Genomic DNA, 55,150 nt, shown 5'->3' with positions numbered 1-55,150 from the left:
AGCCGTCGATCCCGCGGTCGAGCCAGTGCGTCATCACCTCGACGACGTGGTCCTCGACCGCCGGCGCGCCGTGGTCCAGCGCCACGAGGGCCGAGTGCCCCTCGAAGTCGTCGACGTCGGGTTCGGTGCCCGGCGTCCACGCCTCGGGTCCGCCCGGCCAGCGCAGCCGGAACCAGGAGGCGGTGGGCGCGGACGGGCCCTGCTCGAGCGCCGCCCGGAACGCCGGGTGGCTCCGGCCCACGTGGTTGAAGACGCCGTCGAGCAGCACCCGCAGCCCGCGTTCCCGGCAGGCCGCCAGCAGCGCGTCGAGGTCGCCGTCGTCGCCGAGCCGCGGATCGATGCGGAGGTGGTCGACGGTGTCGTAGCCGTGGGTCTCCGACGCGAACACCGGGCCCAGGGCCAGCCCGGAGGCGCCCAGCTCCAGCGCATGGTCCAGCCAGCCGGTCAGCTGCGGCAACCGGTGCCGGATCGGCTGCTCCGGCTCACCGCGCGGATCCGCACCCACGAAGCCCAGCGGGTACACGTGCCACCAGACGGCATCCCGCACCCACTCCGGCCCATCCGTCCGCCCGTCCGTCATGCCGGCGATGCTGCCCTACGGCCCTGCACGGGACACTCCCGCGAGGGACTCGCGCACCCACCTGCCGTTTTCCTGATCTTTGTGGGTAGAATCCTTACCGGTCGCTGTTGCGCCTCTGCTTTCGTTCTTGAACGTCCGCAGTCGTCTCTGCCTGACGTTCCTCTCGGTCCTGCCGGTCGGTGCGGCGGCCCCGCCCTCGGCACGTGCCGAGGGTGGACACCTCCCAGCACGGAATGAGAACGACATGGCTCAGGGCACTGTGAAGTGGTTCAACGCGGAGAAGGGCTTCGGCTTCATCGCTCAGGACGGCGGCGGCGCCGACGTCTTCTGCCACTACTCCGCCATCGTCAGCGACGGCTACCGCTCGCTCGACGAGGGCCAGCAGGTCGAGTTCGACGTCACGCAGGGCCAGAAGGGCCCGCAGGCGGAGAACGTTCGCCCCATCTGATTCGGGCATAGCGACGGGGTCACGGTGCACTGCACCGTGGCCCCGTCGTCATCTCCGCACCCGCCGTTCCCCACCGTCGTCATCGAGGAGCACCCATGGCCGAGCACGTCGGACTCTGCGCGGACGCACAGCTGGGCTGCCCCTGCCGGGGTGACGCGACGATCCACCAGGACCGCACGCGGGAGCTGAACGAGGCCCGGGCCGCCGGCCCGGAGGCCGTGGAGTGCCCGGAGTGCGGGGAGGCGACGACCGCCGTCTCCATCGCCACCTGGGGCAACTGCCGCGCCTGCCGGACCGCGCACTCGCGGTCCACCCACCCGCTGCGCTGGTGAGCCGGCCCGGCCGGATCAGGGCCGGGTGATCCGCTCGACGGCCTCGCGAGCCAGCTCCGGTGGCACGACGTGCCCTCCGGAGAACTCCCGGTAGGTGACGTCGTATCCGTCCTCGCGCAGGGCCGGCACGATCCGGCCGCTCGTCCGGTCCAGGGGCAGCACGTCGTCGCCCCTGCCGTGGGACACGAAGACGTCCGGGGTGCCCGAGCGCGGGGCCGCGGGCACGAAGCCCGGCGAGAAGGCCACGACGGAGGAGAACAGCTCCCCGTTGGCCAGGCCGAGCCCCAGCGCGTACGAGGCTCCGTCGGAGAATCCGGCGACCGCCACCCGCGCGCCGTCCACGGGCAGTTCGGTGAACACCTGCTCCAGCGCGCGATCGATTCCCCGCGCGTCCGGGCCGTAGTCCCCGCCGACCGCGTCCCAGGTCGCCCTCTGCGAGCCGGGCGCGAGAACCGCGATGCCGTACTCCTCGGCTAGCGGTTCGAACAGTGCCAGGCCGGCCTCCGGGTTCCCGCCGGCCCCGTGCAGGCTGACCACCAGCGGCAGCGGGTCCCCTCCGGCGAGCCCTGCGGGTACGTGCAGCAGCGGTTCCCGCGCTGCTCCCAGCCGCAGCGTCCGGGTGCCCGGCGGCACCGCCCCCGTCCGGTCCCTCGGGTCGCCCGGCCGCGCCGAGAGCGCCGCGGCCGAACCGCCGGGCCGGCTGCCGCCGCCTGGTCGGCTGACCGCGCAACCGGCCAGCAGCGCAGCCAACCCGAGCCCGGCACTTCCGGACAGGACCGCGCGACGGGTCGGCATGCCGGCTCCCCGGGAGATGGCCGGACGCCTAGTTCCGGGCTCCCTGGAGGTGTGCGTCGAAGAAGCGCAGGATCCGGGTCCAGGCGTCCTCGGCCGACGGCTGGTGGTAGCTGAACCCGGTCACCCGCTCGACGACGGAGAAGGGACCGCTCGAGTGCCGGTTGAGGAACGAGTGCCCGGCGTCCGGGTACTCCACGACGTCGTTCGGCACCTCCAGCTTCTCCAGCGCGCCGCGCAGCTTGCCTGCCGCGCCGCGCAGCAGCGGATCGCGGCGGCCGAAGCTCGCCACGATCGGGCAGGCCCCCTCGAGCGCCCGTTCGGGGTCCTTCGGCAGGATCCCGTAATTCGGCGCGGCGGCGTCGAAGCCGCGGGCGGCCGCCAGCAGCGCGAAGCCCCCGCCCATGCAGAAGCCGACGACGCCCACCGTCCCGGTGCAGTCGGGCTGATCGGCCGTCCATCGCCGGGTGGCCTCGATGTCACCGAAGGCGGGGCCGCTCTGCCGGAGCAGCGACCGGAAGGTGCCCTGCAGGCAGCGCAGCGCTCCTCCGGCGGTGAAGAGATCCGGCGCCACCGCGAGATAGCCGGCGGCGGCCAGCCGGTCGGCCTGCTGGCGGATGTCGTCGGTGAGCCCGAACGCCTCGTGCAGCACCACCACACCCGGCCACGGTCCCTCGCCGACCGGCGGCCGGCTCACGTGCGCACGCAGTTCCGGAGCGCTCTCGGCACCGGGGATCGAGGTCATGGGCACGGGGTGGTCCTTCCGCCGGGGTCGGCCCGACGCTAGCGGGAGCGGCCGCGTCCTGCCTGGTCAGAGACCGACGGCGACGGTGGCGGCCAGCTCGCGGACCGCCTCGAGATCGGCCGACGCCGGCGCGCCGGTGAGGCTCAGCGGCGCCGCAGCCCGCTTCCACCGCAGGGCGCCGGTGATCCGCTCGATGCCGGTCAGGGCGCCGGCGGTGTCGTCGTTGCCGTGCACGTAGACGCCGTAGGGCAGGCCGACGGTCGCATCGAGGCACGGGTAGTAGACGGTGTCGAAGAAGTGCTTGAGCGCCCCGGACATGTAGCCGATGTTCGCCGGCGTCCCCAGCAGGACGCCGTCGGCGGCGAGCAGGTCGGCGGGGCCGGCCGAGAGCGCCGGGCGCAGCACCAGCTCGACGTCGTCGACCATCGCCGCGCCCTCCTTCACCGCCTCGAGCACCGCCTGCATCGCGGGCGAGGGCGTGTGGTGGACGACGAGCAGGCGCGGCACCCCCGCATCATGCCCCGGACTCCCGCTCCGCCCGGGCCGGAGGCCGCAGCCGACCGTAGATCCGGGCGAGGTCGGGCAGCTGCGCGTGCGCGTTGAGCCCGCTGGGGTTGGGAACCACCCAGGTCACCGCTCCGCCGAGCCGTTCCTCCTGGAGCCCCGCCGCCGCGCGCGGGCACCCGTTGGCCTGCCGCCAGGCGGTGATGCCCAGCACCGCCAGCACCCGCGGCCGGTGCTCGGCCACCAGACGTTCCAGCGCAGCCGTACCCTCGGCCAGCTCCTCGCGGCCGAGCTCGGCGGCCGTGCGGGTGGGCCGGTCGACCAGGTTGGTCACGCCCAGGCCGTAGCGGAGCAGCTCGCGGTCCTCCTCGGGCCGCAGCCGGCGGGGCGTGAGCCCGGCCAGGTGCAGCGCCGGCCAGAACCGGTTGCCCGGGCGGGCGAAGTGGTGCCCGCGCTCGGCCGACATCAGCGACGGGTTGATGCCGCAGAACAGCACGTCCAGGTCCGGCCCGATCACGTCGGGCAACGGCTTCTCCGGCACGCCGGAATGATCCCCCGGGCCGGTCAGCCGGCCGCGGCGGCCCCGGTGGGCGTCCGGTCGGGGTCCAGCTGGTCCAGCGCCGCCACCACCCGGTGCAGCCGGTCGCCCCACGCGGTGGCCACCCACCCGTCGGGGAGCGGCAGCCGCACCGCGTCGGGGCCGGTGCCGGCCGTTCCCTCGCGGCCCAGGTGCACAGTGCTCGCGTAGGCCCGCGGCGTGAACGGCCCGGCCCACGCCGGGGCGCCGGGACCGAGACCCGTGGTCGTGTGCAGCACCGGACGCCCTTCCCGGGTGAGCCGCGTGGTGCCGGTCCAGCGTCCCGGCTCCTCACCGGTCCGCCCGAGCAGCACCTGCTCGGTGGCGGTGAGCTCCGCGCTCTCGGCCAGCTCCACGAACAGCTCCGCGACGTGGTGCGCCCGGGCCGTCACCACGGTGGGCTCGGGCCGCAGCTCGAGGACGCCGGCCACCTCGGCGACGACCCGCTGCACCGAGGGGCGCTCCCCCTCCCGTGCGGGCAGCGCCACGGCGGCCGCCACCGAGTGCACCGTCAGCGTGGCGCCCTCCTCGACGACCAGCCGGATGGTCGCGTCGTCCCCGCCGAGCGGGCCGAACGCCGTCGCGACGAGGTGCACGCTGGTCGGGCCGGTGCGGCGGACGGCGAGCTGCCCGCTGCCGCTCACGACCGGCAGCACCGTCCGGCCGCCCGGACCGCGCCGCGCGACGACCTCGACGCGGGTCTTCACGCTTCCTGCAGGGCGCGGGCGCGGATCTGCTCCCGCACCCACTCCGCCACCCTCGTCGCGGCCGGGTCCTCGCGCAGCGAGATCAGCAGCGTCGGCTTCTCGCCGCGGACCAACGCCGAGTCCCGGCGCATCACGTCGAGGTCGGCGCCCACCAGCGGCGCCAGGTCGGTCTTGTTCACCACCAGCAGGTCGCTCGCCGTCACGCCCGGTCCGCCCTTGCGCGGCACCTTGTCCCCGCCCGCGACGTCGACCACGAAGATCTGCACGTCGACCAGGCCGTAGCTGAAGCTCGCGGTCAGGTTGTCGCCGCCGGACTCGACGAGCACCAGCTCCAGCCCCGGGTGCCGCGCCTCGAGCAGCTCGACGGCGTCGAGGTTGGCGGTGATGTCGTCGCGGATCGCGGTGTGCGGGCAGCACCCGGTCTGCACCGCCTCGATCCGGTCGTCGGGCAGCACCGCGTTGCGGCGCAGGAAGTCGGCGTCCTCGGTCGTGTAGATGTCGTTGGTGACGACGGCGAGGTCGTACTCGGCGCCCAGCGTGCGGCACAGCGCCGCGGCCAGCGCCGTCTTCCCGGAGCCGACCGGGCCGCCGAGGCCGACGCGGAGGGGGCCCGGCTCTCCGTCCGCGGAGTGCCGGGAGCGGGGCTCGGCGTCCACGTAGTCGTCGATGGTGAAGTGCGGAGGCATGGGATCTCCCGGGAGCTATGAGGCGAAGAAGCGGTCGTTGCGGACGGCGTGCACCTCGGCCAGCAGGTCGAGGAGGGGGTCGGCCGCCGCCGGAAGAGGGCCGACATGGCCACCATGGCCCTGGGGGGCGGCGGAGGTCCCGGCGACGGCGTCGATCTCGGAGCTCAGCCGCGCGGTGACCGCGGCGACCGTCAGCGGGTCCATGGCCAGCAGCCGCTGGGCAGCGGTCGCGGGGCCGCTGACGCTCAGATAGGCGGCGGCGCTCGCGGCGTCCCGTGCGGTCAGGCCGGCGACGGCGGCCGCCACCCCGAGCGCCACGGCGTGGTGCGGGGTCGGGGGCAGCGCGTCCCAGTCCAACGTCGGCCAGGCGCGGCGGCCGACCCGGACCAGTCCGCGTCCCTGCTGCCGGGAGGCCGCGCGCAGCGCCGGGGACGGCGTCCGCGCGTCGGCCTCGGCATCCAGGGCGTCCAGCGCCCCCCGGTCCCCCGCGGCACCGCAGGCGGCGGCCGCCAGCCCGGCCGCGACGGCACCGGCCGTGACCAGCCGGCGGTGCAGGAACGTGGCCAGCGACCGCGGGTCGTGCACCAGGCCCGCCTCGATCCCCTGCTCCACGCCGCCGGAGTGGGTGTGCCCGCCCGCCGGCAGCCGGGAGTCGGCGAGCGTGAGAAGTGCCGCGCTCATCGGAACCTGGCCATCAGAAGAGGAAGTACCGCTGCGCCATCGGCAGCTCCGCCACCGGCTCGGGCTCCCACACCTCGCCGTCCACGGAGACGGTGAAGGTGTCGGGGTCGACGCGGATGTCGGGCAGCGCGGTGTTCTCCGGCATGTCGGCCTTGGTCAGCCGCGAGGTGTCGGAGACGGCGGCCAGCCGCCGGTCCACCGCCAGCCGGTCGGCCAGGCCGGCGTCGATCGCCGCCTGCGCCACGAAGTGCAGGCTGGTCAGCGCCGGGACCTTGCCGTAGGCGCCGAACATCGGCCGTGGCAGCACCGGCTGCGGCGTCGGGATGGAGGCGTTCGCGTCGCCCATCTGCGCCCAGGCGATCATCCCGCCCTTGAGCACGGCGTGCGGCCGGACGCCGAAGGTCTTCGGGTCCCACAGCACGAGGTCGGCCAGCTTGCCGGGCTCCACCGAGCCGACCTCGCCGTCGATGCCATGCGCGACCGCGGGGCAGATCGTGTACTTGGCGACGTAGCGCCGGGCCCGCCGGTTGTCCGCGGCGCCGTCCCCGGACAGCGAGCCGCGCTTGGCCTTCATCACGTGCGCGGTCTGCCAGGTGCGCATCACGACCTCGCCGACCCGGCCCATCGCCTGGGCGTCGGAGCCGATCATCGAGATGGCGCCGAGGTCGTGCAGCAGGTCCTCGGCGGCGATCGTCGTGGGCCGGATCCGGCTCTCGGCGAAGGCGAGGTCCTCGGGCACGGAGCTGTCCAGGTGGTGGCAGACCATGAGCATGTCGAGGTGCTCGTCGAGCGTGTTCACCGTGTGCGGCCGGGTCGGGTTGGTGCTGCTGGGCAGCACGTTCGGGTGGCCGGCGACCGTGATGATGTCCGGCGCGTGCCCGCCTCCGGCCCCCTCGGTGTGGTACGCGTGGATGCTCCGGCCGGCGATCGCCGCGAGGGTGTTCTCCACGAAGCCCGCCTCGTTCAACGTGTCGCTGTGCAGCGCGACGGGAACCCCGTGCTCCCCGGCCACCGTGAGTGCGGCGTCGATCGCGGCCGGGGTGGAGCCCCAGTCCTCGTGCAGCTTGAACCCGCTGGCGCCCGCCCGGAGCTGCTCCACCAGCGAGGCCCGGGAGACGGTGTTGCCCTTGCCGAGCAGCGCGACGTTGACCGGCAGCGGGTCCATCGCCTCGAGCATCCGGGCGAGGTACCAGTCCCCCGGCGTGATCGTGGTGGCCTTGGACCCCTCGGCCGGGCCGGTGCCGCCGCCGATCAGCGTCGTCACACCCGAGCCCAGCGCCGTGGGCACGATCTGCGGGCAGATGAAGTGCACGTGGCAGTCGATGCCGCCGGCGGTCAGGATCCAGCCGTTGCCCGCCATCACCTCGGTGCCGGGTCCGATGACGAGGTCCGGGTGGACGCCGTCCATCGTGTCGGGATTGCCGGCCTTGCCGAGCGCCACGATCCGGCCGTCCCGGATGCCGACGTCGGCCTTGACGATCCCCCAGTGGTCGAGGACGACGGCGCCGGTGATGACCAGGTCGGGCGCCCCCTCGGCACGGGTGGCCCGGCCCTGGCCCATGGACTCGCGGATGACCTTGCCGCCACCGAAGACCGCCTCCTCCCCCGCGCGGCCGGGGCCGCCGGAGAAGTCGTCCTCCACCTCGATCAGCAGGTTCGTGTCGGCCAGCCGGATCCGGTCGCCGGTCGTCGGGCCGTAGAGCTGGGCGTAGCGCTCGCGGGACAGCTGCACCATCAGCCGAGCCCTCCTTCAGCGGTGAGGCCGGGGACGACGCGCGCGCCGGCGAGAGGGACGAGCACGACCGCGCGGGTGATGCCCGGCTCGAAGCGGACGGCGGTGCCGGCGGCGATGTCGAGACGCCGGCCGTGTGCGGCGGCCCGGTCGAACTCCAGCGCCGCGTTGGTCTGCGCGAAGTGGAAGTGCGAACCGACCTGCACGGGCCGGTCGCCGGCGTTGGTCACCTCGAGCTCGGTGCGCGGCGCGTCCGGCAGCGTCTCGATGAAGCCCTCGGCCGGGATCACCTCACCGGGGACGATGCCATCGACGCTCCGCGAGGTGCCGCTCACGGGCTCTGCTCGATGGCCCCGCTCGCTGCCGCTCACGGGATCGGGTGGTGGACGGTCACCAGCTTCGTCCCGTCCGGGAAGGTCGCCTCCACCTGCACCTCCTCCAGCAGCTCGGGAACGCCGTCCATGACGTCGTCGCGAGTCAGCACCGTGCGGCCGGTCTGCATGAGCTCGGCGACGAGGACGCCGTCGCGGGCGCCCTCCAGCACGTGGTCGCTGACGATCGCGGTCGCCTCGGGCAGGTTCAGCCGCAGCCCGCGGGCGCGACGCCGCCGGGCCAGCTCGGCGGCGTAGGACAGGAGCAGGCGTTCCTGCTCGTGCGGGCTCAGGTGCACGCGGACGGACCTCCGGCGTCAGGGGATGACGCGGACGCTAGGCACGCGATGTGACGGCGCTGTTGCGGCCAGAAGGCAGGGTGGTTGCAACCCACTAGCGGTAGGTGAGCAGCTCCCGCCGCGGACCGGTGACGTGCGCGTGGTCGTTGAAGGCGAGCAGCGTCAGCCCGGTGCTGCCGGACAGCAGCGAGGTGACGCCGACGTTGACCGCCGACCGGTTCAGCGCGATCACCGCGTCGGCCGGGGCACCGAGCAGCGACGCCACGATCGCGGCGATGATCCCGCCGGAGCTCACGACGACGGCGTCGCGGCCCTTCTCCAGCCCCGCCGCCAGGTCGCGCACCGCGGCGACCGCACCGGAGGAGAACGCCGGCCAGCCGTCGGCGTCGCCGGCCGCGATCCAGGACCGCAGGGCGCCGTCGAGCAGCTGCTGCACCTGCCGCGAGCCCTCTCCCGGCGCCTCCCCGGGATAGCGCTCCAGCAGGCCGACGTGGTCGTACTCGTCGAACCGGGCGTCGGCCTCCGCCGGCGGTCCGAATCCGGCGGCCTCGGCCAGCAGCGCTGCGGTGTCCCGCTGCCGGCGCAGCGTGCCGGAGACGACGAGCGGGTCGCGCAGCTCGCGCCGCCGCAGCTCCTCCCCCACGCACCGCGCCTGCTCGCGGCCGAGCTCGCTCAGGACGTCGTAGTCGTCGGCGCCGAACGACGCCTGCCCGTGGCGGACCAGGCAGATCAGCGGCATCCGGACAGCCGCTCCGCGCGCTGGAGCAGGACGGCCGCGGCGATCCCGAAGTGAGCGAACCGCGGATTGGTGGTGTGCCCGGAGCGGAACCGCGCCCAGATCTGCTGGATGATCACGGCGAGCCGGAACAGCCCGAAGACCTCGTAGAAGGTCCAGTTCTCGGCGTGCAGCCCGGTGCGGGCGAGGTAGCGCTCGACGAGCTCCTCACGGGTGGGCATCCCCGGCAGAGTGCTGGGCTGGGTGGAGACGAGCGCGAACTCCTCGTCGTCGTCGGCCGTGACCCAGTAGGCGAGCGAGGACCCGAGGTCCATCAGCGGATCGCCGACCGTCGCCATCTCCCAGTCGAGCACGCCGGTGATCCGCGGAGTGGCCGAGAGGTCGAGGACCAGGTTGTCCAGCTTCCAGTCACCGTGCAGCAGGCTGGCCCGCACGTCCTGCGGCTGGTGCTCGGCCAGCCAGGCCATGAGCTCCTCGGCGGGCGGCACGTCGTCGGTGAGGGCGTCGCGGAACCGCCGCGACCAGCCCTCGACCTGACGCCGGACGTAGCCCGGCCCCCGGCCCAGGTCGGCCAGACCCGCGGACTCCACGTCGATGGAGTGCAGGTCGGCGAGGGTGTCGTACGCGGTCTCGCCCAGGGTCCGCGCCTGCTCCGGGGAGAGCTCCACCCCCTCGGGCAGCTTCCGGCCCAGGACGACGCCGTTCAGCCGCTCCATCACGTAGAAGTCGCTGCCGATGACCGACGGGTCCTCGCAGAACCCGTGGATCTCGGCGACGACGTCCAGGTGCGGGCGGAGGCGCTGCTGCACCCGCACCTCACGGCCCATGTCGTGCGCGGAGGCCGCCTTGTGCCCGTGCGGCGGGCGGCGCAGCACCAGCTCGAGGTCGCCGTAGTCCAGCAGGTAGGTCAGGTTGCTGGCCCCACCGGAGAACTGGCGCGTCTGCGGCGCGGGGTGTCCGTCGAGGGCCGGCACGCGGGGCTGCAGCCACGCGTGGACGGCGTCGACGTCGAAGGCGTCCTCGGGGCGGACGTCGCGGAGTCGGGTCGCGTTCTCGCTCATCGGGCCCATCCCATCACGCGTCCGTACCGGCCGGACGGCGACCGTCGCTGGCAGGCCGTCGCGGCGCGACTCCGGTCGGTTCCGCAACCCCGGCAGGCACCCGGGCGAACGCCGCGGAGACAGCGAACGGCCCGTGCCACCGCCGCTCCGACCGTAATCTCCAGCCAGGTCGAGACGCCGACCTCGCGTCACGCTCGGCGTGACCCGACGGGGGCCTGCGGGCCGCCTGGCCAAGGGGGAAGAGATGCCCGTGGCACCATCCGCCGGCGCATCGGCCCAGCGTGAGCCCGACCTCCAGCCGACCCCGTTCCACGTGTCCGTCGATCTCCGAAACGGCTGCGTGGCCGTCGCCGGCGAGCTGGACCGGCAGAACGCCCCGCACGTGCTCGACGGCCTCGTCGCGCTCACCTCGACCGCGCACCGCCGCTGGTCGGTCGACACGAGCGCGGTGACCTTCTGCGACGCGGCAGGGCTGCGTCTGCTCGTCACCGGGCACAACCTCGCCCGCCGGCACGGGTGCGAGCTCGTCCTGGACCGCCCGAGCCCGTGCGTGCACCGGTTGATGACCCTGGTCGGGCTCGACCGGGTGCTCAGCGTCCGGACCGACGGGCCCGCCCCGGGCCCGGCCGCCGGAGGGCAACGGCTCTTCCCCTCGGCGGGGCCGCTCCGCACCGTGCGCCGGGTCGGCTCACTGCCGGCGAACGACGACCGGCGGGCGGACTGACCCGCCGGGCGGGCTACTGGACGGGTGAGTCCGACGGCGGCAGCTGGATGCCGAGCTGCTCGTCGACCGAGGCGACCCCGGCGACGGCGGACAGCGCTCCGGCGACCCCGGGCGGTACCGAGCCGGTGATGATGCCGAGCCCGTCGAGGACCTGGTCCACCTGCATGCCGTGCGCTCGCAACCCCTGCACGACGCCGTCCAGGGCGGCGAGGTGCCCGTCGTCGACGGTGACGCTCACGTGGGTCATGCCGCGAACGCTACGCGGCCCGGGGTCACTGCGGGGCGATCGCCAGCCCGCTCCCGGCGTCGATCGACGGCTGGGAGATCCGCTCGCTCTCCTGCACCAGGGTGGCCCACAGCTCCAGGCCCCGCCGGCCGGTGGCCTCGGCCCACAGCGCGGCCAGGCCCGCCACGTGCGGCGTCGCCATGCTGGTGCCGCTGATCGTGTTGTAGCGGGTGGGCATCGGCCAGGACGAGTAGACCTCCCAGCCGGGTGCCGCGAGATCGACCTGGCCACCGCGCGCGGGAAGGCTCCGGGCGGAGAACCAGGCCATCTCCAGCGCCTGGTCCAGCGCCCCGACGGCCATGATCTCCACGCTGTTGGCCGGCGCACCCACGAAGCCGAAGTCGCCCGCGCGCCGGTCGGCGTTGTTGCCCGCCGCCGCGATGATCAGGGAGCCCTGCTGCAGGGCGCGGCGGCCGGCCGCGGAGTACGGCGGATGGGCCTCCATGACGTCGGCGCCCAGGGACATCGAGATCACCGGGCACTGGCTGGTCACCGCCCAGTTGATGCCCGCGAGGATCCCGGCGTCGGTGCCGCTGCCGTCGGTGCCCAGCACCTTGCCCGCGAAGATCTCCGCCTCGGGGGCCACTCCGTAGCGCGGGCCGGTGGACGGCGTCCGGGGGCCGCAGGCGGTGCCGATGCAGTGCGTGCCGTGCCCGTGCCCGTCCTGGGCGTCCTCCCCCGCGACGAAGGAGCGCAGAGTGACCGGTCGGCCGGCGAAGTCCGGGTGCGCGGCGTCGAAACCGGTGTCCAGGACCGCCACCCGGATGCCCCGGCCGGTGCTCGCGGAGGCGTCGGCCCGGACGGCCTGGAGCCCCCAGGTCAGCCCGGCGGTGTCCTCGAAGCGGGCGGGGGTCACGACCGGACGGGACGGTGCGCCCGGGGCGGCGTCGGCGGCCAGGAGGCGGCCGGAGAGGTCGGCGACGCCGTCGCGGTACCCGGCGGTGTATGAGCTCGACTCACCGGTCAGCACGTGGTGCACCAGCTCCGGGGACACCGACAGCACCGGCCGCGCGGCCGCCTCCGCCGTCTGCAGCCGGCTCACCTGGCCGGGATCGGCGGTGACGACGGCGATGCCCAGCGCGCTGAAGACCGTGGCCTCGGCGTCGTGCAGCGCGTCGGGCGGGACGTCGCCGTCGGCGAAGTCGCGGGAGTCGGCCACCGAGTGGACACCGACCCGGCCCCAGTCCACCCGGGCGTCGTCACCGGTTCCGGCGAAGACGACGATCTGCCGGCCGGTGGTCCGCGGCAGCGGACCCACCGCCCCGTGCCGCACCTCGCCCGGGATGCCCGGGCGCCTCGGATCGATCACTGTTCCCCCTCGGCTCGGTGACACCGGCCCCGCCAGCGTCCTCGGATGCGGAGCCGGCCGCCAGCCGGCCCCGCGTGTCGCAGGATGCTCCCCGCCTACGACAGAACCGGGGGCTCCGGCCAGGTCAGCCCTGGACCGCCGAGGGGTCCATCCACATGACCTCCCAGACGTTGCCGTCGGGGTCGGCGAAGCTCGAGCCGTACATGAACCCGTGGTCCTGGGGAGGCATCCACGGCTTCCCGCCGGCGCCGATCGCGGCGGACACCATCGCGTCCACCTCCTCCCGGCTGCCGGCGGACAGGGCCATCAGCGCCGAGGTGGCCTGCGCGGGGTCGCCGACCTCGCCGGTCACGAAGTCGGCGAACCGCTCACGGGTGAGCAGCATCGCGATGATGTTCTCCTCGATGACGTAGGAGACCGCCTTGTCGTCGGAGAACTGGTCGTTCCGGCGGAACCCGAGAGCGGCGTAGAAGGCGTCGGTACGGGCGAGGTCGGTGACGGGCAGGTTGACGAAGATCATGCGCACGGGGAGCTCCTGCGGAATCGGTCCGGCGGCGGCCGGAGGGTCGTGCAGGTAGGACGGCCTAGGTGCCGGGAACTCATCGGCCGGCCGGATCAGGAGTGCGCTGCGCCCGGACCTCGCGCGGTCCGGGGACCTCGTGCCCGTCGTCGCACACGAGCGCGACGCGGACCGGCGCTCCGCAGTCCGCGTGCTCCAGCGCCAGCGGGCCCGGACCGTCGGAGAGGTAGCGGTCGCCCCACTGCATGAGCGCCACGAGGGTGGGATAGAGGTCCCGCCCCTTGTCGGTGAGCCGGTACTCGTGCCGCTGCCGGGAGCCCTCGACCCGGTAGGGCTCGCGGCGCAGCACGCCTTCCTGCACGAGGGTGGCCAGCCGGTCGGTGAGCACCGCCTTCGGGGCGCCGAGGGCCTGCTGGAAGTCGGCGAACCGGCGCACGCCGAGGAAAGCCTCCCGCAGCACGAGGAGGCTCCACTTCTCCCCCACCACGGCGAGGGTGCCGGCGACGGAACAGCGGGATCTGTCGTACGTGGCCTCGGTCACGGGTGTGATGGTAGCCATGCTGGGTTCGCTTGACGAACCTCGAAAGGAGGAGCATGGTTCAGGTAGCGAACCTAGGCGGGTTCCTCGCCTCCGGTCCGCGAGCCGATCCACCCTCTCCGCCGAAGGACCCGCCATGACCAGCCTGCGCACCACCCTCGCCCGCCGGCACGCCGCCCGCACCCACCTGCGCGAGGAGCGGGCCATCGCCCGCGCCCTGGCCGCGGCTCCCACGCAGGAGTCCCGGCACGAGATCGCTTCCCTCCTCGCCCGGCGCTGACCGACGACCGGCGGCCCTCGGGCCGCCGGCCTCATGTCGGTTGCGTGACGAGACGCATCCCCGGTCGCTCCCGGGGCATGCCCCCTGGGTCCGCCGACCCGAGGAGGCCCGCGTGTCCGGTCGCGACACCCCTCCTCCGGAGGGCGTGGAGCCCGCCCGATGAGCTCGGTGTCGCGCGTTCCGGAGGCATCCGAGGACACCGGCGGCCCGGTCGGCGCACGTGAGGCGTGGGCCGGGATGCGCGCCGACGGCGCACGGTTTCTCGCCCGGGAGCTCGCGTCGCGCTTCCGCTACGGCGATGGCTTCTCCCACGCCCGCGCGCTCGCCTTCCAGCTGGCCCTGGCCGCGCTCCCCCTGATCATCGCCGCGATCGGGCTCGCCGGTGCGTGGGAGGCGCGGACCGTCCGGCTCGTGCTCAGCCGGACCGTCCTCCAGCTCACCCCTGGCGCCTCCGACGGCCTGCTGCGCCGGACCTTGCCCGCCGCGGACACCGACCTGGCCACGGCGGCCCTCGCGCTGGCCGGCGTCTCGGCACTGGTCGCCCTGACCACGGCCATGGCCCAGGTGGAGCGTGGCGCCAACCGCATCTACGGCATCCAGCGCGACCGCCCGACAGTCGAGAAGTACCGCCGAGGTCTGGCGCTCTCGGTCGCTGCGGGTCTCCCGCTGATGGCCGGCTCCCTGCTCATCCTCACCCGCGGCGCCTTCAGCGAGGCCGTGGAGAGCGTGTACGCGGTCGACGACGACGTCGTCGAGGCCTGGACCGGTCCGGCCGGGCTGGTCCTGGTGGTGGTCTCGCTGATGTCCATGCTGCACCGCGCGCCCGCCCGGCAGCAGCCCGGATGGTCGGTCCTGCTGGCCGGCAGCCTGCTGACGGTCGTCGCCTGGACCGGGCTCACCCTGCTGCTCGCCGGCTTCCTGGAGCTGTCCACCGGCTTCACCCCGGTCTACGGCCCGGTGACCGGGGTGATCGCCCTGCTGCTGTGGGCCCAGTTCTCGGCCACCGCCCTGTTCTTCGGCGTGGCGGTCTCCGCCGAGCTGGAGATGGCCGCGCATCGCGCCCGGCTGCGCAGGCGGAGCCGCACCCGTGCCGGCTCGACCCCGGACGCGGTGCGGTGAGCGCGCGCGACGCCGCGGAGGCGGCCACCACAGCGGGCACCACAGCCGCCTCCGCCGGCGACCGCGGTTCCGACGCCCGGCGGTTCGGCATCCGGTCCGCCCTGGCTCTCACGGCGGTCCTCGCGGGAGCGGTGCCCTTCTTCGCCCTGTGGCTGACCGTCCAGGGTCGCTGGGCTCCGTTGGCCGCCCTCGACGGCGACGTCGCGGCCGGCCTGAACGCCGCGGTCGCCGGCTCCCCCGCCCTGGTGTCCACGCTCCGGCTGCTCACCGATGCGGGCGGCACCGGAACCGCCGTGTGGGTGCTCGCGCTGACCACCGCCTTCCTCGGCATCCGCGGAGAACGCCGCCTGGCGTACTTCGTCGCCGTCACCGGAGCCGGGCTGGCGGTGCTCGTCCCGCTCACGAAGGCGCTGGCCGACCGGGCACGCCCGCTCGTGGACCAGCCCCTCGTCGAGACGCCGGGCAACGCCAGCTTCCCCAGCGGGCACGCCATGACCTCCCTGGTCACCTGGGGGGTCCTGGTGCTCCTCGCGCTGCCCGCCGTCCGCCGCCGATGGCATCCCTTGTTGATCGGCGGCGCAGCCCTGCTCGTCCTCGTCGTCGGCTTCACCCGCCTCGCCCTGGGCGTGCACTTCGTGTCCGACGTGCTCGCCGGCTACGCCCTCGGCGCCGCCTGGCTCGCCGCGATGACCGCGGCCTTCCGGGGCTGGCAGCACGACACCGGCTCCGGCCCCGGCACCTCCGACGGCGTGCACGACCCGCTGGAGGTGGGCTCCGGCTCGGCTGCGCAGCTGGCCACCGTCCGGAACCGGCCCGGGCGCGACCGGGTCCGGACGGCGCTGCGCCTGGCGGGGCCGGCCGCGCTGCTGTGGGCCGTGCTGTCGGCCGCCGGGCTCCTGGTCACCGCGACACCGGGCGCCTCGGCCCTGGTGCGCGGTGACCTCGCCGTCGTCCGGTGGTTCGCCGAGGCCCGGTCGGACACCTGGACCACCCTCGCCGACCTGGCCGGCACGCTGGGCGACACCCGCACCGTCGTCGCCGGCGGCGTCGGCCTGGCCGTCCTCGGCCTCGCGGTCACCCGGCGGTGGTGGCCCGCGCTGTTCGTCGCCACTGCCCTGCTCGGCGAGGTGCTGCTCTACTTCCTGGTGGCGGTCACCGTCGAGCGCGCCCGCCCTGACGTCGCCGATCTGACCGACGGGCTGCCCGTCGGAGCCAGCTGGCCGTCCGGGCACGTCGCGGCCGCGACGGTGCTCTACGGGGCCGCCGCCGTCCTCGTGCTGCGACTCGGGCGGACGCGCCGGCGATGGCTGGTCCTGGCCGCTCCCGTGCTGGCGGTGCCGGCCGTGGCGCTGTCGCGGATCTACGTCGCCGCGCACCATCCGACCGACGTCCTGGCCGGGGCGGTCCTCGGCACGGGATGGCTGCTGATCTGCTGGATGGTCCTGCAACGCGGGGAACGGTCGGAGGGTGCGCATGACTGAGACCAGCTCCCGGGCCGCGCGGTTCCGGCCGACCGGCGCGGCCCGTCTGGCGATCGTCTGCGCCGCGGTGCTCGGGGTCGCGGCCGTCGGCTGGCTGGTGCTCGGGCTGCTGACGCAGCTGGCCCTCGTCACGTGCTCGGTGGTCGCCGCGCTCCTGCTGACCGCGCTCGGAGCCCCGCTCGCGCGGCTGCTCCGCAGGATCGGCGCGCCGCCGGCGGCCGCGGCCGCCGGCACGGTGCTGGCTCTGCTCGCCCTCCTGGGCGGGATGGGCACCCTGGTCTGGCTCCGGACCAGCTCCCGGATGGCCGAGCTGGCGCCCGCCATCACCGTGGGCATCGACCGGGTCCGCAGCTGGCTGGTCGAGGGCCCGCTCGCGCTGGACCCGACGCGGGTCGACGGCATCCGCGACCGGCTCGTCGACCAGCTGTTCGACGTCGTCCCGGGCCCCGTGGCCGGAGCCACGATGGCGGTCACCGTCGTGAGCGCCCTGCTGCTCGTCCTGTTCATCGTGTTCTTCCTCCTCAAGGAGGGGGCGAGCATGTGGGGCTGGGTCGTGGCCCGGGTCCCCGCCGCCCAGCGGGAGCGCGTCGACGGCGCGGGAGAGCGGGCCTGGGCCACGGTGAGCGCCTACATGCTCGGCGTGGTGGCGGTGGCCGCGGTCGACGCCACCCTCATCGGGCTGGCCCTGCTGCTCGTCGGGGTGCCGCTGTGGCTCTCCCTGACGCTGCTCACGTTCCTGGGGGCGTTCGTCCCGTACTTCGGCGCGGCGCTCAGCGGCGCGGCCGCCGTCCTCGTCACGCTCGTCACCAACGGCATCGGGGACGCGGTCACCATCCTCGTCGTGGTGCTCGTCGTGCAGCAGATCGAGGGCAACCTGCTGCAGCCACTGATCATGCGGCGCGCCGTGCACCTCCACCCCGTCGTCACGCTGCTCGCCGTCACCGCGGGAACCCTCCTGTACGGCATCTTCGGGGCGGTCGTCGCCGTGCCGCTCACCGCCGTCACCCACCACGTGCTCGAGTACCTGCGCACCCACCGGCCCGGGGTACCCGCCGAGCCTGCTGACGGACCGGAGCCGGCCGGCGCGGGTGCGTGAGGCCTGAGCGCGTCCCGCCCGCACGGGAGAGGATGCCCCGGTGGGTGTGGAGACCGTGCTGCTGCTCGTCCTGGCCTCCGTCGCGGTGATCATCGCCGTGCACGCCCTCGCGGAACGGTCCGGCCTCCCAGCCGCGGCGCTGCTGACGGTCGTGGGCCTCGGCTACGCGCTCCTGCCGTCGGCCGAGATCGAGCTGGACCCCGAGCTCGTCCTGACGCTGATCCTGCCGCCGCTGCTCTACAGCGCGGCGCTGGAGTCCTCGCTGGTCGCGATCCGGCGGAACATCCGCACCGTCGTCAGCCTCTCGGTACTGCTGGTGCTGGTGACGGCGCTGGTCGTCGGCACCGGGTTCGCGCTCTTCGTCACCGGCGCCACCCTCGCGGCCGGCATCGCGCTGGGCGCCGCCGTCGCGCCGCCGGACCCGGTCGCGGCCCTCGCGGTGGGCCGCAAGGTCGGCCTGCCGCCGCGACTGATCACGCTCATCCAGGGCGAGGGCCTGCTCAACGACGCCACCGCGCTGACCATCCTCACCGTGGCGGTGACCGCCGCCCAGGGCGACGGCTTCTCCACCCCCGCAGCCATCGGCCAGTTCCTGCTGGCCGCCGTGGGCGGCGTGCTCGCCGGGCTGGCCGTCGCCTTCGGCGTCCGGCCGCTGCGGCGGCTGCGCCGCGACCCGCTGACGTCGAACGCGATCAGCCTCGCGACCCCGTTCGTCGCCTACCTGCTGGGCGAGAGCCTGCACGTCTCGGGGGTGCTGGCCGTCGTCGTGGCCGGTCTGGTCATCGGGCACAACAACGCCAGCTGGGCGTCGGGCGCCAGCCGGCTGCAGACCAACGCCGTCTGGCGGCTGGTGAACTTCCTCCTCGAGGGATTCGTCTTCCTGCTCATCGGCCAGCAGCTGCCCGCGGTCGTCCGCGGCCTGGACGAGTACTCGACCGGCACGGTCGTCACCGCGTCGCTGATCACCGTGGGCGGCATGCTGCTGGTGCGCCCCCTCTGGCTGCTGCTCACCGAGTCGCTGCCGCAGTCGCTGCACACCCGCCTCGGCGGTTCCGGCGAACCCGGTGAGCAGGGTCGGGTCCGGCGGCTCAGCGGCCGCGAGATCGTCGTCCTCAGCTGGGCCGGCACCCGTGGGGTGATCAGCCTGGCCGCGATCTTCACGCTGCCCGAGGTGACCTCCGACGGCGAGCCGTTCCCGGACCGCTCGCTGCTGCTGTTCTGCGCCTTCCTCGCCGTCCTCGTGACGCTGGTCGGGCAGGGCGTCACCTTCGCCCCGCTGGTCCGGGCGCTCGGGCTGCGGGCGGACCGGGCCGACCAGGCGCGGCTGCGCAACCACGCCCGCATCGCCTCCGTCGAGGCAGCGCTGGCCCAGCTCGACGACCTCGCCACGGAGGAGTGCAGCCACGTGGAGGGCGAGACGCTGGACGTGCTCCGCTCGCAGCTGCGCACCCGCCTCGAGGGCTACCGGAAGCGGATGGACATGCTCGCCGACGCCGAACCGGGCGATGCGCCGATGTCCCCGCAGTACGAGGCGGCGCTGAAGTACCGACGCGCGGCGCTGGACGCGCAGCGGGAGGAGCTGCTGCGCTGGCGGGACGCCGGCCGGCTGCCCGACGAGGGGTTGCGGTCGCTGACCCGCGAACTGGACCACGAGGAGGGGCGGCTCCCCGCGCGGACGTTCCGCTGAGCGGTCAGGCGCGCTCGGCCGGCTCGGCTGCGGGCGCCTTATCCGGCTGGTCGCGCAGGAACAGGTACCAGTAGGACGTCGCCACGAAGACGACGGCGCCGACGAGGTTGCCGGCGCCCGCGAGCAGCCAGTTCATCAGCGTCTCGCCCCAGCCGATGTCCGGGACACCGGCGAAGATCGCGGCCGGCAGGAAGAACATGTTGGCGACGACGTGGTCGAAGCCCATCGCGACGAACGCCATGATCGGGAAGAAGATGGCCAGCACCTTCCCGGAGACGTCCTTCGCCGCGAGCGACATCCACACCCCCAGGCAGACCAGCCAGTTGCAGCCGATCCCCCGCAGGAACGTCTGCCACGGCGACTCCCCCAGCGCCTTGCCCTCGGCGATCGATGCCAGCCGCTCGTAGGTGAGCCCGGCGTTCCCGGTCGACTCGGCGTCCCCGATGACGCCGGTCTGCACGGCGAGGAAGAACGCCACGACGAGGGCGCCGATCAGGTTGCCCAGCAGCACCAGGGTGAGGTTCCGGGCGACGTCGCCGACGCTCAGCTTCCCGCGCATCGCGCCCAGCGGGACCAGCATCATGTTGCCGGTGGCCAGGTCCGACCCGGCGATGAGCACCAGCACCAGGCCGAGGGTGAACGCCGCCCCCATGAACAGCGTGGGCAGCGTTCCCCAGGTCTCGGGGTCCAGGCCCGAGGACACCGTGATCGCGACCAGTGCGCCGAAGGCGATGTAGGCCCCGGCCAGGAACGAGCTGACCAGCACCCGGTCCCAGCTGCGATGGACCTTCTTCGCCCCGGTCTCGGCCGCTACCTGGGCCATCTCCTGCGGTTCGCGTGCCGACATGGTGGCCTCCCTGATGCGTGGCGCCTGCACCGGCCACCCTCCCGCCGGGCCGACCACGCGGCAAACCGACACCGGAACGGAGGGACCAGGCGTCAGCCGGCGGCGCCCTCGTCCGCGGTCCCGGCCGGCGCCGGTTCGGTCGCCGTACCGGCGTCCTGCTCCGGCTCGGCCGGCGTGGTCGGCGCCGGTTCGTCGCTCGGCGCGGCCGGCTCGTCGGTGGGCGGTGGCGTGGACGGCTCTGTCGGCGAGGTGGCGCCGCCATCGTCGGTCCCGCCACCGGCCGGCGGGGTGGTGTCCTCAGGTTCCTCGCTCGCCGGCGGAGCGGTCGTGCCGGAACCGCTGGGCGGCGCGGAGGAGCCGGGCGCCGAGGAGCCGACGGTCCCGGTGGGCCCCGGCCCGTCGGCCGGCTCCCCGGCGGACGCGCCGGTCTCCCGCTGAGGTGTCACGGCGGTCTGCGTCGGCGCGGCCGGGTCGTCGGCGACGGCGGGCCCGGAGCCCGACGGGCTGTCGGGCGCCACGGCGACGTCGAGCCGCACCCGGTCGCCGGCCGACAGAGGCGTTCCCGCCGGGTCGAGTCCGACGACGGTTCCCGCGAGACGGTCGGCCGTGACGACGTCCCGGCGGTCGACCTCGAGCCCGAGCGCCCTCAGGTCGGCGGCGACGTCGTCGGCCGGGCGCCCGACGTGGTCGTCGGCGGCGAGCACGATCGCCCCTTCGGCCGCCGCGGCAGATGCCGGCGGATCGGCCGACTCGTCGTTCCCACCGGGCAGGCCGACCGTCACCCCGACGACGACGGCGCCGAGCAGCAGGCACAGCAGCGGGACGAGCACCAGCCAGCGCCGGCTCCGGTCCGATCGCCGGAGGGCGGCCCGCCTCGCCCCCCGCCCGGCGGACACGACCGGAACCGGGTTCGTGTCGGTGACCGGAGCGGCGGCCGGGAGGGCGCGGGTGGTCGGAGGCTGTGACTCCTCGCCGTCCAGCGTGGCGTCGATGGCGGCGAGGAAGGCGTGCGCATCGGGGAAGCGCGCGTCGGGGTCCTTGGTGAGCGCGCCGTCGATGAGGGAGCGCACCTCCTCCGGCACCGCGTCGGGCAGCGGCTCCGGCTCCTGCCGCACCTGCTTGAGCGCGAGGGTGACCGGGTTGTCGCCTTCGAATGCGGCGTGCCCACTCAGCGACTCGTAGCCGACGAGACCGAGGGCGTAGACGTCACTGGCCGGGCGCGGGGTCTCCCCCACCGCCTGCTCCGGCGACATGTACTGCGGAGTGCCGATCACCTGGCCGGCCGCCGTCAGCGGCACGCTCGCCGCGGACCAGGCGATGCCGAAGTCGGTGAGCTTCACCTGCCCGTCGCGGTCGATGAGGATGTTGGCCGGCTTCACGTCCCGGTGCACCACCCCGGCGCTATGGGCCTCGGCCAGCGCCGCGGCCGCCTGACGCAGCACCGACAGCGCGGTGGCCGTGTCCAGCGCGCCGTCCTCGCCGAACCGGGCCGACAGGGGCTCCCCGTCGACCAGCTCCATGACGAGGTAGGCGATCCGTTCGCCGGTGGCCTCCGCCCGGGTCTCCCCGTAGTCGTGGACGGCGGCGATGTTGGGGTGGCTGAGGCCGGCGGCGTGCGTCGCCTCGGCGCGGAAGCGGGCCACGAACCCGGCGTCGTCGGCGTACTCGCTGCGCAGCAGCTTGATGGCCACCGGGCGGTCCAGCCGGACGTCACGTCCTCGCCAGACCTCCCCCATCCCGCCGGTGGCGATCAGGTGGTGCAGCTCGTAGCGGTTGTCCAGGAGCTCGCGACCGTTGCCGACGATGGTCACTCCACGCTCCGTCCCCCGAGGACGCGGCCCGGGGTGGCGCGGCGTCCGAACACTTCTCGGAAGTGCCCGCCACCGACCGGTGCTACACCCCGGCCGCGGGATACTCGGGTCTCCGGCGCCGGACCGGCCGGGTGCGCGCCGCGGGGTTAGCGTCGTTCCATGACGAGCCCTACCGACCCCCAGCCGGGCCCGGCCGACCCCACGCCGGCCGACCCGGACACCCCCGGCGCCCCGGACCCGTCCGGGCTCCCCGACCCCCTCGGCCCGGTCGCGCCGCCTCCGGACGGCGAACCGGCACCGATCGTCTGACCGGGTTCCGGGACGCCCCTGTCACGGGGCGTCCCGGACCGCTCAGACGGCGGCCGGCTCCGGCACGCCGCTGCGGGCCGCCCGCTTCGCCCGCCGCTTCTCGCGGCGGGTCTCCAGCGCGGTGTAGAGCACCGGCACCAGGAGCAGGGTGAGCAGCGTGGAGCTGATCAGCCCGCCGATCACGACCAGGGCCAGCGGCTGGGAGATGAACACCCCACCGCCGGTGAGCCCGAACGCCATCGGCGTCAGCGCCAGCACCGTCGCGGCCGCCGTCATCACGATCGGCCGCAGGCGCTTGCGGGCGCCCTCGGTGACCGCCTCACCGATCGGGCGGCCCTGCTCGCGGTACTGGTTGACCAGGTCGATGAGCACGATCGCGTTGGTGACGACGATGCCGATGAGCATCAGCACGCCGATCAGCGCGGGCACGCCCAGCGGCACGCCCGTGGCGAGCAGCATGAGCAGCGCGCCGGTCGCCGCGAAGGGCACCGAGACCAGCAGGATCAGCGGCTGCGCCAGGCTGCGGAAGGTCGCCACCATCACCAGGTAGACGATCACGACCGCGATCAGCAGCGCGAGGCCGAGGTCGGCGAACGCCTCGCTCTGGTCCGAGGCCACGCCGCCGATGGTGACGTCGACGCCGTCGGGCAGGTCCAGCTCGTCGACGGCGGTGGTGAGCGCCGCGGTCAGCGTGCCGAGGTCGGCGTCGGCGGGGGTGGCCGAGACGGTGGCGGCGCGCGAGCCGTCGATCCGGCTCACCGAGCTGGGCACCTCCACCTGCTCGACGGAGGCGACCTGCGACAGCGGCACCGGACCGGTGGGCGTGGGCAGCACGACCGCGTCGAGCTGCTCGGGTGTCGTCGGCGCCTGCAGCGGCTGCAGGTAGACCGGCGTCGCCACGTCCTCCACGTCGACCGATCCGAGCGGAACCGCCGAGGAGAGCCCCGCCAGCGTGCGGGTCACCTCGGCCTCGGTGAGCCCTGCCTCCGCCGCCGCGAGGGGGTCGACCACGACCCGGACCACGGGAAGCGCACCGGTGAGGTCGTTGGTGACGTCGGTGGCGCCGTCGGTGCCCTCGACCGCCTCCTGCACCAGCGCGGCGCCCTCGGCGAGGGCGGCGGGGTCGCTCGACTGGACGAGGACGTCGACGGTGGAGGGCCCGAAGCCGGAGCCGGCCGCGGCGACCGTCACGTCGCCGACCTCGCCGAGGTCCTCGGCGGCCGAGCGGATGTCGTCGCCGACGGCCTCGGGATCGGCGTCGTCGTCGAGGGTGAGCGCGAACGTCGCCTGCGGGGTGCCGCCATCACCGGCGAAGGCGGCGATCCCGCCGGCCGAGCCGACCGTGCTCTGCACGGTCTCCACGCCGTCGAGGTCGGCGAGCGCGTCCTCCAGGGTGCGGGCGCGCTCGTCCTGGGCGGCCAGGGCGGTGCCGGCCGGATAGGCGGCGGTCACGGTCACGGTGTTCTGGCCCGAGTCGCCGATGAAGTTCGTCGACAGGAGCGGGGTGAGCGCGAGGGTGCCGACGAAGATCGCCAGCGCGCCGGCCAGCGTCCAGCGCCGGTGGGCCAGCGTCCAGCGCAGGGCCGGCAGGTAGACCCGCTGCAGCCAGGTGCGGCGCTCGGCCTCCTCGGCCTCCTCCCGCCCGCGGGCGAGCTCCGCTTCGGTCCGGTCGGCGTCGGGCGCCTTGAGGAACGCCGACGCCAGGGCCGGGACGATGGTCAGCGACACGACGAGGCTGGCCAGCATGGCGATCGCGATGGTCAGGGCGAAGGGTCGGAACAGCTCGCCGACCAGACCGCCGACCAGCGCGATCGGCAGGAAGACCGCGACGGTCGTGATCGTCGACGCGGTCACGGCGCCGGCCACCTCGCGGACGGCTCCGACGATCGCGGTCGAGCGGGACTCCCCGTAGGAGAGGTGCCGCTTGATGTTCTCGATGACGACGATCGAGTCGTCGACGACGCGGCCGATCGCCACGGTCATGGCGCCCAGCGTGAGGATGTTCAGCGAGAAGCCGGCGACCTCGAGCCCGATGAAGGTGACGCAGAGGGAGACCGGGATGGAGACCGCGGAGACCAGCGTGGACCGGACCGAGGCCAGGAACACCAGGATGATCAGCAGGGCGAAGACCAGCCCGAGACCACCCTCGGTGGCCAGGCCCGCGATCGACTCCTCGATGAACGGGCCCTGGTCGAAGACGACCGCGACCACGCTGCCGGTGCCGAGCGCCTCGCGGACGTCGGGCAGCAGCTCCTCGACGGCGTTGGAGATCTCGACGGTGTTGCCGTCCGGGATCTGGGTGAGCCCGACGGCCAGCGCCGGCTCGCCGTCGACCCGCGAGTAGGAGGTCGCCGGAGCGGTGCCGAGCTCGACCCGGGCGACCTCGCCGAGCGTGGTCACGCCCTGCGCGCCGATCAGCGGCACGGCCCGCAGGTCCTCGACGGAGGACAGCCGGGTGCCGGCCTGGACCGGCAGGGTCTGCTCCCCCGCGGTCAGCGAGCCGGCCGGGAGCACGACGCCGTTGTCCTGCAGCACCGTCGTCACGGCCGCGGGCGAGACGCCCGTGCCGGCCAGCGCGGCAGGGTCGAGGGTGATCTCCACGCGGGCCTCGTCGGCGCCGGTCACGGTCACGTCGCGGACGCCGTCGATGCTCTCGAACAGCGGGACGACGGCGGTGTCGATGCGCTCGGCGAGCGCGGCGGGATCGCCCGGGGCGGCGATCGCCAGCTGCACGACCGGCAGGTCGGCGAGCGAGCCGGTGAAGACCTGCGGCTCGACGTCGTCGGGCAGCTGCGTCTGCACCCGGCTGACCGCGGTCTGCAGCGCGCCGGCCGCGGCGTCGAGGTCGGAGCCGAACTCGAGCTCGACGGTGAGCGCCGCCAGCCCCGTGCTCGCCGTCGCCGTCACCGCCACCACGTCGGGCACCGACGAGATCGCCTGCTCCAGGGGCTGGACGATCTGCCGTTCCACCACCTCGGGCGAGGCGCCGGGCTGGCTGGCCACGACCGCTGCCGCGGGGATCTGCAGCGACGGGATGAGCTCCTGCTTCAGCGATCCCGCCGAGATCAGGCCGAAGACCAGGACGGCCACGGTGATGAGGCCGATGAGCGCCCGGTTGCGCAGGGACAGGACGGCGAGACGCGACACGGGAAGTTCCTCCAGGACGCGAGCCGCGCTCCGCCCGTCGACACAGGTTGTACGCGCCAACCTACCGGCGGTGAGCGCCTCCGCCCCGGAGGTGCGGGACGGAGGCGCGCCCGCTCAGTCCTGCCGCTGGAGAACGAAGTCGTACCGCGACTCCAGCCACGGCACGTCGCTGGTCCCGCCGTCCGGCGTCTGCCCTGGCTCGCGCTCCTCGAAGGCGGTGACCAGCTCCTGCTTGGTGCCGAAGACGACGTCGCTGTCCAGGTAGTCCGAGCCCTCCTGGAACAGGTGGGTGATCAGCGGCTCGAAGCCGGGCACGTTGATCAGGAAGTGGATGTGCGCCGGGCGGTAGTAGCTGATCTCGGTGCGGCTGATCAGGGCGCCCACCGGTCCGTCCATCGGAATGGCGTAGCCCAGCGGAGCGATCGTGCGCACGCAGTAGCTGCCGTCCTCGCGGGTCGTGTACTTCGCCCGCAGCCGCGCCTCGTCGATGTCGGGGATCTGCGACTCGTAGGCGCCCTCGGTGTCGGCCTGCCAGACGTCGAGCACGGCGTTCGGCACCGGGTTGCCGTCCAGGTCGCGCAGCGTGCCGTGCAGGTAGAGCGGCGTTCCGGGCAGGCCCTCGGACATGTCCTCGGCGTAGCCGAGCTCCGGCGAGCCCTCGATGTGGAACGGGCCGAGCACCGTGGCCGGGGTCGCGCGCGGATCCAGCCGGTGGTTCATCTGGACGACGAGCATCGACAGCCCCAGCACGTCGGAGGTGAGGATGAACTCCTCGCGCTTGTCGGTGCTGATCTGGCCGGTGGCGGTCAGCCACTGGATCGCGGCCATCCACTCGGCCTCGGTCAGCCGCACCTCGCGGGCGAAGTCGTGCAGGTGCCGCACCAGCGCCGTCATGAGCTCGGCCGTGCGCGGGTCGCGCGCGGTGGCCCACCGCTGCACGGCGAGCTCGGTGATGTTGTCCTCGGTGACCAGCTGCACGGGAGTTCCTCCTGCCGTCCGCGCGCCGGGAGCCGGTCGCGCTGCCTCCTCCGCGCCTGCCGCGGAGGTCTGGGTCCTAGCTCGTGAGCACCAGCCGCACGCCGGGGTCGCCGGTCGCCTGCCGCTGCCAGGCGTCCGCGGCGGCGGCGAGGGGGACCCGCTCGTGCGCCACCGCGAGTGCGCCGGTGGCGGCGTGCCCGGCGACGGCGGTCAGCGCGTCGCGGCGCTGCTCGACCGTGAGGGAGTTGTTCGTGTACCCGAGCACCGAGGCGCTCTTCGCCCGCAGCACGGCGGAGGAGAACTCGGCGACGTCGCCCGACGCGCCACCGAGGTTGACCAGCCGACCGCCGGGCGAGAGCGCCCGGGACGCCGCGGTCGCCGCGGCTCCGAACACCGGGTCGACGACGACGTCCAGCCGGCCGCCGGTGGCCTCGGCCAGCCGCGCGGCGAACGCGTCGACGTCGCCCTCCGGAGCCAGCGCCTCGTCCGCGCCGGCGGCGAGCGCACGGTCGCGGGAGGCCTCCGAGCGCGCCACGGCGACCACCCGTCCGGCGCCCAGGAGCTTCGCCGCGCCCACGGCTGCCTGCCCCACGGCGCCGCCGGCGCCCAGGACGAGCACGTGCTCGCCGGCCCGCAGCCCGCCGCGCCAGGTGAGCGACATCCACGCCGCGACCGCGGAGAGCCCCAGCGCGGCCAGCGCGGCGTCGGGGACGTCGGCGGTCACCGGCACGAGGTCGTCGTCGGCGACGGCGCAGAGCTCGGCCAGGCTGCCGTCGCCCGGCGCCATCCCGGCGGGGGTGGCGAACCAGACCCGCGTCCCGGCCGGCAGCGTCGTCGACTCCTCCACCACGCCGACGCCCTGCACCCCGGGGACGTAGGGCACCGCCGGACGGCCGAAGTAGGAGGTGCCCGACGCGCACAACAGGTCCAGCGGCACGATCGGGGCGGCTGTCACCCGGACGATGCTGCGCCCGGGCGCGGCTTCCGGCGACGGGTGCTCGGTGACGACCGGGGTCTCCCCCGGGACCTGGACGACGGCGGCGCGCACCGGCTCAGCCCTGCTCGCCGGGCAGCGGCTCGGGCACGAACGGATCGGGGTCGACCGGGCGGTTGTTCAGGTCGACCGACAGGAAGACGTCGTTGGCCACGGGGTTGCGGATCTCCTCCGCCAGCTGGCCGATCAGCCCGGCGGTACGGGCGAGCAGCGCGAAGCCGCGCAGCAGCTGCAGCGGCAGGCCCAGGTCGGCCAGGGCCGCGCCGCAGACGCCGGCGCCGTTGAGCGGCAGCTGCTTGCCGAGGACCGAGGAGTGCACCCGGCCGATCGCGGCGAAGAGCGAGAGGTGCGGGCCGTGGACGCCCTCCTCGGCCGCGATCTGGAACAGCCGGGGCGTGCGCGGGTCTCCCTGCTTGTGCACGTGGTGACCGAGTCCCGGCACGAACCGGCCGGCGGCGCGCTGCGCGGCCACCGTCTCGAGGGCCAGGGCGTCCCAGCCCGCGTCGTCGGTGGGCAGGGCGCCGTCCACCCCGGCGAGCACCGAGTGCAGGAACTTTCCGCAGTCCTCGGTCACGCCGAGGAAGCGGGAGCCGCCGCCGAGCAGGCCGGCGGCCAGGGCGCCCTGGATCGAGTCGGGGGCCGACAGGTAGGTGAGCCGGGTGACGATCGCCGTCGGTGTGAACCCGTGGTCGGCCAGGGCGGCGAGCACTGCCTCGAAGACGCGGGTCTCCCCCGGGCTCGGCCGGCGCTGGGTGGCCAGCCAGAAGGCGAGCTCACCGAAGCCGACGGTGCCCATGACGTCCTCGGCGAGGTCCGAGCCGAGCAGGGTGATCCGCTCCAGGCTCGAGGCGCCGAGTGCGGTCGGGTAGACGGGCTCGCTCACTGGGATCCCTCCTCGGCCGGCGCAGCCAGCCACCGGCGGATCTCGTCGCCGTGCTCGTCGACCGCCGGCGGGGGCAGCCGGTAGGAGGCGGCCGTGTCGGAGAAGCGGATGGGGTGCCGCACCGACGGCACCGCGGCGTCCCCCTCGCCGACCAGGACGACCGGATCGAGGCCGACCTCCTCGGCGAAGGCGACGCCCTGGTCGATGGTGTTGATCGGACCGCACGGGACACCGGCGGCGATGATCTCGCGGAACCACTCCATCTTGGTGCGGGTCGCCAGGCGCTCGACGAGCAGCGGACGGAGCTCGTCCCGGTTGGCGGTGCGGTCCTCGTTGCGGAGGAAGCGGGGGTCGGTCGCCAGCTCGGGCAGGCCGAGCACCTCGCAGAGCTTGCGGAACTGGCCGTCGTTCCCGGCGGTGATGATCAGGTCGCCGTCCGAGCACGGGAGCGGCTCGTAGGGGAAGAGACTCGGATGGCTGTTGCCCATCCGGAAGGGGACGACGCCGCCGGCCGCGTAGGCGCTGGTCTGGTTCACCAGCCCGGACATCGCCGACGCCAGCAGGCTGACCTCGACGTGCTGGCCCCGGCCGGTCTCGCGCCGGTGGTTCAGGGCGGAGAGGACGCCGATGGTGGCGTGCAGGCCGGCCATGACGTCGAAGACCGCGACGCCGGCCCGGTACGGCTCACCCTGAGGGTCGCCGGTCAGGCTCATCAGGCCGGAGATGGCCTGCACGATGAGGTCGTAGCCGGGGAGCGACTTCCCGCCCGGGCCGCTGCCGAAGCCGCTGATCGAGGCGTAGATGACGCCGGGGTTGGTGGCGGCCACCGTGTCGTAGTCCAGACCGAAGCGGCCCAGGCCGCCGGGCTTGAAGTTCTCGACCACGATGTCCGCGCGGCGCGCCAGCTCCTGGGCGGCGGCGAGGTCCTCGGGCTGCTTGAGGTCCAGCGCCACCGAGCGCTTGTTGCGGTTCACGCCCAGGTAGTAGGTGGAGACGCCCTGGCCGTCGATCTCGCGGACGGGAGGCGCCCAGGTGCGGGTGTCGTCCCCGCCCGGGCCCTCGACCTTGACCACCTCGGCGCCGAGATCGGCCAGGAGCATCGTGCTGTACGGGCCGGCGAGGATGCGGGAGAAGTCGGCCACCAGCAGTCCGGAGAGGGGGCCGGGACGCTCGCCCGCATCGGCCGGCGGCAGTGCTCCGGGATCGCTCATGGGCGCTCGATCACTCCTCGACGAGACGTTCGCGGACGACTGTCCGCAGGATCGGGCCGAGTCTCGGCCCGCCGCCGTACCCCTGTCAACCGGAACGCGGCATCGTCTTGACAGGGTGGTCAGCGAGCGAGAGGGTGACCCGCATCGCAGCGGGTGTCCGCGCACCGGACGTATGTCCGGGTCTGAGACGACGCAGTCCTGGAGGAGCCATGACCCAGCCCGAGCCCACTCCCGTGGCCGGCCGACCGGTGGTCCTGCGCGGAGGCACGGTCCTGACCATGGACGACGCGGGCACCATCCTGCGCGGCGGCGACGTCCTCGTGGTGGACGACCGCATCGCCGCCGTGGGGCACGACCTCGAGGTGCCCGAGGGCACCCAGGAGATCGACGCCGGCGGCGGAATCGTCATGCCCGGGATGATCGACACCCACCGGCACATGTGGCAGACCGCGATGCGCGGCTACGGCGCCGACTGGACGCTCACCCAGTACTTCGTCTGGTACTACCTCGAGCACGGCCGCAAGTTCCGGCCCCAGGACGTGGCGGCGGGCAACCGGCTCTCCGCCCTCGAGGCGCTCGAGGCCGGCGTCACGACCACCGTCGACTGGTCGCACGGCCTGCAGTCGGTCGACCACGCCGAGGCCGCCGTCGAGGCGCTGCGCTCGGTGCCCGGCCGCTTCGTCCTCGCCTACGGCAACATCCAGGCCGGCCCGTGGGAGTGGACCGCCGACCCGGCCGTTCGCTCCTTCCTCGAGCGGCACCGCGACTCCGCCGACGGGATGCTGGGTCTGCAGCTGGCCTTCGACGTCACCGGCGACCCGAGCTTCCCCGAGAAGGCAGCCTTCGAGGTGGCCCGCGAGCTGGGCCTGCCGGTGACCACCCACGCCGGCGTCTGGGGCGCCACCAACGACGACGGCATCCGCCTCATGCACGAGCACGGCTTCATGACGCCGGAGACCGTCTACGTGCACGCGGCCAGCCTGAGCCCCGACTCCTACCACCGCATCGCGGCCACCGGCGGCTCCATCTCGGTCTCCACCGAGTCCGAGCAGAGCGCCGGACAGGGCTATCCGCCCACCTGGCAGGTGCGTCGGCACGGCATCCCGGTGTCGCTGTCGATGGACACCAGCGTCTGGTGGAGCGGCGACCTGTTCTCGGCCATGCGGACCACGCTGGGCGCCGACCGCTCCCGCGAGCACTTCGAGGCGCACCTCAAGGGCGAGACGATCACCCAGCTGGAGCTGCGCGCCGAGGACGTCGTCCGCTGGGCCACCCGCGGCGGCGCGACGGCCCTGGGCCGGGACGACCTGGGCAGCCTGGAGCCGGGCAAGAAGGCCGACGTCGTGCTGATCAAGAACGACGCCTCGCCGGTCTCCTTCCCGGTGCTCAACCCCTACGGCCACGTGGCGTTCCAGGCCCAGCGGGGCGACGTGCACACGGTGATCGTCGACGGCCGGGTCGTGAAGCACGCCTCCGCCCTGGTCGACAGCGACCTCTCCGGCGTCCGCCGGGAGATCGAGGACACCGTGGAACACCTGCGCTCCGAGCTGGGCGAGGAGACCTGGGTGGCCGGCATGCACCCCGAGCTGCCCGACCCGAAGCTGCTGGACAACCCGTACCAGTACACCGACTACAAGTCGGAGGGCACGCACGCCGCCCGGGAGCAGGTCTTCGAGGAGCACCTGAAGAACGAGCGCTGATCGACGGACCGGAGAGGTTCCCACATGGCTGGACGCGGCACGGGGCCCGACTTCGTCGAGGCCCTCGCCCGGGGGCTCGACGTCCTCACCTGCTTCGACGCCGAGCGCCGGAGCATGTCGCTGAGCGACGTCGCGACCGCCGCCTCCCTGGCGCGGCCCACCGCACGACGGCTGCTGCTCACCCTGGAGGAGCTCGGCTACGTGCGCTCCGCCGAGGGGTCGTTCTCGCTGACGCCGAAGGTGCTCGAGCTCGGGATGGCGTACGTGAGCTCGCTGGGGCTGTGGGAGATCGCGCGCCCACACATGGAGGCGCTCGTCGGCCGCACCGGTGAGTCGACGTCGATGTCGCAGCTCGACGGCTCCGACATCGTCTACGTCGCGCGGGTGGCGGTGCCGAAGCTGATCGCCCTGCGGGTCGACGTCGGCACGCGCTTCCCGGCGGTGCAGACGTCGCAGGGCAAGGTTCTGCTGGCCGCCCTCTCCCCCGCCCAGCTCGCGACGACGCTGGCCGAGCCGACCCGATCGGGGCTGCCGACCCCGCTGCGCCGCTCGCCGGCGCAGCTGCAGGACGAACTGTCCGAGGTGCGGGCGCGCGGCTGGGCGCTGGCCGACGAGGAGCTGGCACCCGGCGTCAGGTCCGTCGCGGTTCCCGTGCGGGACGGCGCCGGAACCGTCCGGGCGGCCATGAACGTCACCGTGCACGCCGCGGAGACGACGACCGAGCGGCTGCTCGGCGAGCACCTCCCCCAGCTGCTGCGGGCAGCGGGCGACGTCAGCGCCGAGTGGGCGCTGTGGCAGTCCCGACCGCACGGAGAGGTGCGCACCCGCCCGGGAACGTCGGCCGCCGGCTGAGCGACGAGGGGACGCGGACCGCGCCGGCGGGTGGTGTGCCAGGGTTTTGGCGTGACCGCCGTCCTCTCCATCCAGTCGCACGTCACCTACGGCCACGTGGGCAACAGCTCGGCGGTGTTCCCGCTGCAGCGCCTCGGCGTCGAGGTGTGGCCCGTGCACACCGTCCAGTTCTCCAACCACACCGGCTACGGCGAGTGGACCGGCCGCGTCTACGACGGCCAGTCGATCGACGAGCTGGTGCAGGGCGTGGCCGACCGCGGGGTCCTGGGCGGCTGCGACGCCGTGCTGTCGGGCTACCTCGGCTCGGCCGACATCGGCCACGCCGTCGTGGGCGCGGTGACGCGAGTGCGCGAGGCGAACCCGGCCGCGGTCTACTGCTGCGACCCGGTGATCGGGGACGTCGGCCGCGGGGTCTTCGTGCGCCCGGGCATCGAGGAGTTCATGCGCGAGGTGGCGGTGCCGGCGGCCGACATCGTGACCCCGAACCACTACGAGCTCGACCTGCTGTCGGGTCGCGAGACGCGGTCGCTGGCGTCGGTCAAGGACGCCGTCGCCGCCGTGCAGGCGCTCGGCCCGCGGGTCGTGCTCACCACCTCGCTGATCGCCGAGGACACCCCCGACGACGCCGTCGACCTGCTGGCGTCGGAGGGCGGCCGGCACTTCCGCGTGCGCACGCCGCGCCTGGATGTCTCGGTCAACGGCGCCGGCGACGCGATCGCCGCGCTCTTCCTCGCCCACTGGCTCGACACCCGGTCGGCCGCGGAGGCCCTGGGCCGCGCGTCGGCGTCGGTGTTCGGGCTGCTGGCCCGCACCGAGGCGGCCGGCTCGCGGGAGATCCTGTTGGTCGCCGCGCAGGACGAGTACGTGACCCCGTCGCGGACCTTCGAGGTCGAGGAGGTCTGACCCGTCAGTACCCGTCGAGGGTGGCGGCGATCCGGGTGATCGTCGCCTCCTCGACCGGCAGGTGCGGCAGCACGGTGGTGACCTCTTCGGGCTCCAGCCCCTGGTCGCCGAGCGCGACGAGCAGCAGGTCCGCCTCCTCCGGCCGCACCGGCACCGAGCAGCCGGAGTCCTCCAGCGCCGTCCGGGCGAGGAACAGCGCGCCGGCCAGCGCGTCGTCCGGCGCCGGGGCGGGCTCCGGCTCGGCGGCGCCGCGGGCGACCGCCTCGGCCGCCCGCACGAGCGACAGCGGCAGCCCCTCGGCCTCCACCTCGATCAGCGGGACCGCGCCGAGCGCGGCGAGCACCAGGTGCTCGGCGTCGATGCGCAGCGGCGCCTCCCAGCCCCCGGCGCGCACGACGTCGGACAGGTCGCGGGCGTCCTCGCCGACGTCCTCGGCCAGCTCGGCCCAGTCGGCCGGGCGGGTGGCGCGAGCCCGCTCGGCGGCCACCAGGCAGGTGTCCCGCACGAACGGCACCAGCACCTCGTCGTCGAAGCGCTCGGCCTGCACCCGCCCACCGGAGTCGACCATGTTGAGCGCGTCCTGGAAGCTGCCGGGCCGGGCGTCCTCCAGGTCGAGGCGACCGTCCTCCTCGCTCCCCAGCGGCCGGCCGTGCGCGGCCCGCTCCCCCACGGTCAGGCCGGTGGGCACCAGCCGCCCGGCCCGCCGCTCGTGGTGCGGGCGGTCGGACATGCCCACGGCCCAGGCGCAGCTCTCCGCGATCAGCGCGGCTCCCCGCTCCCGGAGCACCTCCCGCGTCAGCAGACCCATCCAGTCGATGTCGAACACGCCTCCACTGTGCCTGGCGATGCCGACACCGCGCCCGGGGACGTGGATCACTCCGCGGCGGCCCCGGCGGTGCTGCCCTCGCTCTGCTCGCTGCTCGGCGGACCGACCCAGACCGTCTTCGCGTTCATGAACTCGCGCATGCCCACCTCGGTCAGCTCGCGGCCGTAGCCGCTCTGCTTGATGCCGCCGAACGGCAGGTCCGGGTAGCTGGCCGTCATGCCGTTGATGAACGCCATGCCGGACTGGATGTCGCGCACGAACTGCGTCCGCTCCTCCTCGTCCTCGCTCCAGAGGTTCGAGCCCAGCCCGTAGACGTGCGAGTTCGCGATGCGGATCGCCTCGTCCAGGCTGTCCACGACGTACAGCGCCGCGACCGGTCCGAAGACCTCCTCGCTGTGCACCCGCATCTCCGGGGTGACGTCGGCGATCAGCGTCGGCTCGTAGAACCACCCGGGCCGGTCGACCCGCGAGCCGCCGACGAGGATCCGGGCGCCCTTGCCGCGGGCGTCCTCGACGTACTCCTCGACGTCCTTCAGCCCGTCCTCGGTGGCCAGCGGCCCGATCTGGGTGTCGGCGTCCATCGGGTCCCCGACGGTCAGCGCGCCGATCTTCTCGGCGAACAGCCGGGTGAACTCCTCGGCGACGTCGCGGTGCACGAAGAACCGCTTGGCGGCGATGCAGCTCTGCCCGTTGTTCTGGTTGCGGGCGGTCGTCGCCACCTCGGCGGCGCGGTCCAGGTGGGCCGAGGGCATGACGATGAAGGGATCGGAGCCGCCGAGCTCCAGGACCGTCTTCTTCAGCGCGTCGCCGGCGATGGCGGCCACCGACTGGCCCGCGGGGCCGCTGCCGGTGAGCGTGGCGGCGATGACGCGGTCGTCGCGCAGCACCTTCTCGACGGTGGCCGAGCCGACGAGCAGCGTCTGGAAGACGTCGTCCGGGAAGCCGGCCTTGCGGAAGAGCTCCTCGAGGTAGAGGGCGGTCTGCGGCACGTTGCTGGCGTGCTTGAGCAGGCCGACGTTGCCCGCCATCAGCGCCGGGGCGGCGAACCTCATCGCCTGCCAGAGCGGGAAGTTCCACGGCATGATCGCCAGGACGACGCCGAGCGGCTGGTAGGTGACGTAGGCCCGCTCGGCCTTGACGGCCGCGGCGTCCTTCTCCTGAGGGTCGAGCAGGGCGGGCCCGTGCTCGGCGTACCAGCGCAGCGCCGCGACGCACTTGGTCGCCTCGGCCTTCGCGGAGGCCAACGTCTTGCCCATCTCCGTGGTCATCAACTCGGCGACGGAGTCGGTGTCCGCCTCCAGCGCGTCCGCGGCGGCACGCAGCCAGCCGGCCCGCTCCGCCGGGGACGTGAGCCGATAGCCGTCGAAGGCGGCCGCGGCGCGGGCGAGCTTGTCCTCCAGCGCCTCGTCGGTGAGCGGCTCGTAGGTCTTGAGCGTCTCGCCGGTGGCCGGATTGATCGTGGCGATGGCCATGGGTGTTCTCCCTTCGCTGGAACGCCCCGTCACCTGCCCGGGCAGACGCCGCCGAAACCGGCAGGTCCGGTGTCCGGTCCGTCGTGCGTCGCCTACCGTGGGATCCGTCGGTCCGCACAGGCCGGCGGAGACGACGTCGGGGGCAGCAGGTGAACTGGACGGCCACGGGGGGCGTCGGGCATCCCGCGCCCGGGGGCTTTCCGCACGATGCCCTCCTCTACGACACGGTCGACGACCTCGTCGGCACTGTCACACCCTTCCTGACCGACGGTCTCGCGGCCGGGGACGCCGCCGTCGTCGCCGTCCGGCCGGGCACCGCCGCGGTGCTGCGCGAGGCCCTGGGCGCGGACCCCCGCATCCTCGTGCTCGACGAGACCGTCGCCTACGACCGGCGGGCTCCGGCCGCGATCACCGCCTTCCGCAGGGTCGCCGAGGAGAACGCGCCCGGCGCCTCCGGCCGCGTGCGCGTGGTCGGCGAGATCGACTTCGGGCCGACCGAGCGCGACTGGCTGGAGTGGGAGCGGTACGAGGCGGTCATCAACGAGGCGCTGCGCGGCTGGAACCTGTGGGGCGTGTGCCTCTACGACACCGGACGGTTGCCCGCCCCCGTGACGGAGGCCGGGCGGCGCACCCACCGTCAGCTGGTCACCCCGACGAGCCGGACGCCCAGCCCGGGGTTCACCGACCCCGCGCTCCACCTGCGGAGCATGCCGGTGCCCGACGAGCCGCTGGAGCGCACTCCCCCGCGGTTCGCCGCCGCCGACGTCGCCGACTTCATCGGCCTGCGGCACGAGGTCGCCACGGAGCTGAGCGCCCTGACCGCGCCGGCGGACCTGGTCGAGGACTTCCTCCTCGCCGTGGACGAGATGACGTCCAACGCCGTGCGGCACGGCCGGCCTCCGGTGGGGCTGCGACTGTGGACCGCCCCCGACCGCGTCGTCTGCACCATCACCGACGGCGGCCCCGGCTGGGACGACCCGTTCGCCGGGTACGGCCCGGCGCACGGCGAGGACCTCTCCCGCGGCGGCATGGGGCTGTGGCTCGCCCGTCAGCTGTGCGACTACGTCGACCTCCGGGGCGGCGAGCACCACGAGGGCGACGGCGGCATCAGCGTCCGCCTCACCCTCCGCCTGCCCTGAGCCCCGCCGGGCGTCAGCCGAAGAGCTCGCTCATGAGCGACTTCTTCTTGTGCGGCTTCCCGTAGCCCGAGTGCGACGACGAGTGCCCGGAGCCCTGCACCTGCCGGAGCACCTCGCTGACCACTCCGCCGAGACCCGCGGCCGACGGCGTGCCGTGCTGCTGGGCAGAGGGCCGGTGCGACGGGTCGGGTCGCTGCGCGGGGCCGTCGTGGACGGCGGATTCCGCGTCGATCAGGCGGTCGAGCTCGCCGCGGTCGAGGAAGATGCCCCGGCAGTCGGAGCACTGGTCGACGTGCACCCCGTTCCGCTCGTAGGTCCGCATGGTTCCGTGGCACTTCGGGCAGGTCAGCTCCATGCCCGCGCAACGGACCTGGTCGTCGCCCGGTTCCCGCGCCACAGGGACGCGGGCACATTCCACCCAGTGGTGACCGCACATCGAGCCGATCACGATCGACGGCGATACTGGGCGTCAGCAGCCTGACCGATGGGAGCACCTGGTGGACCGGACGCGTACGCGCTCTACGTGGGACGTCGCGCCCACCGTCGGCTTCGAGCGGGAGGCCTGACGTGGACAAGGTCGTCGCCTCCGCCGCTGCCGCCGTCGCCGACGTGCAGGCCGGCGCCGTCCTGGCCGTCGGCGGTTTCGGGCTCTGCGGGGTCCCCTTCGCGCTCATCGACGCCCTGCTCGAGCAGGGCACCGACGATCTGACGACGATCTCCAACAACTGCGGCGTGGACGACCAGGCGCTCGGCGTCCTGCTCTACGCCGGGCGGATCCGCAAGACGATCAGCTCGTTCGTCGGCGGCAACAAGGAGCTCGCGCGGCTGTACCTCACCGGGCAGATGGAGGTCGAGCTGACCCCGCAGGGCACGCTGGCCGAGCGACTGCGCGCCGGTGGCGCCGGGATCCCCGCCTTCTACACGCCGACGGGGGTCGGCACGCTCGTCGCCGACGGCGGCATCCCGATCCGCTACGACGCCGACGGGAACGTCGTCGAGACGAGCAGGCCCAAGGAGGTGCGCGAGTTCGACGGCCAGCAGTACGTGCTGGAGACCGCGCTGACCGCCGACTTCGGACTGGTGCACGCGCTCAAGGGCGACCGGCAGGGGAACCTCTACTTCCACGAGTCGGCGCGCAACTTCAACCCGCTGGCCGGGATGGCCGGGCGGATCACGATCGCCGAGGTCGAGGAGCTCGTCGAGCCGGGCGACCTGCGCCCCGAGGACGTGCACCTGCCCGGGGTCTACGTCGACCGCGTCGTCGTGGTGGGCGCCGAGAACAAGCCGATCGAGAAGCGCACGACCCGCCCCCGCACCGACCGCTCCGACACCCCGGCCGCCGCCGGCGAGGAGGCAACGCCCCGATGAGCCTGACCCGTGAGCAGCTCGCCGCCCGCGTGGCCCTCGAGCTCGAGGACGGCCAGTACGTGAACCTCGGCATCGGGATGCCGACGCTGGTCCCGAACTACGTGCCCGAGGGCGTGCACGTCGTCCTGCACTCGGAGAACGGTGTGCTGGGCGTCGGGCCCTACCCGTTCGAGGGCGAGGAGGACCCGGACCTCATCAACGCCGGCAAGGAGACCGTGACGATCCTGCCCGGGGCGAGCTACTTCGACTCCGCGCAGTCGTTCGGCATGATCCGCGGCAAGCACCTCGATGTCGCCGTCCTCGGTGCGATGCAGGTCAACACCCGGGGCGACCTGGCCAACTGGCTGATCCCTGGCAAGATGGTGAACGGCATGGGCGGCGCGATGGACCTCGTCCACGGCGCCAAGCGCGTGATCATCATGATGGAGCACGTCGCCCGCGACGGGTCGCCGAAGATCGTGCAGGAGTGCACCCTGCCGCTCACCGGCAAGGCCTGCGTCGACCGGATCATCACCGAGCTCGCCGTCGTCGACGTGACGCCCGGCGGCCTGGTGCTGCGCGAGACCGCGCCCGGCGTGACCGTGGACGAGGTCGTCGAGAAGACCGGCGCCCCGCTCGCCATCGCCGACGACGTCCGCGAGATGCCGCTCCCCGCAGGCGTCTGACCGCCCCCGCTCCGTCGAGTGTCGGGTCGTCGTCGTCTCGCCGCCCGGGAGACGACGACAACCCGACACTCAGCGGGCCAGCGCCGCTACGATGCGCGCGATCAGCTCCGCCGGGCGGTGCAGGTCGGCCGCGGTCACGAACACCACCGTCCACCCCGCCGCGGTGAGCCGGTTGAGCCGCCGGCGGTCCGCGGCCACCTGCTGCGGCGTCTCCCCGTGCCAGAGCCCCTCGTACTCGACCGCGACCCTCGCCTCTGGCCATCCGAAGTCCACGCGGGCCACGAAACCCCGGGCATCCCGCACCACGTGCTGGGCGACCGGTCGCGGCAGTACGGAGGCGTGCAGCAGCAGACGCAGCCGCGTCTCCTGCGGCGACTCGGCGAGGCCGTCCGCGAGCTCCGCTGCCCGGCGCGCCTGCCGGCAACCGCGTCCCGTCGCGCTGCCCGCCAGAGCGCGCACACCCGTGAGCGACGCAGCGCGGGCTCTCACCAGCCGGTCGATCCGGATCACCGCTTCCTCGAGGGTGCCGTGTCGAGCCAGGTCGACCGCGGTCGTCTCGCCGGACGTCACGCAGACCCCTGATCGTCGGACGACGGCGCCGTCCCCGAGCTCCCGTCTGCGGACGCGGATCCCCGGCACCCGGCACACGTTCGCCCCCGGCGGCACGGTGAGCTCGACGTCGTCCGCCCGGTCCGCGACGTCGACGCCCCATAGCGCCGCGGCGCTGGCGCCGCTGACCACCGCGCCCGGCACGACGAGAGTCGCCGCGGCCCGGGCGCGCAGTCCGTGGGTGAGGTCCACGCTCGTGCAGGCGTAGACGTCGCGGAAGACGCGGGTCCAGGCCGAGCTCCGCAGCTCACGGGGAGTCAGGTGCCCCCGCGCCACCATGGCCGAGCCCCGGAAGACCCGGCCGACGAGCTCGGGCGGACGGCGAGGCGGGACGGGCACCGCGGCAGACTGCCGTGTCCGGCCGGATCGGCGCCCCGACTGTCCACAGGGGCCCTCGACCGTCGACTTGTCGTCGTGTCGGACAGATCGAGACGACGACAGGTCGACAGTGGGCGCGAGAGCAGGGGTCAGGCGCCGCGGAGCTCGTCGAGGATCGGGCCGGCGACCTTGTAGGCGTGGTTGGCGGCGGGCACTCCCGCGTAGACGGCGGCGTGCTGGAGAACGGCGCCGATCTCCTCGTCGGAGAGGCCGTTGTTCTTCGCCGCCCGCACGTGCAGGGCGAACTCCTCCCAGTGCCGCAGCGCGATGGTGATCGACAGCGTCATCAGGCTGCGGTCGCGCCGCGACAGCTCCGGCCGCTGCCACACGTCGCCCCACGCCACCCGGGTGATGAAGTCCTGGAAGCCCTCGGTGAACGGGGTAACGCCGGCGACGGCGCGGTCGACGTGCGCGTCGCCCAGCACCTCCCGCCTGGTGCGCATGCCGGCCTCGCGGCGGGCGTCATCGGTGTTCGGCAGCTCGCTCATCGGGCAGCTCCATCAGCATCGAAGTGGGCGAGCAGCGCACCGGTGACCTCCAGCGTGCGCTCCAGGTTGGCCAGGTGCGCGCCCCGCACGGTGAGCAGCGCGGCGCCGGGGATCCCGTCGGCGACGACCTCCTGGTGCGGCGGCGGCAACGCGGGGTCCTCGGAACCGGAGACCACGAGGGTGGGCGCGGTGATCCGCCCGAGGTCCTCGCGCAGGTCGATCCCGGCCACCACCTCGCAGCAGGCGGCATAGCCCTCGTCGTCCGCGCCGGCGATCATCGCCTCGAGCCGGGCCACCAGGTCGGGGTGCTCGGCCGCGAACGACGGCGTCAGCCATCGCTGCACCACCGCGGGCGCGAACTGGGCCGTGCCGCCGGCGCGGGCCAGCCCGGCCCGGTCCAGGAAGCCCTGCGGATCGACCTTCGCCGAACTGAACATCACCGCGAGCCGGTGCACCCGGGAGGGCTCGCGCGCCGCCATCCGCAGACCGACCATCCCGCCGAGCGAAACCCCGGCGACATGCGCGCGCTCGGCGCCGATGCGGTCCAGTACTCCCAGCACGTCGTCGACCAGGTCGTCGATCGTGTACGGGCCGGCGGGGGCGGGCGACTCCCCGTGCCCGCGGCCGTCGTAGGTCACCACGCGGTACCGCTCGGCCAGCGCCGGCACCTGCGGATCCCACATGCCGCGGGTGGCCCCGAGCGAGTTGGCGAGGACGACGACGGGCGCGTCGGCCGCTCCGTCGACGGTGTACGAGACCTCGACGGCGCTCATCGTTCTCCCTCGGTCAGCTCGGCGTGCTCGGCCAGGACGGCGTCCACCTGCGCAGCCGCCTCGCCCACGTCGGGCCCGCCGGCGAGCAGCGAGGTGACGTCGACGTCGTCGCGCGAGGCGATCACGTCGGACAGCGGGCGCCCGGTGGCGGCGGCCTCGCGGACGGCAGCGGCGGCCTCGTCGTGCGCGGCGCCGCGACCCAGCCGTGGCGTCAGCGCCTCGGCGAGGGCACCGGCGAGCTCCGGGTCCCGGGCGGCGCCGACGGCCTGGGCCATGCGCGCCACGTCGGGACGCAGCCCATCGAGGCTCTCTCCCAGCCACGCCGCGGACGAGCCGACGGTGGTCAGCAGGTCGGTCATCGTCGGCCACTCGCTGTGCCAGGCGCCCGCGGCCCGCTCGTGCTCCTGCTCCATGGCGCCGAGCAGCGTGGCGACCAGACCCGGGGCGCGGCGGGCACAGGCCCGGGCGGAGATGGCGGCCACGGGGTTGCGCTTGTGCGGCATCGCCGAGGAACCGCCGCGACCGGCGCCGCTCTCGGCCGCCTCGGCGACCTCGGTCTGGGCCAGCAGCACGACGTCGACGGCGATGGTCGCCAGCACCCCGGCCGCCGCGCCCAGCGCACCGGCCAGGTCGGCGATCGGCAGCCTCATCGTGAACCAGGGTGCGGCGGGGGCGACCAGGCCGAGCTCGGCGGCCAGGGCGGCGCGCACGGCGATGCCCGACCCCGCGCTGGCGGCGAGCGTGCCCACGGCCCCGCCGTACTGCACCGGCAGCGACGCGACGACCTCGGCCAGCCGCAGCCGCGCGCCGTCGAGGCCGCTGAGCCAGCCGGCCGCCTTGAGCCCGAAGGTGGTGGGCAGCGCCTGCTGCATCAGCGTCCGGCCCATGATGACGTCGTCCCGGTGCGTGCTGGCGAGCCCTGCGGCTGCCTCGGCGGCGAGCGCCAGGTCCCGGTCGATCGCGCTGATCGCGCGGCGGGCCAGCAGCACCAGGGCGGTGTCCAGGATGTCCTGGCTGGTGGCGCCGACGTGCACGGCGACGGCGTCCCGCTCCCCCACCGCGGCCTGCAGCACCCGCACCAGCGGCGGCACCGGATTGCCGGCGTCGGCCGCCTTCGCGACCACGGTGGCGAGGTCGAGTCCGGCCGGCTCGGCGCAGGCGCGGGTGACGGCGTCGGCCGCCGTCGTGGGCACCAGCCCGGTCGCCGCGGCGGCCCGGGCCAGCGCGGCCTCGACGTCGAGCAGCGCGTCGAACCAGGCCGGGTCGGACACGGCGGCCGCCGCGCCTCCCCGGGCGAAGGTGCCGCCGAAGAGTCCGCTCACGCGGCAGTTCCAGTCACGCAGCAGTTCATACCGCGAAGAAGACCGTCTCGCGCTCACCCTGCAGGTAGACGTCGAACCGGTAGCCGTCGTCGCCCGGCGTCGCGATCAGCGTCGAGCGCTGCTCGTCGCTGAGCCCGCGGAGCACGACGTCCTCGGCGTTGGCCTCGGCCTCGTCGGCGAAGTAGATCCGGGTGACGACCCGGTCGAGGATGCCGCGGGCGAAGATCGAGACGTCGATGTGCGGCGCCTGGAGGCCACCCTCGCCGTCGGGCAGCCGGCCCGGCTTCAGGGTGAAGATGCTGAACTCACCGGAGAGCGTCTGGGCGCGGGCGTAGCCGCGGAAGCCCGGGTAGGTCGCGGCGCCGCGCGGGTCCTCGGGAGACGGGAAGCCGCCGTCGGGGTCGGCCTGCCAGGTCTCGACCATCGCGTCGGGCACGACGGCGCCGGCTCCGTCGACGACCGTGCCGCGGATCCAGAAACCACCCGAGGTGCCCTCCTCGGCGGCGAACTCGCCGTCGGCCCAGCTGAGGCCGATGGCCAGGTACGGGCCGACGGTGGCGCTCGGGGTGGTGCCGAGGCGGTGCGGCCCGCTGAGGAAGCCGCTGCCGCGCTGCCCGGAGCGCGGCTGGAAGGGCTCGCTCGGGTTCGGCGGGACGTCGAGGGGGTTGCCGATCGGCTTGCTCACGCCACGTCTCCGTCGTCCTCGGTCTCGAACGGCGTCTGGTCGACCCCGCGCAGCACGATGTCCCACTCGTAGGCCAGCGCCCAGTTGTCCTGGGTGCGCTCGAGGGAGTACCGGCTGATCGCCCGGTGCCGCGCGGGCGCCGGGATGGCGTTGAAGATCGGGTCCTGCCCGAACAGCGGGTCCTCGGGGAAGTACATCTGGGTGACCAGGCGCTGGGTGAACGCCCGCCCGAAGAGGCTGAAGTGGATGTGCGCCGGACGCCAGGCGTTGTGGTGGTTGCCCCACGGGTAGGCGCCGGGCTTGATGGTGAGGAACTCGTAGCGGCCCAGGCTGTCGGTGACCACGCGACCGAGGCCGTCGAAGTGGGGGTCCAGCGGCGCGGGCCAGTTGTCCACGACGTGCCGGTAGCGGCCCGACGCGTTGGCCTGCCACACCTCGACCAGCGCACCTGGAACCGGCCGGCCGCCGCTGTCCAGGACCCGCCCGTGCACCAGGATCCGCTGGCCGATGGCCTCGCCCTCGTTGCGCCAGGTCAGATCGGCGTCGTGCGCCAGCACCCGGTCCTCGCCCAGCACCGGACCGGTGACCTCGGTCAGCCGGTGCGGCAGATCGACCGGTGTGCGCAGCGGCGCGCGCAGGCCGGTGCTGCGGTAGTCGGGGAAGCCGACGGGGGTACGCGTCGCCGCGTCCTCCTGCGTGTAGCGCGGCAGGTGCAGCCCGCCGCCGGTTGTGGTCCCGGTCATAAGGGGGACCGTACGGGGGGCGGGCTAGGCTGCCCAAGCCAAAGCTTCCACTGGACGGGAGGTTGCTCCGGATGGCCGGTCACAGCGCCGCGCCGGGCCGCTCGGTCACCTCGCGCGCCCTCGGCATCCTCGACGCGTTCGGCAGCGAGAGCCCGCGGCTCTCCCTCTCCGACATCGCGGAGCGCTCGGGCACCCCGCTGACCACCGCGCACCGGCTGCTCGGCGAACTGACCGAGTGGGGCGCGCTCATCCGCCGCCCCGACGGTCGCTACGAGATCGGCCGCAAGCTCTGGGACCTCGGCCTGCTGGCGCCGGTGCAGCTGGAGCTGCGCCAGGTGGCCGCACCGTTCATGCAGGACCTGCACACGACCATCCGCGACACCGTGCACCTCGCCGTTCGCGAGGGGGTCTCCGCGCTCTACGTCGAGCGGATCTCCGGCCGGGAGTCGGTGCCGGTGGTCAGCCAGGTCGGCAGCCGGCTGCCGCTGCACGCGACCGGCGTGGGCAAGGTGCTGCTCGCCTCGGCTCCGGACGACGTCGTCGACCAGGTCATGCGCTCGCTGCACCCGGTCACCCGGCACACGGTCGTCGACGCCGAGCGGCTCGCGGCCGAGCTGACCGAGATCCGCCGTCGTCGCTACGCCCGCACCTGCGAGGAGATGTCGCCGGGCACGGCGTCGATCGCCGTTCCGGTGCAGGTCGAGCGTCCCGCGGGCGCCCTCGCCGTCGCGGCGCTGGGCATCGTCGTCCCGCCGCACCGACGCGATCTCGCGCGGCTCGTGCCGGCGCTGGAGATGGCCGCGCGCGGCATCGGGCGCGAGCTCGGCCGATCGCACGAGTTCTCCTGAGCCGATTCCGCTGGACGAAAGACCCGGTGACGGCGGCGCGTGCCCGCCGCCAGACTCGGCAGCGTGCGCACCCAGGTAGGAATCATCGGCGCCGGCCCGGCCGGCCTCCTGCTCTCCCGGCTGCTGGCCCAGCGCGGCATCGACTCGGTCGTGCTGGAGAACCGCTCCCGCTCCTACGTCGAGGCGCGGATCCGGGCCGGGATCCTCGAGCAGCACACGGTCGACACGCTCACCGAGGCCGGCGTCGGCCACCGTCTGCGCCGCGAGGGCATGGAGCACCGCGGCATCCACCTGCAGTACCCCGGCACCCGGCACACGCTGGACTTCCCGGAGCTGTGCGGGCGCACCGTGTGGGTCTACGGCCAGACCGAGGTCACCAAGGACCTCATCAAGGCCCAGCTCGACGGCGGCCCGCCGCTGCTCTTCGAGGTCTCCGACGTGACCCCCGAGGACGTCGACGGCGACTCCCCCCGCATCCGCTTCACCGACGCCGAGGGCAACCCCCAGGTGCTCGACTGCGACGTCGTCGCCGGCACCGACGGCTTCCACGGCGTCTCGCGGCCGGTGGTCACCGCCGGCACCGCCGGGCAGCTGTGGGAGCGCACCTACCCCTATGCCTGGCTCGGCATCCTGGCCGACGCCGCACCGTCGACCGACGAGCTCATCTACGCCTGGCACCCCGAGGGCTTCGCGCTGTACTCGATGCGCTCCCCCAGCGTCTCCCGGCTCTACCTCCAGGTCGACCCGACCGACTCGATCGACAACTGGTCCGACGACCGGATCTGGGAGAACCTCTCCCGCCGGCTGGATCTGGACGGCTGGTCGGTCAACACCGGACCGGTCACCGAGAAGTCGATCCTGCCGATGCGCTCGTTCGTCAGCGCGCCGATGCGCCGGGGCCGGCTCTTCCTCGCCGGCGACGCCGCGCACATCGTGCCGCCGACCGGCGCGAAGGGCCTGAACCTCGCCGTCGCCGACGTCACGCTGCTGGCCGCCGCGCTGGACCGACTGCTCAACGAGCGGCGGAGCGACCTGGTCGACGCCTACTCCGACTCCGCACTGCGCCGCGTGTGGCGGTGCACCCACTTCTCCTGGTGGATGACGTCGATGCTGCACACCTCGGGCGACGACTTCGACGCCCAGCTGCAGCTCTCCCAGCTGCGCCGGGTCTGCGGCTCCGAAGCCGCTGCCCGCGAACTCGCCGAGAACTACACAGGTCTGCCGATCGAGGGCTGAGGCGCATCCGAACCGGGGCCGGCGCGCGAACGTCCCTGCGTGGAGCACCTCTTCGCCCGTCAGGAGACCGACTGGCTGGTCCAGCCGCTGGTCGACGCCGGCCTCGGCCCGGACGAGATCCGGGTCCTGGTCACCCGGCTCTGTTTCGAGATCGTCGTGACCGGAGCGGCCGGGGCGCGGCTGCTGGACGTCGCCGCCGACCGGCAGCCGGCCGTGCGCGCAGCCTGGGTCCAGGTGATCGACCGGATGACGGCGGGACCGCTCAGCTGATCCGCGCCACCGTGGCCCGCACGCCCTGGTCGCGCAGCGACGCGCGCGCCGCCCGGAACGCCTCGGCGAACCGCTCGTCGTCGGCGAGGTCGCCGAACAGCTCCCGGTCGGCGACGACGGCCAGCGGGTCCTCGGCTCCCGCTGCCGCCACCAGCCGGTCGCTCCGGGAGTCCACGACAGCCAGGGGGCGGCCCTCGTCGTCGGCACCCTCCAGCGAGCGGGCCCAGGCGGCCAGCACCAGGACGGCGCGGCGGATCTCCCCGCCGGAGGCCAGGTTCGCCCGCAGCACCGGCAGCAGGAACTGCGGGATCCGGTCGGAGGCCTCCGCGGCGATCCGGTCCAGCGTGTCCTGGATCGCCGGGCTCCCGAAGCGCTCCAGCAGACCGGCCTGGTACGCGGCCAGGTCGATGCCCGGCACCGGGCGCAGCGTGGGCGCCGCCTCCTCCTCGAGGTAGCCCCGCAGCAGCTCCCGGAAGGCCGGGTCGGTGCACGCCTCGTGGACGTACCGCAGACCGGCGAGGCGCCCCGTCTGGGCCAGCACCTGGTGCCCGGCGTTGAGCAGCCGCAGCTTCATCAGCTCGTAGGGCGCGACGTCCTCCACCAGCTGCACGCCGACCATCTCCAGCGGAGGCCGCCCGCACGCGAAGGAGTCCTCCTGCACCCACTGCGTCCACGGCTCGCAGATCACCGGCCACGCGTCCTCGACGCCGAACCGCTCGGCCAGCCCGGCCCGGTCGGCGTCGGTGGTGACCGGGGTGATCCGGTCGACCATGGAGTCGGGGAACGGCACCTCCCGCTCCACCCACTCCCCCAGTTCCGCGTCGCGGAGCCGTGCGAACGCGCCGAAGCTGGCGCGGGCGAGCCGGCCGTTGCCCGGGATGTTGTCGCAGGAGACGACGGTGAACGGCGGCAGCCCCCGCGCACGCCGGCGGGCGAGGGCCTCGACGACCAGCCCGAACGACGTCCGCAGCGCCGCACCCGGCTGCAGGTCGTTGACCACACCGGGGTTGCTGCCGTCGAACTCGCCGGTGACGGCGGAGGCGTTGTAGCCGCCCTCGGTGACGGTGAGGGTGACGACGCGGGTGCCCGGGTCGGCCATCTTCTCCACCACGGCGTCGGGGTCGTCGGGGGCGAACAGGTACTCGACCAGCGAACCGACCACCCGCGCCTCCTCGCTGCCGTCGGGGTGGCGGACGACGAGCGTGTAGAGGCAGTCCTGGGCCGCCATCACCTCGGCCATGCGCCGGTCGTGCGGGAGCACGCCCACCCCGCAGATGCCCCACTCCAGCGCCTCCCCCTGCTCCATGAGCCGGTCCAGGTACATCGCCTGGTGCGAGCGGTGGAACCCGCCCACGCCCAGGTGCACGATGCCGACGCGCACCCGGCTCCGGTCGTAGGAGGGCGTCGACACCGACGCGCCGAGGGAGGGCAGGGCGGCGGCGTTCAGGGCGATGAGGTTCACGGCGCTGTCGTTCGGGACGGGGGCCACAGCACGAGCATGCCCCCGGTCGGGCCGCCGTACCTGCGTCAGCGGGAAGGTGTCGGCGGACCGCCGACGCAGAAGCCCACGACCAGGTCGCCGAGCATCCGCCGCTGGTGGTCCCGCCGGGCGGGATCGAGCATGTCGCGGCCGAGGACGGCGCCGAAGGTGTGCCGGTTCGCCGTGCGGAAGACGCAGTAGGCGCTGATGACCTGGTGCACGTCCAGGGCGTCGACGTCGCCGCGGAACACCCCCGCCTCCCGCCCGCTAGAAAGGGCGGACTCTGCGCGGCAAGCAGTTGCCACAGTGTTGCCATCGGGTCGCGATCACGCTTTGATCACGCCCGTGACCAGCCCGACGATCTACGACGTCGCCCGAGCCGCAGGCGTGGCGACCTCCACGGTGTCCCGGGCCTTCAGCAATCCGCAGCGGGTCAGCGGGCCGACCCGCGAGCTGGTCGTCCGGGTCGCCTCCGAGCTCGGGTACTCACCGAACCCGCACGCCAGGGCCCTGACCTCCCGGCGCACGCAGACGATCGCGATGGTCGTCTCCGACATCCGCAACCCGCACTTCTTCGAGATCATCCGCGGGGCGGAGCTGCGGGCCAAGGCCTCGGCCCACACCCTCGTGCTGGTCAACGCCGAGGAGTCCCCGCGGATCGAGCGCGAGCAGATCAGCCGGCTGTCCCGGTCGGTCGACGGCTTCCTCCTCGCGGCCAGCCGGCTGCCCGAGGAGGACCTGGTCGAGCTCGCCGGCTCGCACGCCGTCGTCATGGTCAACCGGCAGGTCACCGGCATCCCCAGCGTCGTCCTCGACCAGCGCGAGGGGTGCCGCCAGCTGATCACCCACCTCTCCTCGCTCGGTCACACCTCGGTGGCGTACCTGACCGGCCCGCGCGAGTCGTGGATGGCGGGAAGCCGCTGGGCCGCCATCCGCGAGGCCGCGGCAGCGGCCGGCATGACCGCGGTCCGCATGGGCCCCTTCACCCCTCGCGTGGCCCACGGCGCGGCCGCGGCCGATGCCGCGCTCACCACCGGCGCGACAGCGCTGATCGCGCACAACGACCTGCTGGCCATGGGAATGCTGCAGCGCCTGGCGGCGCGCTCGGTCCGCGTGCCCGACGACGTCAGCGTGACCGGGTTCGACGACATCTTCGCCGCGGAACTCTGCTCCCCCAGCCTCACCACCCTGGGCGGCGCACACGTGAACGTCGGCCGGGCGGCCGTCGAGCTGCTGCTCGAGGCCGCCGCCGCGCCGCGCCGCGCGACCACCGCCGTCCAGCAGCTCGTCCTGCCCTCCCAGCTGGTGGTCCGCGGCTCGACGGGGGTCGCTCCCGGGGGGCACGGCCCCGCCTGACGCCGCTCCGGCCGGGCCGTTGCTACCGGCCGGTACTGGATGTGGGATCGTCCGACGTACACGTCGAGACGGCGCGCGCGACGACGAGTGCCGCCGTCAGGAATGAGGACCGATGCGGTTGCAGCTGTCCCCGGAGCTCGAAGCCTTCCGGGAGGAGATGCGGACCTTCTTCACCACGCAGGTGCCGCAGGAGATCCGCGACACCGTCGCGGCCCACCGGCACGTGTCGAAGGAGCAGTACGTCGAGGCCCAGCGCGCGCTCAACGCCGCCGGCCTGTGCGCGCCGCACTGGCCGGTGGAGTGGGGCGGCAAGGACTGGACGCCGCTCCAGCGCCACATCTGGCGCGAGGAGATGCAGCTGGCGAACGTGCCGGAGCCGCTGGCGTTCAACACGTCCATGATCGGCCCGGTCATCGCCGCGTTCGGCAACCAGGAGCAGAAGGAGCGCTTCCTGGCCAAGACGGCGAACCTCGACATCTGGTGGTGCCAGGGCTTCTCCGAGCCCGATGCCGGCTCCGACCTCGCCTCGCTGCGCACGACCGCGGTGCGCGACGGCGACGACTGGATCGTCAACGGCCAGAAGACCTGGACCACGCTCGGCCAGCACGCCGACTGGATCTTCTGCCTGGTGCGCACCGACCCGACCGCCGAGAAGAAGCAGCGGGGCATCTCGCTGCTGGTCTTCCCGATGGACACCCCCGGCGTGACCCTGCGGCCGATCGAGCTCATCGACGGCGGCTTCGAGGTCAACGAGGTCTTCTTCGAGGACGTCCGCGTCCCGGCCGAGAACCTCATCGGCGAGGAGAACCGCGGCTGGGACTACGCCAAGTTCCTGCTCGGCAACGAGCGCGTCGGCATCGCCCGCATCGGCACCACCAAGCGGCTGCTCGCGCAGGCCAAGGAGCACGCGCAGGAGGTCACCGAGGGCGGCCGCCCGCTGCTGGAGAACCCGCGGATGGCCGCTCGCATCGCCGAGCTGGAGAACGAGCTCGTCGCGCTGGAGCTCACCGCGCTGCGCGTCGTCGCCAACTCCGCCGACGGCAAGCCGCACCCGGCGTCCTCGGTGCTCAAGCTGCGCGGCTCGGAGCTGCAGCAGGCCGCGATGGAGCTGCTGGTGGACCTCGCCGGACCGCTCTCGGTCTCCTCCTTCGCCGAGGAGGGCTCCGACGTGCCCGACTGGGCGCGGGTCGCCACGCCGTCCTACCTGAACTACCGGAAGGTCTCCATCTACGGAGGCTCCAACGAAGTTCAGCGCACCATCATCGCCGGCACGATCCTGGGGCTGTGATCTGACATGGACTTCACCTTCGACAGCGAGCAGAGCGACCTGCGCGAGGCCGTCCGCGGCCTCCTGGAGCGGGCATACGCCGACAGCGAGGTGCGCCGCAAGGTCGTCGCCAACGACCCGGGCTTCGACGAGAAGACCTGGTCGCGGCTGGCCGAGATGGGCCTGCTGGGCCTGCCCTTCGCCGAGGAGCACGGCGGCATGGGTGCCGGTCCCATCGAGGTGGCGATCGTCGCCGAGGAGATCGGCCGGGTCCTCGCGCCCGAGCCGTTCATCGAGGCGGTCGTGCTGGCCGGCGGGCTGATCGCCGCCGTCGGCACCGACGAGCAGAAGGGCGAGCTCCTCGCCGCCCTGGCCGAGGGCGGCGTCATCCCGGCCTTCGCGCACGCCGAGCCGGGCAACCGGTGGACGCCGTCCGCGTCGGCGGTCACCGCCACGCAGGCCGGCGACGGCTGGACGCTGACCGGCGCCAAGGAGCCGGTCCTGAACGGCGCCCGGGCCGACGTCCTCGTCGTCTCGGCGGCGATCGACGGCGGCACGGGGCTCTTCCTCGTGCAGGGCGACGCCGCGGGGCTCACCCGCACCGGCTACCGCACCCACGACGGCGGCCGCGCGGCCAACGTCCGCTTCGACGGCACCCCCGCGGTGGCCCTCGGCGCGGGCGGGGACCAGACGGCGGCCATCGAGCAGGGGCTCGCCTCGGCGCGGATCGCCTACGGCCACGAGTCGATCGGGGCCATGGACACCGCGCTGCGCACCACCGCGGAGTACCTGAAGACCCGCAAGCAGTTCGGGGTGACCCTCAACCGGTTCCAGGCGCTCACCTTCCGCGCCGCGGACATGTACGTGTCCCTGGAGCTGGCCCGCAGCACCGCGCTGTGGGCGTCGATGGTGCAGGACGCAGGCGGCGACGTCGTCTCCGCCGCGGACCGCGCCCGGCTGCAGACCAGCCGCGCCGGCCGGCACATCGGCAAGGAGGCCATCCAGCTGCACGGTGGCATCGGTGTGACCGCCGAGTACAAGGTCGGCCACTACACCAGCCGGCTCACCGCGATCGACCACCTGCTCGGCGACGGCGACTGGGCCGCCGACCGGCTGGCGGCCGAGGTCGCGGCGCACGAGACGGTCGACCCGCTGGGTGCGCCCTACGCCCCGGGTGGCGGCGTCGCCTGATCTCCTCCGATCGCTGACAGCGGCACCATCCCCCGATCAGGGGGGTGGTGCCGCTGTCGCGTGTACGGCACGCTCCGGTCACGGTTCGTCCGCTGCCGTCACTCGCGCACCTCACCGGCGCCGACACGCGCGGCGGTTGACCCCGCGAGGGCCCGGCAGCATCGAGGCTCACGCCGTCCGTTCCCGCCCCCGGGCCACCCCGGGACACACCCGGAGGTTCCCGTGCGCCTGAACCGACTGCTCGCGGGAGGGTCGATCGCCGCGCTGCTGAGCGGGGTCGCCGCCTGCGGCCTGCAGAGCGTCGAGCCCAAGATCCAGCTGCGCGACGCGCTGCGCGCGTTCGGGGACCAGTCCTCGGGTGCGCTGCGGCTCTCCGTCCCGAGCTCCGAGGACGACATCCGCGCGTTCATCGCGGCCGCCGACGAGGCCGGCGAGGGCGAGGACGTGCCCGACGACGTGCTGTCGACGCTGCTCTCCTCGTCGATGGTCGTCGGGTTCGACGAGGGCAAGGACGCCGAGGACCCGGCCGACGACGGGGGCCGCTTCGTGGTCGAGATCGGCGACCTCGACGCCGTCGAGGTGCGGACGACCGGCGAGACGCTGTACGCACGCGCCGACGTCGACGGACTCGCGGACGAGTTCCCCGACCTGGGACCCGACCTCGAGTCCTTCCGCGCCGAGCTGGACGCCGCCGAGGCCGGGGCCGCCGACCTCCCGGCGGCGCTGCTGGCGCCGGCGCGCGCCCTGCTCGAGGGCGAGTGGATGTCGCTGGACGGCGCAGCACTCGTCGCCAAGGTCGAGGAGATGAGCGGGACCGCGGCGACGGTCGAGGAGGACGCGAAGCTCCAGTCCGACCTGCAGGAGCTGGGCGGCAAGGCACTCCAGGACGCCGTGGTCGGCGTCGAGCGCAAGGGCGAGGACGACGACCTGGGTGACCACCTGGTCGTGAAGCTGAACCTGCGCAAGGGCTACGCCACCGTCCGCGACGAGCTGCCGGGGATCCTTCCCACGGGCGAGGACCCCGCGGCGCTGGAGGAGCAGCTGCCCCCGGTCGACGAGGTCCCGGACCAGGACGTGGCCGTGTCGGTGTGGGTGAACGACGGCGAGCTGACGCGGGCCGAGCTGGACGCCGCCCAGTTCCTGGAGAAGCCGGCGGGGCACCTGGTGCTGCGTGCCGACGTGCTGGACGCGGAGCCGGTCACCGCGCCGTCGGACTCGGTGGAGGTCGACGTGAACGCCCTGTTCGACGAGGCGATGGCGGCCGGCGACGCCCCGTTCGCCGGCGGAGAGGTGCTCGACGCCTACACGCTCGCGACCTGGGTCGACATGGACCTCGCCACCGTCGCCGCCGAGCAGGGTGGAGAGCCCTCCGTCGCGTTCCTGCCGGAGATCCTGCCCTGGTACGAGGGTGCGACCCCGGACCTCGTGATCACCGCCGTGGGCCCGCGCGTGCAGGTCGCGACCGGCGGCGAGACCGTGTGCCTCACGCCGTCGCCCGACGGCATGGCCGAGGTCATCGACGTCGGTCCCTGCTGACGTCCCGCACGTGACGGAGCCCCGTCCCCTTCAGGGGGGCGGGGCTCCGTCACGTCCCGGCGGCCGCGGCTCAGCCGATGCGGCCGACCACGAGGCGGTTGACCCAGTCCGGGCTCATCGAGGAGGCGACCGCCAGCACGCGGGTCTGCCGGCCGACGGTGCGGTGCGGTGACCGCGGCAGCCGTACCCGCTCGTGCACGACCCGCCAGGCCGCGTCCGCGACGTCCGCCGGCGTCAGCCGGACCCCGAGGGCCTTCACCGGCGCCATGCCGAGGCCGTCGCGGGTGACCATCTCGGTGTCGACGAACAGCGGCAGCAGGCTGCGTACCCGAATTGCCTGCCCCCGGACGCCGTCGGCCCGCCACTCGAGGTCCAGCGCCTCGGTCAGCGACTTCACCGCCGCCTTGGTGGCGCCGTAGGTCGCCAGGGTCGGCTGCCCGTAGAGCGCCGAGGCCGAGCACAGGTTGAGCAGCAGGCCACGCCGTGACCGCCGCAGGTACTCGTGACCGGTCCGGGCCCCGAGGACCACGCCGGTGACGTTGACGTCGACCTGGCGCCGGTGGACATCGGGATCGATGCCCGCGAACGGCCCGGAGGCGAGCACGCCGGCGTTGTTGACCAGGACGTCGAGCGTGCCGTCGGGGCAGAACCGCTGCAGGGCACTCCACCACTGGTCGGCGTCCCGCACGTCGAGCTCGCCGTGCACCGCGTTCGGCCGACCCGCCGCGACCGCGGCCACGGCGGCGGGATCGACGTCGAACAGCCCCACCCGCCAGCCCGCGTCGAGGAAGCGCTCGGCGATCGCCCGGCCGATCCCCCGCCCGGCGCCGGTCACGAGGATGCTGCCCGTACCCCTGCGCGTGATCATCGGGCATCTCTACACGACGAGGCGAAGACGGCCGGAGATGACGTGCTGGAACGGCCACCCGTCGCAGGGCCCGCGCCGAGCGTGCGAGGCGTGGGGGGAAGGGCGATCCTTACGCCAGCATGGCCCGGCGGAGCTCGTCGGCGTCGGCCCGCACCTGGTCGATGACCGGCACGAGGTCGTCCTCGCGGAGCTGGCCGCAGCTCAGCCGCACGATGGGCACCGTGTCGTAGTCCTCGACGGTGAGCCGGGCGGCCACCTCGAAGGCGGAGCGGAGCAGACCGCCCTCCCTGGAGGTGAGGTCGTCGACCTGGTTGAGCCGGCTGGTCATCCCGTGCGGGAAACCCCACTGCTCCAGGGCGACGGCGGTCAGCCGCACACTGTTGATGCCGTAACGCCGGAGTTCCGCGGTCCGCCGGGCGGTGAAGTCGGGATTGTCGTCCACCAGCTCGGCGTACCCCTCCCGGTCGTTGTGGTTCAGCAGCGCAGCACCCATCTGGGCGAGCAGACCGAGGCACAGGGCGTCCTGGGGGCGCTCGCCGAAGCGCGGTGCCAGCGCCGAGGAGGCCAGCGCGAGACTGGTGGTGACGTCCCAGAAGTCCTCCGGCAGCCGCGACTCGTCGTCCAGGTCGGTGAGCGCGACGGTGGCCATCGTGCGCACCGTGGTGAAGCCGACGACGGTGACCGCGAACTGCAGCGAGGTGACCCGCCCGCGCATGCCGAAGTAGGCGGAGTTCGCCAGCTTCATGACCCGGCTGGCCAGGGCGACGTCGGAGGCGAGGATGCGCGACAGCTCCTTCGCGCTGGTGTCATCGGAGTTGGCCACCGAGACGATCTGGGCGGCCACCGGCCGCTGTGCGGCCATGGTGTCGATGCTGGCCAGCACCTTCTCCAGGTCGAAGAGTTGGCGCGTCCCCTCCCAGGGGACCGGCAGCGGGGTCACGGTCATCGGGTGCGGTCTCCATGGGCGGCGAACCAGGCGGCGGCGTGCCCCCCGGTCAGGGGCTGGCTGAGGCTGAAGCCCTGCAGGTAGGTGACTCCCATGCGGGTGAGCTCCGCAGCCTGCTCGGGGGTCTCGACGCCCTCGGCCACGGTGCTCAGGTTGAGGCTGCGGGCGAGGGCGATGACGGCGGACGCGATCTCGGTGTGCCCGTGGGCCAGTTCCGCCACGAACGAGCGGTCGACCTTGAGGCAGTTCACCGGGAGGTGGCGCAGGTAGGCCAGCGACGAGTAGCCGGTGCCGAAGTCGTCGATGGCCAGCTCGACGCCGATCTCCCGCAGCTGGTGCAGGATCTCCTGAGCCGAGTCGGGGTCCTTCATCAGCGCGGACTCGGTGATCTCGATGGAGATCCGCGACGGGCTCAGGCCGTGCCGCTCCAGCGCCGCGGCGACCTGCGGCGGGAGGTTGGCGTCCAGCTGCAGCGCCGAGACGTTGACGTTGGCACGGGCGGGCGCGGCCCAGCCCATGAGCCGGTCCCACTCGGCCAGCTGCCGGCAGGTCTCGTCGAGCACGAGGAGGCCGAGCCCGGCGATCAGACCGCTCTCCTCGGCCAGCGGGATGAAGACGACGGGGCTGATCGCCCCGCGCTCGGCGTGCTCCCAGCGGGCCAGGGACTCCACGGCGACCGGGCTGCCGTCGGCGGTGCTGAAGATCGGCTGGTAGAGCAGCGTGATCTCCCGCCGCTCGATGGCGTCGCGCAGCTCGGC

60 protein-coding genes (2 of these 60 running past the window's edge) are annotated in these 55,150 nt (G+C 73.9%); 22 read left to right on the top strand and 38 right to left on the bottom strand.

The window, feature by feature from the left end; translation table 11 throughout:
- A protein-coding gene (locus tag LBW97_RS09825) for an alpha-amylase family glycosyl hydrolase (protein WP_224499243.1) crosses the window boundary here: on the bottom strand, nt 1-580 show its 5' portion. It extends 764 nt beyond the left edge of the window; only the first 580 of its 1,344 coding nucleotides appear in the window; it begins with the start codon at nt 578-580; its stop codon lies off the left edge, out of view.
- Between the two features lie 244 nt (nt 581-824).
- On the opposite strand from LBW97_RS09825, the gene LBW97_RS09820 reads away from it, so the two are divergent.
- Together LBW97_RS09820 and LBW97_RS09815 are read left to right on the top strand one after the other, a co-directional pair.
- On the top strand, nt 825-1,028 hold the full coding sequence (locus LBW97_RS09820; RefSeq protein WP_040339557.1) for a cold-shock protein: 204 nt from the start codon (nt 825-827) through the stop codon (nt 1,026-1,028).
- A gap of 95 nt (nt 1,029-1,123) precedes the next feature.
- A complete protein-coding gene (locus LBW97_RS09815; RefSeq protein ID WP_224499242.1) occupies nt 1,124-1,360 on the top strand; it encodes a hypothetical protein in 237 nt (78 codons plus the stop codon).
- Nucleotides 1,361-1,375: 15 nt separating this feature from the next.
- Here LBW97_RS09815 and LBW97_RS09810 read toward each other — a convergent pair whose 3' ends face one another.
- The 12 genes from LBW97_RS09810 to LBW97_RS09755 all read right to left on the bottom strand — a co-directional run bounded on the left by LBW97_RS09810 (nt 1,376) and on the right by LBW97_RS09755 (nt 10,251).
- Nucleotides 1,376-2,155: an alpha/beta hydrolase gene (locus tag LBW97_RS09810; protein WP_224499241.1), complete on the bottom strand. Its 780-nt coding sequence runs from the start codon at nt 2,153-2,155 to the stop codon at nt 1,376-1,378.
- A 28-nt stretch (nt 2,156-2,183) separates the two neighbouring features.
- Nucleotides 2,184-2,897, bottom strand: coding sequence for a dienelactone hydrolase family protein (locus LBW97_RS09805; RefSeq protein WP_224499240.1), 714 nt, complete (start codon nt 2,895-2,897; stop codon nt 2,184-2,186).
- Nucleotides 2,898-2,963: 66 nt separating this feature from the next.
- Entirely contained in the window at nt 2,964-3,404 is a 441-nt protein-coding gene (locus tag LBW97_RS09800; RefSeq protein ID WP_224499239.1) for a flavodoxin family protein, read from the bottom strand.
- A gap of 7 nt (nt 3,405-3,411) precedes the next feature.
- Nucleotides 3,412-3,942: a G/U mismatch-specific DNA glycosylase gene (gene mug, locus LBW97_RS09795; protein WP_224499238.1), complete on the bottom strand. Its 531-nt coding sequence runs from the start codon at nt 3,940-3,942 to the stop codon at nt 3,412-3,414.
- A 23-nt stretch (nt 3,943-3,965) separates the two neighbouring features.
- Nucleotides 3,966-4,685 carry an urease accessory protein UreD gene (locus LBW97_RS09790; RefSeq protein ID WP_224499237.1) on the bottom strand — a complete coding sequence of 240 codons (720 nt, stop codon included), beginning with the start codon at nt 4,683-4,685 and terminating at the stop codon, nt 3,966-3,968.
- Nucleotides 4,682-5,371 carry an urease accessory protein UreG gene (ureG, locus tag LBW97_RS09785; RefSeq protein ID WP_224499236.1) on the bottom strand — a complete coding sequence of 230 codons (690 nt, stop codon included), beginning with the start codon at nt 5,369-5,371 and terminating at the stop codon, nt 4,682-4,684. The genes LBW97_RS09790 and ureG overlap by 4 nt, the downstream gene beginning before the upstream one ends.
- 15 nt (nt 5,372-5,386) lie before the next feature.
- Nucleotides 5,387-6,052 carry an urease accessory protein UreF gene (locus tag LBW97_RS09780; RefSeq protein WP_224499235.1) on the bottom strand — a complete coding sequence of 222 codons (666 nt, stop codon included), beginning with the start codon at nt 6,050-6,052 and terminating at the stop codon, nt 5,387-5,389.
- Between the two features lie 13 nt (nt 6,053-6,065).
- Nucleotides 6,066-7,787: an urease subunit alpha gene (locus LBW97_RS09775; RefSeq protein ID WP_224499234.1), complete on the bottom strand. Its 1,722-nt coding sequence runs from the start codon at nt 7,785-7,787 to the stop codon at nt 6,066-6,068.
- Nucleotides 7,787-8,089 (bottom strand): urease subunit beta, encoded by a 303-nt coding sequence (locus LBW97_RS09770; protein WP_374489836.1) that lies wholly within the window; start codon nt 8,087-8,089, stop codon nt 7,787-7,789. Before LBW97_RS09770 ends, LBW97_RS09775 begins: the two co-directional genes overlap by 1 nt.
- A 62-nt stretch (nt 8,090-8,151) precedes the next feature.
- Entirely contained in the window at nt 8,152-8,454 is a 303-nt protein-coding gene (locus LBW97_RS09765; protein ID WP_224499232.1) for an urease subunit gamma, read from the bottom strand.
- Nucleotides 8,455-8,548: 94 nt separating this feature from the next.
- Nucleotides 8,549-9,193 (bottom strand): histidine phosphatase family protein, encoded by a 645-nt coding sequence (locus tag LBW97_RS09760; protein WP_224499231.1) that lies wholly within the window; start codon nt 9,191-9,193, stop codon nt 8,549-8,551.
- Nucleotides 9,184-10,251, bottom strand: a complete 1,068-nt coding sequence (locus tag LBW97_RS09755; RefSeq protein WP_224499230.1) for a phosphotransferase family protein — start codon at nt 10,249-10,251, stop codon at nt 9,184-9,186. Before LBW97_RS09755 ends, LBW97_RS09760 begins: the two co-directional genes overlap by 10 nt.
- 250 nt (nt 10,252-10,501) lie before the next feature.
- Here LBW97_RS09755 and LBW97_RS09750 point away from each other — a divergent pair, with 250 nt between their 5' ends.
- The gene (locus LBW97_RS09750) at nt 10,502-10,975 is read left to right on the top strand and encodes an STAS domain-containing protein (RefSeq protein ID WP_224499229.1); all 474 of its coding nucleotides are present in this window, start codon (nt 10,502-10,504) and stop codon (nt 10,973-10,975) included.
- Nucleotides 10,976-10,988: 13 nt separating this feature from the next.
- On the opposite strand, the gene LBW97_RS09745 is transcribed toward LBW97_RS09750, so the two are convergent.
- From LBW97_RS09745 to LBW97_RS09730, 4 genes are all read right to left on the bottom strand, one after another.
- The gene (locus tag LBW97_RS09745; protein ID WP_224499228.1) at nt 10,989-11,222 is read right to left on the bottom strand and encodes a hypothetical protein; all 234 of its coding nucleotides are present in this window, start codon (nt 11,220-11,222) and stop codon (nt 10,989-10,991) included.
- 25 nt (nt 11,223-11,247) lie between these two features.
- Nucleotides 11,248-12,570 carry a S8 family serine peptidase gene (locus LBW97_RS09740; RefSeq protein WP_224499227.1) on the bottom strand — a complete coding sequence of 441 codons (1,323 nt, stop codon included), beginning with the start codon at nt 12,568-12,570 and terminating at the stop codon, nt 11,248-11,250.
- A gap of 124 nt (nt 12,571-12,694) precedes the next feature.
- Entirely contained in the window at nt 12,695-13,090 is a 396-nt protein-coding gene (locus LBW97_RS09735; RefSeq protein WP_224499574.1) for a VOC family protein, read from the bottom strand.
- A gap of 79 nt (nt 13,091-13,169) precedes the next feature.
- Entirely contained in the window at nt 13,170-13,631 is a 462-nt protein-coding gene (locus tag LBW97_RS09730) for a helix-turn-helix domain-containing protein (protein ID WP_224499226.1), read from the bottom strand.
- Between the two features lie 133 nt (nt 13,632-13,764).
- Here LBW97_RS09730 and LBW97_RS09725 point away from each other — a divergent pair, with 133 nt between their 5' ends.
- The 5 genes from LBW97_RS09725 (at nt 13,765) to LBW97_RS09705 (ending at nt 19,291) form a co-directional block, all read left to right on the top strand.
- Nucleotides 13,765-13,908, top strand: a complete 144-nt coding sequence (locus LBW97_RS09725; protein WP_224499225.1) for a hypothetical protein — start codon at nt 13,765-13,767, stop codon at nt 13,906-13,908.
- A 159-nt stretch (nt 13,909-14,067) separates the two neighbouring features.
- The gene (locus LBW97_RS09720) at nt 14,068-15,027 is read left to right on the top strand and encodes a YihY/virulence factor BrkB family protein (RefSeq protein ID WP_224499224.1); all 960 of its coding nucleotides are present in this window, start codon (nt 14,068-14,070) and stop codon (nt 15,025-15,027) included.
- Nucleotides 15,024-16,508, top strand: coding sequence for a phosphatase PAP2 family protein (locus LBW97_RS09715; RefSeq protein WP_224499223.1), 1,485 nt, complete (start codon nt 15,024-15,026; stop codon nt 16,506-16,508). Before LBW97_RS09720 ends, LBW97_RS09715 begins: the two co-directional genes overlap by 4 nt.
- A complete protein-coding gene (locus LBW97_RS09710) occupies nt 16,501-17,604 on the top strand; it encodes an AI-2E family transporter (RefSeq protein ID WP_224499222.1) in 1,104 nt (367 codons plus the stop codon). The genes LBW97_RS09715 and LBW97_RS09710 overlap by 8 nt, the downstream gene beginning before the upstream one ends.
- 40 nt (nt 17,605-17,644) lie before the next feature.
- Nucleotides 17,645-19,291 carry a Na+/H+ antiporter gene (locus tag LBW97_RS09705; protein ID WP_224499221.1) on the top strand — a complete coding sequence of 549 codons (1,647 nt, stop codon included), beginning with the start codon at nt 17,645-17,647 and terminating at the stop codon, nt 19,289-19,291.
- A gap of 4 nt (nt 19,292-19,295) precedes the next feature.
- On the opposite strand, the gene LBW97_RS09700 is transcribed toward LBW97_RS09705, so the two are convergent.
- Complete coding sequence (locus tag LBW97_RS09700; protein ID WP_224499220.1) at nt 19,296-20,138, bottom strand: formate/nitrite transporter family protein; 843 nt, start codon at nt 20,136-20,138, stop codon at nt 19,296-19,298.
- A gap of 92 nt (nt 20,139-20,230) precedes the next feature.
- The gene (locus tag LBW97_RS09695; protein ID WP_224499219.1) at nt 20,231-21,949 is read right to left on the bottom strand and encodes a serine/threonine-protein kinase; all 1,719 of its coding nucleotides are present in this window, start codon (nt 21,947-21,949) and stop codon (nt 20,231-20,233) included.
- A gap of 159 nt (nt 21,950-22,108) precedes the next feature.
- Between LBW97_RS09695 and LBW97_RS09690 the strand changes: the two genes are divergently transcribed.
- The gene (locus LBW97_RS09690) at nt 22,109-22,258 is read left to right on the top strand and encodes a hypothetical protein (protein WP_224499218.1); all 150 of its coding nucleotides are present in this window, start codon (nt 22,109-22,111) and stop codon (nt 22,256-22,258) included.
- 42 nt (nt 22,259-22,300) lie between these two features.
- On the opposite strand, the gene LBW97_RS09685 is transcribed toward LBW97_RS09690, so the two are convergent.
- The 5 genes from LBW97_RS09685 to LBW97_RS09665 form a co-directional block, all read right to left on the bottom strand.
- On the bottom strand, nt 22,301-25,405 hold the full coding sequence (locus LBW97_RS09685; RefSeq protein WP_224499217.1) for an efflux RND transporter permease subunit: 3,105 nt from the start codon (nt 25,403-25,405) through the stop codon (nt 22,301-22,303).
- Nucleotides 25,406-25,519: 114 nt separating this feature from the next.
- Nucleotides 25,520-26,383: a dioxygenase gene (locus tag LBW97_RS09680; protein WP_224499216.1), complete on the bottom strand. Its 864-nt coding sequence runs from the start codon at nt 26,381-26,383 to the stop codon at nt 25,520-25,522.
- 76 nt (nt 26,384-26,459) lie between these two features.
- The gene (locus tag LBW97_RS20410) at nt 26,460-27,431 is read right to left on the bottom strand and encodes a zinc-binding dehydrogenase (RefSeq protein WP_224499215.1); all 972 of its coding nucleotides are present in this window, start codon (nt 27,429-27,431) and stop codon (nt 26,460-26,462) included.
- Between the two features lie 4 nt (nt 27,432-27,435).
- Nucleotides 27,436-28,260 (bottom strand): citryl-CoA lyase, encoded by an 825-nt coding sequence (locus LBW97_RS09670; RefSeq protein ID WP_224499214.1) that lies wholly within the window; start codon nt 28,258-28,260, stop codon nt 27,436-27,438.
- Nucleotides 28,257-29,471: a CaiB/BaiF CoA-transferase family protein gene (locus LBW97_RS09665; RefSeq protein ID WP_224499213.1), complete on the bottom strand. Its 1,215-nt coding sequence runs from the start codon at nt 29,469-29,471 to the stop codon at nt 28,257-28,259. Before LBW97_RS09665 ends, LBW97_RS09670 begins: the two co-directional genes overlap by 4 nt.
- Nucleotides 29,472-29,680: 209 nt before the next feature.
- On the opposite strand from LBW97_RS09665, the gene LBW97_RS09660 reads away from it, so the two are divergent.
- The 3 genes from LBW97_RS09660 to pdxY are packed head-to-tail and all read left to right on the top strand — an operon-like array spanning nt 29,681 to nt 32,926.
- Entirely contained in the window at nt 29,681-31,171 is a 1,491-nt protein-coding gene (locus tag LBW97_RS09660) for an amidohydrolase family protein (RefSeq protein ID WP_224499212.1), read from the top strand.
- 24 nt (nt 31,172-31,195) lie between these two features.
- Nucleotides 31,196-32,023, top strand: coding sequence for an IclR family transcriptional regulator C-terminal domain-containing protein (locus LBW97_RS09655; protein WP_224499211.1), 828 nt, complete (start codon nt 31,196-31,198; stop codon nt 32,021-32,023).
- Nucleotides 32,024-32,074: 51 nt separating this feature from the next.
- Entirely contained in the window at nt 32,075-32,926 is an 852-nt protein-coding gene (gene pdxY / locus LBW97_RS09650) for a pyridoxal kinase PdxY (protein ID WP_224499210.1), read from the top strand.
- 4 nt (nt 32,927-32,930) lie between these two features.
- Here pdxY and LBW97_RS09645 read toward each other — a convergent pair whose 3' ends face one another.
- On the bottom strand, nt 32,931-33,752 hold the full coding sequence (locus LBW97_RS09645; RefSeq protein ID WP_224499209.1) for a hypothetical protein: 822 nt from the start codon (nt 33,750-33,752) through the stop codon (nt 32,931-32,933).
- Between the two features lie 47 nt (nt 33,753-33,799).
- Nucleotides 33,800-35,224, bottom strand: a complete 1,425-nt coding sequence (locus LBW97_RS09640; protein WP_224499208.1) for an NADP-dependent succinic semialdehyde dehydrogenase — start codon at nt 35,222-35,224, stop codon at nt 33,800-33,802.
- A gap of 149 nt (nt 35,225-35,373) precedes the next feature.
- On the opposite strand from LBW97_RS09640, the gene LBW97_RS09635 reads away from it, so the two are divergent.
- Nucleotides 35,374-36,363, top strand: coding sequence for a sensor histidine kinase (locus tag LBW97_RS09635; RefSeq protein WP_224499207.1), 990 nt, complete (start codon nt 35,374-35,376; stop codon nt 36,361-36,363).
- Nucleotides 36,364-36,376: 13 nt separating this feature from the next.
- On the opposite strand, the gene LBW97_RS09630 is transcribed toward LBW97_RS09635, so the two are convergent.
- Complete coding sequence (locus LBW97_RS09630; RefSeq protein ID WP_224499206.1) at nt 36,377-36,718, bottom strand: zf-TFIIB domain-containing protein; 342 nt, start codon at nt 36,716-36,718, stop codon at nt 36,377-36,379.
- Between the two features lie 212 nt (nt 36,719-36,930).
- On the opposite strand from LBW97_RS09630, the gene LBW97_RS09625 reads away from it, so the two are divergent.
- Together LBW97_RS09625 and LBW97_RS09620 are read left to right on the top strand one after the other, a co-directional pair.
- Complete coding sequence (locus tag LBW97_RS09625) at nt 36,931-37,731, top strand: CoA transferase subunit A (RefSeq protein ID WP_224499205.1); 801 nt, start codon at nt 36,931-36,933, stop codon at nt 37,729-37,731.
- Nucleotides 37,728-38,396 (top strand): CoA transferase subunit B, encoded by a 669-nt coding sequence (locus LBW97_RS09620; protein WP_224499204.1) that lies wholly within the window; start codon nt 37,728-37,730, stop codon nt 38,394-38,396. The genes LBW97_RS09625 and LBW97_RS09620 overlap by 4 nt, the downstream gene beginning before the upstream one ends.
- Nucleotides 38,397-38,465: 69 nt before the next feature.
- Here the strand turns inward: LBW97_RS09620 and LBW97_RS09615 are convergent, their stop codons facing one another.
- From LBW97_RS09615 to pcaH, 6 genes are all read right to left on the bottom strand, one after another.
- A complete protein-coding gene (locus LBW97_RS09615) occupies nt 38,466-39,344 on the bottom strand; it encodes an endonuclease domain-containing protein (RefSeq protein ID WP_224499203.1) in 879 nt (292 codons plus the stop codon).
- Between the two features lie 128 nt (nt 39,345-39,472).
- Nucleotides 39,473-39,871, bottom strand: a complete 399-nt coding sequence (gene pcaC / locus LBW97_RS09610; protein WP_224499202.1) for a 4-carboxymuconolactone decarboxylase — start codon at nt 39,869-39,871, stop codon at nt 39,473-39,475.
- Nucleotides 39,868-40,644 carry a 3-oxoadipate enol-lactonase gene (gene pcaD, locus LBW97_RS09605; protein ID WP_224499201.1) on the bottom strand — a complete coding sequence of 259 codons (777 nt, stop codon included), beginning with the start codon at nt 40,642-40,644 and terminating at the stop codon, nt 39,868-39,870. The genes pcaC and pcaD overlap by 4 nt, the downstream gene beginning before the upstream one ends.
- Nucleotides 40,641-41,966: a 3-carboxy-cis,cis-muconate cycloisomerase gene (gene pcaB, locus LBW97_RS09600; RefSeq protein ID WP_224499200.1), complete on the bottom strand. Its 1,326-nt coding sequence runs from the start codon at nt 41,964-41,966 to the stop codon at nt 40,641-40,643. The genes pcaD and pcaB overlap by 4 nt, the downstream gene beginning before the upstream one ends.
- Nucleotides 41,967-41,991: 25 nt before the next feature.
- Nucleotides 41,992-42,651: a protocatechuate 3,4-dioxygenase subunit alpha gene (pcaG, locus tag LBW97_RS09595; RefSeq protein WP_224499199.1), complete on the bottom strand. Its 660-nt coding sequence runs from the start codon at nt 42,649-42,651 to the stop codon at nt 41,992-41,994.
- Entirely contained in the window at nt 42,648-43,394 is a 747-nt protein-coding gene (gene pcaH / locus LBW97_RS09590; protein WP_224499198.1) for a protocatechuate 3,4-dioxygenase subunit beta, read from the bottom strand. Before pcaH ends, pcaG begins: the two co-directional genes overlap by 4 nt.
- 71 nt (nt 43,395-43,465) lie before the next feature.
- On the opposite strand from pcaH, the gene LBW97_RS09585 reads away from it, so the two are divergent.
- The 3 genes from LBW97_RS09585 (at nt 43,466) to LBW97_RS09575 (ending at nt 45,748) form a co-directional block, all read left to right on the top strand.
- Nucleotides 43,466-44,242: an IclR family transcriptional regulator gene (locus LBW97_RS09585; protein ID WP_224499197.1), complete on the top strand. Its 777-nt coding sequence runs from the start codon at nt 43,466-43,468 to the stop codon at nt 44,240-44,242.
- A gap of 63 nt (nt 44,243-44,305) precedes the next feature.
- On the top strand, nt 44,306-45,478 hold the full coding sequence (locus tag LBW97_RS09580; RefSeq protein ID WP_224499196.1) for a 4-hydroxybenzoate 3-monooxygenase: 1,173 nt from the start codon (nt 44,306-44,308) through the stop codon (nt 45,476-45,478).
- A gap of 39 nt (nt 45,479-45,517) precedes the next feature.
- Entirely contained in the window at nt 45,518-45,748 is a 231-nt protein-coding gene (locus tag LBW97_RS09575; protein ID WP_224499195.1) for a hypothetical protein, read from the top strand.
- Here LBW97_RS09575 and LBW97_RS09570 read toward each other — a convergent pair.
- Together LBW97_RS09570 and LBW97_RS09565 are read right to left on the bottom strand one after the other, a co-directional pair.
- The gene (locus LBW97_RS09570) at nt 45,741-47,237 is read right to left on the bottom strand and encodes a mannitol dehydrogenase family protein (protein WP_224499194.1); all 1,497 of its coding nucleotides are present in this window, start codon (nt 47,235-47,237) and stop codon (nt 45,741-45,743) included. The two genes, LBW97_RS09575 and LBW97_RS09570, sit on opposite strands and share 8 nt — an antisense overlap.
- 38 nt (nt 47,238-47,275) lie before the next feature.
- A complete protein-coding gene (locus LBW97_RS09565; protein ID WP_224499193.1) occupies nt 47,276-47,533 on the bottom strand; it encodes a hypothetical protein in 258 nt (85 codons plus the stop codon).
- Nucleotides 47,534-47,573: 40 nt separating this feature from the next.
- Here LBW97_RS09565 and LBW97_RS09560 point away from each other — a divergent pair, with 40 nt between their 5' ends.
- The 4 genes from LBW97_RS09560 (at nt 47,574) to LBW97_RS09545 (ending at nt 52,578) form a co-directional block, all read left to right on the top strand.
- On the top strand, nt 47,574-48,584 hold the full coding sequence (locus LBW97_RS09560) for a LacI family DNA-binding transcriptional regulator (protein WP_224499192.1): 1,011 nt from the start codon (nt 47,574-47,576) through the stop codon (nt 48,582-48,584).
- 112 nt (nt 48,585-48,696) lie between these two features.
- Entirely contained in the window at nt 48,697-49,872 is a 1,176-nt protein-coding gene (locus LBW97_RS09555; RefSeq protein ID WP_224499191.1) for an acyl-CoA dehydrogenase family protein, read from the top strand.
- Between the two features lie 6 nt (nt 49,873-49,878).
- On the top strand, nt 49,879-51,042 hold the full coding sequence (locus tag LBW97_RS09550) for an acyl-CoA dehydrogenase family protein (protein ID WP_224499190.1): 1,164 nt from the start codon (nt 49,879-49,881) through the stop codon (nt 51,040-51,042).
- Between the two features lie 222 nt (nt 51,043-51,264).
- The gene (locus LBW97_RS09545) at nt 51,265-52,578 is read left to right on the top strand and encodes a hypothetical protein (protein ID WP_224499189.1); all 1,314 of its coding nucleotides are present in this window, start codon (nt 51,265-51,267) and stop codon (nt 52,576-52,578) included.
- A 70-nt stretch (nt 52,579-52,648) separates the two neighbouring features.
- Here LBW97_RS09545 and LBW97_RS09540 read toward each other — a convergent pair whose 3' ends face one another.
- The 3 genes from LBW97_RS09540 to LBW97_RS09530 form a co-directional block, all read right to left on the bottom strand.
- Nucleotides 52,649-53,446: an SDR family oxidoreductase gene (locus LBW97_RS09540; protein WP_224499188.1), complete on the bottom strand. Its 798-nt coding sequence runs from the start codon at nt 53,444-53,446 to the stop codon at nt 52,649-52,651.
- A gap of 109 nt (nt 53,447-53,555) precedes the next feature.
- Nucleotides 53,556-54,392: an HDOD domain-containing protein gene (locus tag LBW97_RS09535; RefSeq protein ID WP_224499187.1), complete on the bottom strand. Its 837-nt coding sequence runs from the start codon at nt 54,390-54,392 to the stop codon at nt 53,556-53,558.
- Nucleotides 54,389-55,150, bottom strand: partial view of an EAL domain-containing protein gene (locus LBW97_RS09530; protein WP_224499186.1) — the 3' portion only. The gene runs 1,314 nt beyond the window's last position; the window shows 762 of its 2,076 coding nt (coding positions 1,315-2,076); its start codon lies off the right edge, out of view — the gene reads right to left on this strand; the stop codon is at nt 54,389-54,391. Before LBW97_RS09530 ends, LBW97_RS09535 begins: the two co-directional genes overlap by 4 nt.

Origin of the sequence: Blastococcus sp. LR1 (assembly GCF_020166105.1) — a bacterium.
Taxonomy (GTDB): domain Bacteria; phylum Actinomycetota; class Actinomycetes; order Mycobacteriales; family Geodermatophilaceae; genus Blastococcus.
Note: the sequence above shows the minus strand (reverse complement) of the source record. Positions and strands in the feature narration are given on the sequence as shown.

What these genes read in the sequence shown, in the direction of transcription:
- LBW97_RS09820 (WP_040339557.1), top strand. Translation starts at nt 825, where the DNA reads ATGGCTCAGGGCACTGTGAAGTGGTTCAACGCGGAGAAGGGCTTCGGC.
- LBW97_RS09815 (WP_224499242.1), top strand. Translation starts at nt 1,124, where the DNA reads ATGGCCGAGCACGTCGGACTCTGCGCGGACGCACAGCTGGGCTGCCCC.
- LBW97_RS09810 (WP_224499241.1), bottom strand. Translation starts at nt 2,155, where the DNA reads ATGCCGACCCGTCGCGCGGTCCTGTCCGGAAGTGCCGGGCTCGGGTTG.
- LBW97_RS09805 (WP_224499240.1), bottom strand. Translation starts at nt 2,897, where the DNA reads ATGACCTCGATCCCCGGTGCCGAGAGCGCTCCGGAACTGCGTGCGCAC.
- ureG (WP_224499236.1), bottom strand. Translation starts at nt 5,371, where the DNA reads ATGCCTCCGCACTTCACCATCGACGACTACGTGGACGCCGAGCCCCGC.
- LBW97_RS09780 (WP_224499235.1), bottom strand. Translation starts at nt 6,052, where the DNA reads ATGAGCGCGGCACTTCTCACGCTCGCCGACTCCCGGCTGCCGGCGGGC.
- LBW97_RS09775 (WP_224499234.1), bottom strand. Translation starts at nt 7,787, where the DNA reads ATGGTGCAGCTGTCCCGCGAGCGCTACGCCCAGCTCTACGGCCCGACG.
- LBW97_RS09760 (WP_224499231.1), bottom strand. Translation starts at nt 9,193, where the DNA reads ATGCCGCTGATCTGCCTGGTCCGCCACGGGCAGGCGTCGTTCGGCGCC.
- LBW97_RS09755 (WP_224499230.1), bottom strand. Translation starts at nt 10,251, where the DNA reads ATGAGCGAGAACGCGACCCGACTCCGCGACGTCCGCCCCGAGGACGCC.
- LBW97_RS09745 (WP_224499228.1), bottom strand. Translation starts at nt 11,222, where the DNA reads ATGACCCACGTGAGCGTCACCGTCGACGACGGGCACCTCGCCGCCCTG.
- LBW97_RS09735 (WP_224499574.1), bottom strand. Translation starts at nt 13,090, where the DNA reads ATGATCTTCGTCAACCTGCCCGTCACCGACCTCGCCCGTACCGACGCC.
- LBW97_RS09725 (WP_224499225.1), top strand. Translation starts at nt 13,765, where the DNA reads ATGACCAGCCTGCGCACCACCCTCGCCCGCCGGCACGCCGCCCGCACC.
- LBW97_RS09720 (WP_224499224.1), top strand. Translation starts at nt 14,068, where the DNA reads ATGAGCTCGGTGTCGCGCGTTCCGGAGGCATCCGAGGACACCGGCGGC.
- LBW97_RS09710 (WP_224499222.1), top strand. Translation starts at nt 16,501, where the DNA reads ATGACTGAGACCAGCTCCCGGGCCGCGCGGTTCCGGCCGACCGGCGCG.
- LBW97_RS09700 (WP_224499220.1), bottom strand. Translation starts at nt 20,138, where the DNA reads ATGTCGGCACGCGAACCGCAGGAGATGGCCCAGGTAGCGGCCGAGACC.
- LBW97_RS09690 (WP_224499218.1), top strand. Translation starts at nt 22,109, where the DNA reads ATGACGAGCCCTACCGACCCCCAGCCGGGCCCGGCCGACCCCACGCCG.
- LBW97_RS09665 (WP_224499213.1), bottom strand. Translation starts at nt 29,471, where the DNA reads ATGAGCGATCCCGGAGCACTGCCGCCGGCCGATGCGGGCGAGCGTCCC.
- LBW97_RS09660 (WP_224499212.1), top strand. Translation starts at nt 29,681, where the DNA reads ATGACCCAGCCCGAGCCCACTCCCGTGGCCGGCCGACCGGTGGTCCTG.
- LBW97_RS09655 (WP_224499211.1), top strand. Translation starts at nt 31,196, where the DNA reads ATGGCTGGACGCGGCACGGGGCCCGACTTCGTCGAGGCCCTCGCCCGG.
- LBW97_RS09640 (WP_224499208.1), bottom strand. Translation starts at nt 35,224, where the DNA reads ATGGCCATCGCCACGATCAATCCGGCCACCGGCGAGACGCTCAAGACC.
- LBW97_RS09630 (WP_224499206.1), bottom strand. Translation starts at nt 36,718, where the DNA reads ATGGAGCTGACCTGCCCGAAGTGCCACGGAACCATGCGGACCTACGAG.
- LBW97_RS09620 (WP_224499204.1), top strand. Translation starts at nt 37,728, where the DNA reads ATGAGCCTGACCCGTGAGCAGCTCGCCGCCCGCGTGGCCCTCGAGCTC.
- pcaC (WP_224499202.1), bottom strand. Translation starts at nt 39,871, where the DNA reads ATGAGCGAGCTGCCGAACACCGATGACGCCCGCCGCGAGGCCGGCATG.
- pcaD (WP_224499201.1), bottom strand. Translation starts at nt 40,644, where the DNA reads ATGAGCGCCGTCGAGGTCTCGTACACCGTCGACGGAGCGGCCGACGCG.
- pcaH (WP_224499198.1), bottom strand. Translation starts at nt 43,394, where the DNA reads ATGACCGGGACCACAACCGGCGGCGGGCTGCACCTGCCGCGCTACACG.
- LBW97_RS09585 (WP_224499197.1), top strand. Translation starts at nt 43,466, where the DNA reads ATGGCCGGTCACAGCGCCGCGCCGGGCCGCTCGGTCACCTCGCGCGCC.
- LBW97_RS09555 (WP_224499191.1), top strand. Translation starts at nt 48,697, where the DNA reads ATGCGGTTGCAGCTGTCCCCGGAGCTCGAAGCCTTCCGGGAGGAGATG.
- LBW97_RS09550 (WP_224499190.1), top strand. Translation starts at nt 49,879, where the DNA reads ATGGACTTCACCTTCGACAGCGAGCAGAGCGACCTGCGCGAGGCCGTC.
- LBW97_RS09540 (WP_224499188.1), bottom strand. Translation starts at nt 53,446, where the DNA reads ATGATCACGCGCAGGGGTACGGGCAGCATCCTCGTGACCGGCGCCGGG.
- LBW97_RS09535 (WP_224499187.1), bottom strand. Translation starts at nt 54,392, where the DNA reads ATGACCGTGACCCCGCTGCCGGTCCCCTGGGAGGGGACGCGCCAACTC.